Here is a 57,671-nt window from a genome sequence, read left to right as displayed (position 1 = left end):
ACAAAATCTCCCATAAATGAATGTTCAATATCTACACATATATTCAAAATATCAGGAACACCTGCATCCAATGAAATATCGTCATCATATCCCGAAATAACCAATGGTGTAGAAACTGTAGCTCTATCTTCCATACAGTTATCTTCTACATCTACACTGATGGGAAACCCATCCCAAGTCACACCGTATGTTACTGCATTCGCGTCTAAAATATATTCAGTTCCTGCGCAGACATTAGCTGGGCCAGGAAAAGGATCAAAAGTTGGAAATGTACTCACAAACACATTTAACGTCATTGAATTATTGTTTGTACATTCATTATCATCAATTGTAGTTAACGTAACAACATACCATCCTGGTTCATCAAAAGTATGCGTGATATCATCTGGAGCCAATAAAGTATCAGCATCAGAACCGTCAGCCCAATTCCACACCCATTTTTCAAGCACATACAAACCACTTTCTCCAGCAGTTGATCCGTCGTCAGCAAAAGTAACCTCTTCACCTACACAAATAGCAATTGAATCACCTTCTACATTATCCGCATCAACAATTATTGCTGCTGCTGTAGAAGGGTCACAAGGGCGATCACAAGTAATGTCTGCTGTAAAATTTCCAGTACCAGTTCCATTAGAAACAAACTGAATAGTTAGACAACCAGTTGGGTTATCTATTGATGCCGCAAAAACATCAAATGGATCAATCTCAAAACAATAATATACCCCAATAATTGGATCACCAACATCATCACCATCATAAATAATCATATGATCGGCGTCTGTTACATCTGGATCAAGATCTTCATCTGTACAATCTAAATCAAATGAAGTCCATAATATACTGATACCAACATCAGGTGCATCTGGACAAAAAGTGATGGTATAATCCTCATCATTTGAATAGTCAGCGATCGCTCCAGCCCCACCTGAGTCAAATAAGCCTCCAAGGCATGTTGTCACTGTAGTACCGTCACTACCAGCGTTTAAAATAATTGTGGTCGGGACTTGAGCCAATAGAAATTGGCTGAACACAATTGAGGTAAAAAATAGAAAAATTTTAGTTGCCATCGAATACGTTTTAAACAAAAGTTTAATGATATCCTTTATTGAAATATGCGAGTTTTGGCACATTTAAATAGAAGATAAACAAATATATAAATAATTGTTAAACTTTAGACGTTTAAAAAATGTAGAAGGTTGCCATGCCTAAATCGATAAAATAGTCGAAAAAACCAATTATTACTCTACAGGGACAAGCTTATAGTTGTCATACTTTATGATTCTAACATTCTGATTTTCATAACCCGAATTAATTAGGGTTTCTTTCATCTTAAAATCATTCTGCACTAAATTCATTTTATAGGTTTCCAATGCTGCATTAAAATTTGTTCCATATAAATACAAAGATGAAATAAAATACATCCCAATATCGAACCCTTGGGTTGAAAACACGTTAGGATCAGTAGCAAATTTTTGTCTAAATACTTTAACAAAATCTAGCCCCATAGAAGTATTATAATCAACAAATCGATAAGATGCATAATGTTGATTTAGACGATTTCTATAGTTCAAATCCAAATCATCAAATTTATTCCATTCTTCAAGACCGAAAGCGATGATGCTAAAATTCTTTTTATAAGGATTCAAATTCATTACTTTATTTAACCTACTCATTGTTCCAGATACAAAAGCTGGATCGTTTGAAGGAACGATAAATATATTAACAGTATCCGAACGAATCAAAGCATTTAATTCTCTACCACTACTACTCCCTTGACTTGCTTCAATAATTTTAAGATTATACGGTGATTTCGATCCTTTAATACGCTCGTTATAACTCTTACGAACCGTTTCAAACAAGGCTAAATCAGCTGTACTTGTCGGCTTAATTAATATTACATTATGGTGTGCATGATTATTAATAACATAATCTACTGTTCCTTCCATTAAAGTAATATCTGAAACAACTGCTTTGTAAACATACGGATTGTTATATAAATTATCTGTATCCGCATTAAAAGGCAATACGATTCTAATACTTCTTTCTTTACAAGCTTTAGTTGTGTACTTAATAGTATGACTATAAAGTGGTCCAATTACCAAATCCACCTCATTAAAAGCCGACAACTTCATTATTCTCGCTATTTCATTGGTATCTTTTTTGGTATCATACACCAACAGCTTAGCATTCAACCCTGCTTTTTCCAATGAATCAATCGCGAGCATTACACCTTGATAGAATTCGAATGAAATTTTTGTAGTCGGAAACATTTCCCTTGCTTGGCCCAATCTCAGTGATTTACCCATTTCACTTTCATTCTTATCTAACATCAATGGTAACAATAAGGCGATGGTATAATTATCTTTAAACTCACTTCCATTTTGTCCTAAAGTACTATCACCGTTTACAAGATTGTTTAAGTCTTTTTCAACAACCTCATAATTAACCTTCTTGACTGGTATTTTCAGAATATCTCCCTTACTAATTTTAAAACTAGTTAAATTGTTAAATTTTAAGATCGTATCCGTTGGGACCATATATCTCTTTGAAATAGAATACATGGTTTCATGCTTTAAAACTTTGTGCAGAATCACTGAATCTTGAAAGGAAACGGAATAACTGTTTTTAGGTTCTTCTTCAACATTTTTTTTAATAGGTTCAGTCTGTTTCACTTCACTTTTCACCGCTTTTGTTGAACCTGGTATTGGAACGATTATCTTTTGTCCTAATGCAATACCTTCAGATAAATCCGTATTCAACTGCTTTAAATCAGCGACAGAACATTGGTATTGTTTGGAGATACCATAAAGTGTTTCCCCTTTTTGTACAGTATGTTCGGTATAATAATCCTTATTCGATAAGTTTATTGGTATTAATATTCTTTGACCTAAGATTAAATTATTAGACATTCCCTCATTAGCATTTAGAATATCTTCAACACTTGCATTATAATGTTGATGAATGCCATAAAGTGTATTACCTTGTTTTACAATATGCACATAATATTTACGTCCATTAATCGTCTCTATTTGTGTTTGATCGTGTTGAGCAAATACTGTTAAAGTCGTTAGAAAAACGATAAAAAAACCAAAAAATCGAATCATAATTATTCCCATTCTATTGTTGCAGGGGGCTTAGAACTTATGTCATAAGTCACTCTATTAATCCCTTTAACATTATTAATTATATCGTTTGAAACTTTTGCTAAAAAATCATATGGTAAATGGCTCCAATCAGCTGTCATGCCATCAGTCGAACTTACAGCTCTTAAGGCCACTGCATTTTCGTATGTTCGCTCATCGCCCATTACGCCAACAGTTTGCACCGGCAATAACATTGCACCAGCTTGCCAAACTTCATCGTATAAATTCCATTTTTTCAAACTACTAATAAATACATGATCGACCTCTTGCAAAATCCGTACCTTTTCTGCTGTGATGTCTCCTAGAATTCGAATTCCAAGACCTGGTCCAGGAAAAGGATGTCTCCCAATAATAAAATCTGGAATTCCTAAAGCTGTACCAACACGTCTCACTTCATCTTTAAATAAAAGGCGCAAAGGCTCAACTACTTTTAATTTCATATAAGCTGGAAGTCCTCCAACATTATGGTGTGATTTAATCGTCGCTGACGGTCCTCCTGTTGCTGAAACTGATTCAATAACATCTGGATAAATAGTACCTTGTGCCAACCATTTAGCATCTTCAACTAGTTTAGATTCTTCGTCAAAAACATCAATAAAGATTCCACCAATAATTTTTCTTTTCTTTTCTGGGTCAGCTTCACCTTTTAACGCATCGTAAAAATTCGACTTTGCATCAACACCTTTAACATTAAGACCTAAGCCTTTATAGGATGCTAAAACATCTTCAAATTCGTTTTTACGAAGTAACCCATTATCAACAAAAATACAATAAAGGTTTTCACCAATTGCTTTATGTAATAAGGTTGCAGCAACACTAGAATCAACACCACCAGATAATCCTAAAATGACACGGTCATTCCCAATTTGTTTTTTAAGTGCTTCTATTGTAACATCGATAAAAGAATCAGGCGTCCAATCTTGTTTACATTTACAAATATCGACGATAAAGTTTTTCAATAAGAACTTTCCATCTTCAGAATGAAAAACTTCAGGGTGGAATTGAATACCATATGTTTGTTCATCTTCAATTTCATATCCGGCAAATTCAACATCTTCCGTACTACAAATCACCTTAAAAGTAGATGGTAATTTTTTGATTGTATCACCGTGGCTCATCCACACTTGCGAATTTTCACGAACATCTTTAAGAAGTGTTGAGTTACTATTAACAAAACTTAAATTAGCCCTTCCATATTCTCTTGTTTCAGATGGCAATACTTGACCGCCATAATTATTGGCCATAAATTGCGCACCAAAACAAACACCTAAAAGGGGTAATTTACCTCTATAAACATCTAAATTCGGTTGAGGAGAAGCCTCGTCTCTCACTGAAAAAGGGCTTCCTGATAATATCACACCTTTAATATTTGGTGTAAGTTCACCTGGCTTATTCCATGGTTTAATCTCACAGTATACATTAAGTTCTCTCAATCGACGCGCTATAAGCTGGGTGTATTGAGAGCCAAAATCTAAAATAAGAATCGTCTCTTGCATGCTGCAAAGATAATTACAAGAATCTTTTTTTGACAATTTAGAAGCTAAATAATTAGTAACTTAAAACTGTTGTATAGAAAATGGCTAGAATTTGAATTCTTTTTCCATCCAATTCTTTAAATTTTCTTTGTTCGGTTTACCATAAAACTGATCGAGATAAGCAGTAATTTCATTAATTTGAACTTCCTTATCCTTATTGCTGAATTCGTCTAATATGATTTGAATTTCACTCTTTAATTCTTCCATATCTGGAAAAATGGGTGTAAACTCATTTATCTTATCCGTTTTATCTGATGATTTATAATAAAGCACCATTTGTTTTTCTTCAACGTCAATCGGCTGGTCATCTACTTTAAATAATTCATCTTTCGATATAATAAGGTGATCCGCATTAAACGCCAATTTTTTATTAATTTTTTCTCCGTTATGCATATAACTTAAGTAGAAAAAATTATTATCATTCATTGGATAAGCGGCATTTGACAATTCGAGTTCAATTTCATCTAAAATTAAATACTTACCGTTAAAATGGTTTGTCATATCAATTTTATTGATCAATGCACCAGAACGGGAAGAGATATTGTTCGCAGCTGGCAATATTTTCGTTTGTCCTTGTTCGGCAGGCGTCAATACAAACCTTCCTTTAATTGCACTAATTACTGCGGCTCTAGATTGAGGAGAAACAAAGTCTAACGCTGTTCCTGATAAAAACACATCACCTTTTTTCATTGGTGTTTTTGTAGGCATAAAAATAATTTTGCCATCTACACGAATTACTTTATACTTATCTACGCTGGATAGCTTCAAAGCTTCTTGTTGACCAAAAAATGCACTAAAACCACAAAACAGTATGGTTATCGCTATAAATGGGAGTAATTTTGATTTCATAAACTTTAGTTTAAATTTTCTATTGGACACACAAATATCGTTCCAATTTAAATTTCATTTCTAATCTTTAAGAGTTGAGATTTTATTTCTAACAACTTACCTATCACAACATTTGCATCATCAGCGACTTCAATTGGCGTATTACTTTTGAGTTGCAGTTTTGCACCATCAAGTGTATACCCTTCAATTTTTACAAGTTGATAAATTTTCTCAATATTATAGATATCCTCTTTCGTAAAAAGTCGATTGCCTTTTTTATTCTTTTTAGGTTTTAAAATTGCGAATTCTTTTTCCCAAAAGCGAATATGCGAAGTCTTCACATTAAATAGTTTGGCAACTTCGCCAATAGAATAATACAATTTATTTTTCTGCGCCTCAATCATAATAAAAGATAGAAATAAAGATAACGAAAATAACAATTAGTATTTAGGATACCTCCGAAAAAGTATGAAATAAGCAAAATAAAGCCCTGTTTAATAAATCAGGGTTGTTATCTTTGTACAAAAAGCAAATGTCAGCCTATAAATTTAGGATATTAATAGATACTGATTCCTCAGAAGAGGTCTTCAGAGATATAGTGATTTCACCAGATTCAAATTTCGAAGAATTTTATCGCGAGATTATAAAAAGTTTTGAATTTTCAGGAGAACAATTAGCATCATTCTATATGAGTAACGATGACTGGGATAAAGGTCATGAAATTGTACTCTTTGAAATGGGATATAATGAACAAGATGAAGCTCCGTCAATTATGGCAGAGACTAAATTGCTTGATCATATTGAAGATAAAGGACAAAAATTAATTTTGGTTTATGACTTCCTTAAAATGTGGTGTTTTTTAATTGAATTAATTGATATTACAGAAGAAAAAATCACGCTCCCGACTGTTGCATTAGCAATAGGCAATCCTCCTTCAGAAAACGAAAGAGAAGAAGCCGCAAGTGGACTGGACGGTGCACTTCCTGCAGATTTCGGTAATGATCTTGATGATATTTTTTCGGAATTCGACGAGGATGACGACGAGGAAGATTTTGGCAGTTTTGAAAATATTGATGATTATGACTTCTAATGGAATTTGAAAAAGACCCCATAGGTACAGCTATTTACAATTATCAAGTAAATGGTATAACCGACGCAATAAAAGTTGAATCTGATCTTTGTGATGAAGACGTTTTACCAATTGAATACTTATTCAGGACTTATGACATGATGCCTGAACTAGAACAAATTGCGCTTGATTCGGCAAAAGGTAAAGTTTTAGACGTTGGCGCTGCAGCTGGATGTCATACTAAAGAATTGCTCAGCCGTGGTTTAGATGTTAAAGCCATCGATTTATCGGCAGGTTCAGTTGCTTATTTAAAGACACAGGACATTCAAGCCGAACTGATTAACTTCAATGACATCAAAGACAAATACGATACCATACTGATTCTAATGAATGGTATTGGGATTGCTGGAGACTTAAATAATTTACCAAGTTTTTTAAGCCATATTAAAGCTGTCCTTGAACCTGATGGCATTGCTTATTGCGACTCTACAGATATTCGTTATTTATATGCAGAAGAAGACGGTTCGATGTGGGTTGATCTTAACGCACGTTATCACGGTGAAATGAAGTTTAAAATGACCTATAACAATATTGCTACCGATTGGTTTAAATGGTTGTATATTGAGTTTGAATTATTACAACAGCAAGCCAAAGAGGTTGGTTTATTGGCTGAGATCGTTTTTGACGGATCGAACAATAGTTATTTGGCTAGCTTAAAACATATCGTATGACATTAATCAAATATTGCCTTTCTTTTTTAGTACTCCTTTTTATAAACGCCTGTGCGACGGTTAGCGACAATTCGAACAGTAAAGAAGAAGTTATCGCAAAGAATGAGAAAAGCTTGCTTTGGAAAATTGAAGGCAAAGGGATTAAGCCTTCTTATATTTTTGGAACAATGCATTTAATAAATGCGGAATACTACAACTTTTCAACTCAATTAAAACGTGCAATAGAAAAGTCTGATGCCGTTATTGTTGAAGTAAGTGAAGCTCCTGACCCACTCGCAATGTTCGAATTATTAAAACTTGATTCAGGTACAATAGCACAATTCTATACTGCCGAAGAACTAGCGGAAGTTATCCAATATTTAAACGACAACAATGTTAGTACAGTAGTATACGAACAGGTCTATTCCACGATGAAGCCTTTTTTATTATTACAAGCGATAACCCAATCATTTTTTGATGGCGCACCTAAATCATACGATTTAGACATCATGGAATATGCTAAAAACAATAAAGTAGCTTTAGTTGGTTTAGAGACTTATGCTCAACAGATAGGTTTTTTTGATGCAATATCGAATCAAGCCGTAGCCGATATTTGCTTAGAGAGTATTCGCAACCACGAAAAAGAAAAAAAGAGTACAGTAGAATTAATGGAATTATATGCCAACCAAAAAATTGACAAGTTAATTCCGATGCTTAAAAAGGAATCGCCTGAAATCATGGATTTTGAGGAGATTTTTCTTACGCAGAGAAACTTGAATTGGATTCCAAAACTGGTCGATCAATTTAATAAAGACAAGTGTTTCGTTGCCGTAGGTGCAGCACATTTATTCGATGACAATGGAATTCTAGCCTTATTAAAAAAAGAAGGATACCAATTGACACCAATTTTAATGAAAACTGATTAAGTCTGCTTTTTCAAATCAATAGTTTAATGTTATCTTTGCTAAAAATCTAAATCAATGAAAAAAATATTCTTTGCTGTTTTAGCAGCATCATTTTTATTCGCTTGTAATTCAGAGCAAGCTGAGGACGCAACGGAAAACCAAAACGAAGTAAAACCTGAAGAAACTGTCACAGAAGAAGTTGTAGCAGTTGAAAGTGAAGACGATATTATTCAAGCTTATATCGCTGACAAAGGTTGGGAAGCAATAAAAGATCCTTCAGGCATGTATATTGTTATTGACGAATTAGGAACAGGTGAAGAAAGACCTCTTGTTACGGATGAAGTTACAATGTTCTACCAAGGTTATTTTTTAAATGGAGAAAAATTTGACGGTTCTGATGAAGCTCCTTTATTGTACCCATTAACCGGTTTGATAAAAGGTTGGCAAATTGGTGTTCCTTATTTCGGAAAAAACGGAAAAGGTAAATTACTTATTCCTTCTTCACTTGCATATGGTGCTAACGATTACGGCCCTATCCCTGGTGGTTCAACTTTAATGTTTGAAGTTAATTTGATTGATTGGCATTCACTTTAAATAATTGGCTTTGAACTTAAGAGTAACAAAAATATTTGAATTAGAAACAGCGCATGCTCTTTGGGGCTATGATGGTAAATGCGCCAATATTCACGGGCATTCATATAAACTTACTGTCTCTATTGCTGGAGAAGTTTTAAATGACAATTCAGCTGTAAAGAATGGTATGATTATCGACTTTAGTGATTTAAAAAAGATTGTTAAGTCTGCCGTTGTTGAAGATTTTGATCATGCTTTATTGGTTAATGGTAATACGCCACATGCTAAATACAAGGATGTAGAAAATGGATTTTCAAAAATTATTCTTTGTGATTATCAACCTACTTGTGAAAACATGTTGATAGACATGGTCAAAAGATTAGTCGCGAAAATGCCTGAAGGAATTATATTAAAATATGCCAAACTTCAAGAGACACAGTCTAGTTTTGCGGAATGGTTTTTAGAAGACAATTAAGAAAATGTCAACAGATAAACTGATTCAAAAGTACAATATTCCAGGACCAAGATATACGAGTTACCCAACCGTTCCTTATTGGAATGCAGAGGGAATTAATATTGAGGATTGGAAACGCACATTAGTCCGTGCGTTTAATGAATCAAATTCTACTGAGGGCATTAGTCTTTATATACATCTACCCTTTTGTGAAAACCTGTGCACCTTTTGTGGTTGTCATAAACGTATCACCAAAAGACATGAAGTTGAAGAACCTTATATTGATACTGTTCTAAAAGAATGGGCTTTGTATTGCGATTTATTACCTACAAAACCTGAAATTAAAGAACTACATCTAGGTGGGGGAACACCCACATTTTTCAGTCCCGATTCGTTAAAAAAACTAATCGATGGAATATTCGCTTTAGCGACTAGAAGTGAAGAATACGAATACAGCTACGAAGGACATCCAAACAACACGACTAAAGCACATTTACAAACCCTATTCGATTTAGGGTTTAATAGAAATAGTTTTGGAGTTCAGGATTACGATCCAAAGGTTCAAAAAACCATCAATAGAATTCAATCATTTGAAGCTGTTGAAGATGTTACTAAATTCTCACGAGATATTGGCTACACATCTGTAAGTCATGATTTAATATTTGGTTTGCCACATCAAACAGAGCAAAGCATTATTTCGACGATTGAAAAAACTAAACTCTTAAAGCCGGACAGAATCGCTTTCTATAGCTATGCTCATGTACCATGGATTAAAGGAGTTGGTCAGCGTGGTTATGACGAAGCAGATTTACCAAGTGCAGATCTCAAACGAAAGATGTACGAAACGGGTAAGAAGATGCTTTATGATATTGGTTATAGAGAAATTGGTATGGATCACTTCGCTCTAGAAAGTGACAACCTATACACTAGTATGACTGAAAAGAAATTACACCGTAATTTCATGGGGTATACAGCGGGTAAAACCAAATTAATGATTGGTTTAGGTATGAGTTCTATTAGTGATTCGTGGTACAGTTTTGCTCAAAACGTAAAAACTGTTGAGGAATATCAAGAAGTTGTAAATAAAGGAGAGATTCCTTTGCTTAGAGGACATTTACTCAGTGATGAGGATTTGATTATTCGTGAGCACATCCTTAATATCATGTGTCATTTTGAAACAAGTTGGGCAGAGGATCGCATGAAGTTTCCTGAGCTAGACACATGTATTGAAAAACTAGAAGAAATGGCAAAAGATGGTCTTGTCGAAATCACTTCCACAGGACTTAAACTCCCTGAAACAGCACGACCATTCGTTCGAAATGTTTGTATGGCATTTGATCTTCATTTAAGTAGAAAAGCACCGAATACACGTGTTTTTTCGATGACGATATAGTAGCAAGACAAAAGATTTTATTTTAACTCAGCAATCAAGTACTTTGATTGAAGCACCACTCTTTTTAATTCCCGACTATTATAATAATCACTTGAGCCCTTTAAGCGCACAAAAGCGTTAATTTGGGTCTTAGCCAGTACTTTTCAATTATATTCAATTAGCCCACTTCTAATATGTAGAACATTCCTTTTTTAGACAACTGACGCTATTCAGGTCGACTCGTTTTACATTCCCTAAATCCAATTATATAAAACAAAAAAAGGACGCTTACCAAATGGCAAGCGTCCTTTATAATATAAATTAATTCTGTTTTACTCTTTTACAAGTGTCACTACAGATACTTCATCATTAGAAGTTACTTGTATGAAATATGTTCCAGTTGCAACATTTTCCATTGACACTTTGCTTAATCCGTTAGCAGTTCCAGTAGAAATTATTTTCCCTACATTATCATAAATCAACCAATCGTATTGAGCAGCTAAGTCAATAGTGAATTCATTAACAACAGGATTAGGATAGATAGAAAGATTATCAATTTCATTCTTCGCTATTCCCAATTGAGAATCAACATTGAAAGTAATTCTATTCTCACATCTTCCATCAGAAACTTTTACTGTATAAGTTCCAGTTCCTATACCCATAATATCTTCAGTCGTCGCTTCATTAGACCATAAGAAAGTATAAGGTCCGCCAGCACCACCAGAAGGCGTAAAGTCAATTGAACCATCATAAAGGTATGCAGGCATCGTAACCACACCTGTACCAGTTGGCAATTCATTGCTAACAATAGTTACAGAACTTTCATTCGCACAATCTGTTAAAGGATCCGTCACAGAAGCTGTATAAACAACTGTACCTGGATCTTGCATAAATCTTTCCCCATCTACGACATCATTATCCCAAACGATACCAGGAACCGCAGAATAAGCTTCAAGAACAATCTCCTCATTAGCACAATATTCAGCATCATCACCTGCGTAGATATATGGAATAGCATTTACCATAACATTTACAGCATCAGAACCTGTACATCCTTCATCATCTGTACCAGAAACGATAAATACTTTTTCACCCGGAGTTGCTGGAGCAAATGCTTCACCGTCAACAATTCCTCTACCCCAAACATACTCATCTAAAGAACCAGAAGCCGTTAATGTAATTTCTTCGCCAAAACAAATCGATCTATTATCAACAGTTCCAATTACTTCAGGACCAGCAGTAATTGTTACCTCAATAGAAGTTTCACATCCCGAATTAGGACAAAAACTTATTGCATAATCATCCGCTGTCCAAGTCTGGCTATTTTTGCCAGGCGCTGTAAAAGCTTCTGTTCCAGCTCGATTCTCTATACCTAAAGTTTGATTTCTACCACCATCTTCTTGTCTATCAATGTGTATTTCAATACAATTGGTAGACTCATATAGATGAGTTCTACTTGTTATGTAACCAGAAGCACCACAACAACTAGGTACATTTTCAAATTCCACAATTAAAATTCTATTCGGCGCAACGCCTACAGTTTCGTATTTAATTGTCCCACCCCCCGGAGGGTATTTATCAGCCCATCCAAACGCAATTAAATTATTTGCAGTAGATACACTTGGTAAACGTTGCCCACTACAACAGCCATTTGGCATTCCTGAAGAAAATGTTATAAATCCATTCGAACTTATGTAAAAATTATCATAGTCCTCAGTGAAAAAGTTAAAAGTAAATCCGATAGGTAATGAGCTAGAAACTTGATCATCACTTAAAGTAACTGTCGTTCCTCCTGGAATTGCAATAGGATCATAAGGAATTGTTTCATCCATTGTATAACCATCACCTGGAGCAACCAAAGAAATAGTATGTGTTCCAACACCTGCAGCAGATGGGCTAAATACCCCTCCTGATACTCCGGGACCTGAATATACAGCACCTGGAGCATCAGAACTTAAAAAAACTGGTGCATCCGTTAGACACATACTCGGCTCTGGGCCTTCAAGCGTACATTGTCCATAAGACATGGCTCCCACCCCTAAGGCAAAAACCAAAAGTAATTTTCTCTTCATAACTTTTATTTATTAATTTAATTTTTAAACGTGATGCAATTTACATTTTTTTCTACAAAAAATCTAATTAATGTTAATATTTTTTTGTATAAAAAAAGCACAAAAAAAGCCGTGATACATCATAAATGACATAACACAGCTTTTTTAATTATCTGTTACTTAAAACGGTTTAGGACTAATCTTCCTTCACTTCTTCAAAGTCAACATCTTCAGCAGCAACATCTTCTGTGTCTGATCCGTTTGCATCTTGCGGCGTTACATTATCTGCACCACCATCTTGATTTGCATACATTTCTTCAGAAGCTGCTTGGAAAACTGTATTCAATTTTTCCATTGAAGAATCCATTAAAGCAAAATCTTTCGCTTCAAAAGCTCCTTTTAACTCTGCTAAAGCAGACTCAATTGGCTCTTTTTTCTCAGCTGGAATTTTATCTCCGTATTCGCTCAATTGTTTTTCTGTTTGGAAAATTAAAGAATCAGCAGCATTAATTTTGTCAGCTTCTTCTTTTCTTTTGTTATCAGATTCAGCATTTGCTTCAGCATCAGCTTTCATTCTTGCGATTTCATCTTCTGATAACCCTGAAGAAGCTTCAATCTTAATTGATTGTTCTTTTCCAGTTGCTTTATCTTTCGCTGAAATATTCATAATACCATTCGCATCAATATCGAATGTTACTTCAATTTGAGGAGTCCCTCTTGGTGCTGGTGGAATGTCATTCAATTGAAATCTTCCTAAGGTTTTATTATCTGCAGCCATTGGTCGTTCACCTTGTAATACGTGAATATCTACTGCTGGTTGATTATCTGAAGCCGTTGAAAACGTTTCTGATTTTTTAGTTGGAATAGTTGTGTTAGACTCAATTAATCTAGTCATTACACCACCCATTGTTTCAATACCTACTGAAAGCGGAGTTACATCTAATAACAATACATCTTTAACTTCTCCAGTCAATACACCACCTTGAATTGCAGCTCCTAAAGCAACAACTTCGTCAGGATTTACACCTTTAGAAGGCTCTTTTCCGAAAAATTTCTTAACAGCTTCTTGAATAGCAGGGATTCTAGTAGAACCACCAACCAAGATTACTTCATCAATATCACTTGTAGATAAACCAGCGCTTTTCAATGCTGTTTTACAAGGCTCAATTGTTCTTTTTACTAAATCGTCAATCAATTGCTCGAATGAAGATCTAGATAAAGTTCTAACCAAGTGTTTTGGAATTCCATCAACAGGCATAATATAAGGCAAGTTGATTTCAGTTGAAGTTGTTGAAGACAATTCAATTTTCGCTTTCTCAGCAGCTTCTTTTAATCTTTGTAAAGCCATTGGGTCTTTACGTAGATCAATATTTTCATCTTTGATAAACTCTTCAGCTAACCAGTTAATGATTTTATCATCAACATCATCACCACCTAAGTGCGTATCTCCATCGGTAGACAATACTTCAAAAACACCGTCACCTAATTCTAATACAGAAACATCATGCGTTCCTCCACCAAAATCAAATACAATTATTTTTTGATCGTCATTCTTTTTATCTAAACCATAAGCTAAGGCAGCTGCCGTTGGCTCATTTATAATTCTTTTTACAGTTAAACCAGCAATCTCACCAGCTTCTTTAGTCGCTTGACGTTGCGCATCATTAAAGTATGCAGGAACAGTAATTACTGCTTCGCTTACTTCTTGTCCTAAATAATCTTCAGCAGTTTTCTTCATTTTTTGAAGAATCATTGCTGAAATTTCTTGTGGAGAGTATAAACGATCGTCAATTTTTACACGTGGTGTATTATTGTCTCCTTTTACAACATCATAAGGTACACGTGCAATTTCTTTTGCAACCTTATCAAAACTAGTTCCCATGAAACGTTTAATCGAATAAACTGTTTTTGTAGGATTAGTTATTGCCTGTCTTTTAGCAGGATCTCCAATTTTTCTTTCTCCACCCTCTATAAATCCAACTACTGAAGGCGTTGTTCTTTTACCCTCGGAATTTGTAATAACTACAGGCTCATTCCCCTCCATTACAGATACACATGAATTTGTAGTACCGAGATCAATTCCAATTATCTTACTCATATTCTATTATTTGATGATTATAATTCAATTTTAATTAAAACCATATAGTCAATCTTTATGCCACCGCCAGAATATGCCAGTTCTCACATCATTTTGTCATATCTTATTATAACGTGTCTTTATTTTATGACAATACGTCAGAAAACAACTGTCATTTATATTGTTTTTAAAATGTTAATAAAAAGAATTTATTTAAAATGATTAACTCCTATATTTGTAGTTGATTTAAACCAAATAATTTAAAACGACTATGAACTTTATTATTTCAAGTTCAACTTTACTTAAAAATTTACAGAATATTAGTGGAGTTTTAAACAGTAGTAATTCGCTGCCTATATTAGATAATTTCTTATTTGAACTGGCTAATGGTGAATTAACGATTTCAGCATCTGATTTAGAAAACACTATGAAAACTAGTGTATCTCCGGACGAATCAAAAGAGGATGGCCGAATTGCAATTCCTGCAAAATTATTATTAGACACATTAAAGAACTTTTCAGATCAACCTTTATCGTTCTTAATTGATCCATCTAATTTTGGAATTGAAATATCTTCAGATTATGGAAAGTATAAATTAGTTGGTCAAAATGCTGATGATTTTCCTAAATCACCTGAATTAGAAAACGCATCATCTTTGGTAATGAAAGGTGAAATTATTGCCAATGCAATTGAAAAAACGCTATTTGCAACAGGTAATGACGAATTAAGACCAGTAATGAGTGGTGTTTTTTGCCAATTCTCAGCTGATAAATTAACATTTGTTGCTACAGACGCTCATAAATTAGTGCGTTATGGAAGATTTGATTCGACTGCTTCAACGGCATCAGATTTTATTCTACCTAAAAAACCACTTAATCTATTAAAGCAAAATGTTGATCATGATGTTGACGTTACTTTAAGCTATACAAATACAACTGTTCGTTTTAATTTTGGTAGCATCGAATTGACGAGCCGTTTAATCGACGGAAAATATCCTAATTACGAAGCTGTAATTCCAGACGAAAATCCAAATGTATTAACAGTTGATAGAATCTCATTTTTAAACTCTATTAAAAGGGTTTCTATTTTCTCGAATAAAACAACTCACCAGGTTAAATTAAAAGTTGCTGGTAGTGAATTAAGTATTTCTGCTGAAGATTTAGACTTTTCTAACGAAGCAAAAGAAAGATTAACTTGTAACTATCAAGGTGACGATATGGAGATTGGCTTCAACTCAAAATTCTTAATGGAAATGCTAAACCATATCAGTACAACCGAAGTGATCTTAGAAATGAGTGAACCGAACAAGGCTGGTATACTTTTACCAAGTGCCAATGAGAATGAAAATGAAGACATTCTTATGCTTGTAATGCCCGTTATGATTAGATAAACTCATATTTTTTTTTTTGGGTATAAAATTTGTAGCATTTCAGTTTTATAACTATAAGCTAGATTTACTTTTATGCGATTATTCTTGGCGTTTTTTATATCCATCTTTCTATTGCAGGGATGTTTCATTGCGAATGAGTTTTTTATTGAACCTGAAGCGGGAAATGAGTCGTCAACAAGTCTGCAAACCAGAACTGAAGACAAAATCAAACTATTACTTGGAAGTGATTCGCTCATACCAAACTACGAGGCTTATGGATTCAGTGCTGTTAAGATTATTAAACCTTACGAGATTGATAGTTTAGAAAAACTTCAATTGATTCAACCTAAAAACGCCGCAGACAGCAGTCAAATTAAATCATTGACGTAATACATCAGAGAAAACAACATCCGTAAATCAGTGAAAACAACTCACTTTTTCTCTTATACTCCCACTGATTCGACTACTGAATTAATTGAAATTGATTTTACATTGAATGATACTTTAGGGGTAATCGGGCAAAATCTGCAAATTGATTTAATCATATCCAACGAGGCAGCTAAAATTTTTCCGGACTATTTTTATGAACGAACGATTTTTAAGGCTCCAACTTATACAGAGGCAAGGGATTTAAGTAAGACACTCTACAATTATTTCAAAGAAGAATTAGAAAATCTTAATTCGATTGATGAAAAATCAGAATTCTTGGAAAACACACTCAAAATATGTAGCTCGATTAAGTCAATCGGAGAATTTAAACAAGATTATTTTTTAGGTAAATTAAGTCTCGAATATATCGAAGGAAAACATCCTGAAATTAAATCGTATCAGCCACTACAATTTTCAGATTTATATGAATTAGTTGATAAAACCGACAATAGCAAACTAGGTTATTACTATATTCATGAATTCAGCGGTATTTACAACGAAACGATGGACACAAATGTAGTACTAATTGAGTTCACGCCCTACTTCCAAGTTGACGACATTTATCAACTGGAAGAGCCGTTTGACAATTATATATTAGAATTAGATGATAGCACTACTACAAATATTGACAATTAGTTTCCTAGGTTTAAATCCTGGCATCTTACAAGAGCCAGGGAATCCAATTGAAGGTAAAAAAGTAAAAACTGCAGTAATTCGCTGGGCTGATTCAACTTTATATAAACATGAAGGAATTAAGTTCGAGAATTTTCAAGCATTCTACACGGAAGAATACAGCATTTTAAAAATGCGAGAAGAATTCTACCGCGAACAGCTCGATGTTTTAGAAGAGAATAAAAAATCTGGAAAGTACACGAAATCCAATTTAGAATATCAAAAGGAGGTTGACAAATTGAAACTATCAATTCAGAATATAGTTGAAGAGTCGCAAAATTTAATGCAAAAAGTTACCCAATATAAAATTACATTCTGGTCCAATATAAAAGTATCCAACGGTACCTTTGTCTATTACGGAATTGAATTGTGCGTAAATAATTTATTCGAGGTTATTCACGCTAGAGAAAAGAGTGCCATTGGGAAACATAAAAATGTATCAATTGTCTATCAAAATAAAGAAGGCCTGGTTAAGGTAGATGCCAAATAAACAAGCATCACTGCCATTGAATAAATAATAAATGACAACCTTCAACTACTCAAAATCCAACTGAAAAGCACCATCATTTTTTAAATCATGTATAGCATTCGATTTTAATTTACTGACAATATAGTGCTTACTTCCATAAGCAATTTGATTCCCTAAAATCACGTCACTTTTATTTGCTTCTATACGTTCCAAAATTTCATTCGGAATAAACTTAAAATCATTCAAATAAACAATATCAGTGTTAGGAAATCCTTCTTCCAACACCCTATCAATCATCTCCGAATCTAAATAAAACAATTTTTGATGTCCAAAATATAATACAGGATAATGATCCTCCAATAAAACTGTTTTTGCAGGTTGGTCAGTATTCCTTTTATAAATCCAATTCGGCTTAATTTGATAATCAATTTCTCCTTGATCATCCAACAAAGATTGATTAAAGACGAAGAAATTCTTTGTTCCATGAAATATATCCAAACCAACAGCCTTTTTCAAACTGTAGACGATTAATGTATTTCGGGCATCCAATTCATTCTTTTGAACAAACTGATACAACAACAATCCAATGGACATGGCAAGCCCAGCAAATAATAACCGTTTTTTCTTTCGAACGAAGGCAGATATAAACAGGAGAATAATTACATAAGCACCAACCAGCCAATAGAAAGGAAAATTCACACCTTTTAGCGCTGCAAACGGCAAACCTTCTATCCAATTAACAGCATTATTGAGTATAGACAATGCTAGATCTAATAAATAATAGAAAAAAGAATTAATAATCGGTATCCAACTGAAAGCAAAAAACAGAATACCAACAAAAAGGATAACAAATGCCAAAGGAATTACAATTAAATTGGCAATTAAAAAATAATTCGGGAATTGATGGAAATAATATAATCCGAGCGGAAAAGTAGCCAATTGCGCCGCTATTGAAACTGACGTAATCTGCCAAATTTTATCTACCAACCAATAGTCCGTATACCACAAGTTATAAATTTTAGGTTGTATATAAACAATGCCAAATACAGCCAGGTAGCTCAATTGAAAACCTACATGAAAAATCACAAAAGGATCTATTAATATCAATATAAAGGCAGAAATAATAATGGATTGATAAACGGACGTACTTCTTTCAAATTCTTTACCGATAACGACAAAAGAGAACATCAATGCAGACCGCATTACTGAAGGTGACATCCCAGTTAACAGCGCATAAAACCATATTACTAAAACAACTAAGATGGCATAGATCCACTTGCCATTTCGCGTCTTTTTAATTGGTCTAAACAGAAACGAGACAATAAGCATTACAATTCCAACATGCAATCCTGAAACCGCCAATACATGCATTGCTCCGGCAATAGCAAACGAATTCCGTGTCTCAAATTCAAGACCAGTTTTATCACCTAACAATAATGCACTGGCAACCTCATAATTTTTACCGTTTAAACCATGACTTATCAATTCATTTTTAAATCGTGCTTGCACCGTCAGTAACGATTCGTATAGCACATTTCCATCATTACCAATTTTTCGCCAGGTATTTTCATTTAAATAACCCTGATGATAAATATTTTGCAAAGCTAAATATGCCCCATAATCAAATGTATTTGGATTTTTATTTGAAGCGATTTTATCAAAAGAATTATAAGTTGCAATCACATCTCCGTAACGCAATCCATGCGCTTTATTATTCTTCGCCAAATAAACAATTGCCTCCCCATAACAACGCTCATCATTCACCTTTTCTATACTCACATAGCATTGAATAGCATTCGTTTTTAAGACTGGCGCATCAATCAATCGCAATTGATAAAAGTTCTTGTTAGCTCCTGATAAACCCGCAAAGTAATGCCTATTATTTTCAGATTTATTAATGGCAATTAGCATTACACCCAAAACAAAGAAAAAAAGTAAAGAAAGACTACCGAAGAATAACCTAAAAGATAATTTTGTATTCGAAAAACTTACGGCTAAAACGAACATTAATAACCAAAGCCCCCATACCCATTCAATACCAATTTCAAGGTTCAAATAATAACCCAATATCACTCCCAAAATGAGCGGCAATATTAGTTTCAAGGCCAAAGGTATGACCGATGATCTTTTATGATTTAAAGCTTTAATTTAAAAGGGGTTAATTGGGTTAAACTTCCGTTAAATTAAACAATTATTGTAAAAAACGGAAGTATTTGAAGTAGAAATGAAAATCATTTTATAATTTAGCGATTATATTAAATCCTATAAAAAATGAGAATGACCAAATTTGCTATACCTATTCTTGGAATCACACTTGGATTGTTATTACCTGGATGTAACGGTAATGACAGCGGAGATAAAGGTGAACTAAACATAGTAGACACAACCCAAACTAGTGATGAAGCTAGTATTAATTTCGAATCTCCAGATGAAGATTACCATCTTCCATCTCCATTACAAATTGCAAGTATTTTCAAAAAATCAGGTTTGCAATACAATTCTGCTGCTACTAACCCAACAGAAGTTGCTGCAAATTATACAGATGAATTAGAATTGCTATTAAACTTTGGTGTTTATTCTGCTGACATGGCATACTGCGTTATGAATAATCAGCCGAACGAAGGAAGAAAGTATTTAAAAGTAATTACTGAACTTGCTGCAAAAATCGGTATGGAAGCTGTTTTTGAAAACGCTGACTTAATCGATCGTTTTAATGCAAATATTGAGAACAGTGATTCTCTTGAAATTTTAATGGTTGACATTCATGAAAGATCTGAAAAATATTTAGATGAGAATGATATGGAACACCAATCATCAGTTCACTTTTCTGGTGCGTGGATTGAAGGTATGTACCTAGGAGTATATGACTTCGAAAACAACAATTCTAATGATGGAATTGGTACTAAGATTGCTGAACAAATGGCAATTTTACACAATATCATAAAAGGATTAAAAGATCCTCGTAACGATGGCATGGAAATTGAATGGTTGATTACAGATTTATCTGAAATTGAAAATACTTTCAACAATTTTGATTCTGTAAAAAACTATTATGAAAATGATATGCCAGGAGAAATTAATTTAATTGAAAGTGAATACAATAAATTAGGATCATTAATAAAAGCCTTAAGAACCAAAATAACGAATGGTTAAACCAGATTGACAAATGAAAAAAATATTAACATTTATAGGGATATTAAGTTTTGTAGTGTTGTTCGCCCAAACAGCTGCTAATTTGACAGAATTTAAAGAAAATATCGCTGAACAAAAAGCGGAAGCAAAATCTAAATTGAAAGCTTACCGTTATGATGGCTCTAAAATCACTTATTTCAACTTTAAAACCTATAAGCAAGTAAAAGAAGTTGAGATTTATTTATTTAACGAAACAGATTATCGTTTTTCATTCAATGGTAAATCATTACCAAATGATATAACTGTTGCTATTTATGACAAAGATAAATCTGCAGAAGATCGTGTTTTATTAAAAGAATTTACGAACATTATTGGTGACAATATTGTTGTTGAATCAAGCGAATTGAACGATTCTTATTTGGTACAAAAAAATGAAAAAGTTCGATTAAAAAGAGTTTATGTAGATTACATCATACCTGAAACTGCAGGTGCCCAAAACAAAGAACCTACAATGAAAGAAAGAGGAGCTGTTGTATTGGTGATGGGATACAAAAACTAGTCAATAAAAAAAATTACATGTGAACCCGAGGATAATATCCTCGGGTTTTCTTATTTTTGATGCTTTTAAAAGTCAGTAAATAAAATGATACAAATAACATTGCCAGATGGTACTCAACGGTCTTATGATAAAGGTTCAACAGCCTTAGACGTTGCTTTAAGTATTAGTGAAGGTTTAGCAAGAAATGTACTTGCTGCGGAAGTGAACGGAGAAATAATTGATGCAACCCGTTCAATTAATGAAGATGCAACGATAAAATTATTGACCTGGAATGACGAAGGCGGTAAAAGTACGATGTGGCATTCATCAGCGCATTTAATGGCTGAAGCTATTGAAAGTTTGTATCCAGGTGTTAAATTGGCAATAGGACCGCCGATTGAGAATGGGTTTTATTATGACATAGATCTTGGCGAACATCATATAACAGATGCAGATCTTCCTACAATTGAGAAGAAGATGCTTGAACTGGCTCGTCAAAAAAACGAATTCATTCGAAAGGATATTTCAAAAGCGGATGCCATTGCATACTTTAAAGATAAGGCTGACCCTTATAAATTAGAATTACTAGAAGATTTAGAGGACGGTACAATTACTTTTTATACGCAAGGAGGATTCACTGATTTATGTCGTGGACCACATATACCGAATACTGGATTTATTAAAGCAACAAAACTGATGTCAATTGCTGGAGCATATTGGCGAGGTGACGAAAATAGAGAACAGTTAACACGTATTTATGGAATTACTTTCCCTAAAGCAAAAGAGTTAACAGAATATCTCGAAATGCTTGAAGAAGCGAAAAAACGTGATCACCGTAAATTAGGTAAAGAGTTAGAATTGTTTGCTTTTTCTCAAAAAGTAGGTATGGGTCTACCATTATGGTTACCTAAAGGTGCTGAACTAAGAGAGCGATTAGAAAATTTTTTACGTAAGGCACAAAGAAACTCAGGGTATCAACCTGTAATCACACCACATATTGGACACAAAGAACTTTACGTTACTTCTGGTCACTATGAAAAATATGGTGGAGATTCGTTCCGACCAATTACAACACCGCATGAAAATGAGGAATTCTTGTTAAAACCAATGAACTGTCCTCATCACTGTGAAATTTATAAAACTTCACCTAAATCTTATAAGGATCTACCCGTTCGTTATTCAGAATTTGGAACGGTGTATCGATACGAACAAAGTGGTGAATTACATGGTTTAACAAGAGTAAGAGGTTTTACACAAGATGATGCGCACTTATTTTGTATGCCAGAGCAAGTAAAAGAAGAATTTAAAAATGTTATTGATCTTGTTCTTTATATTTTCAAGACACTAAAGTTTGAGAACTTCAGAGCACAGATATCTCTACGTGATCCAAATAAACCTGAGAAATATATTGGATCAGATGAAAATTGGGACAGAGCTGAGACTGCAATTATAGAAGCGACACAAGAAAAAGGATTAGATACTGTAATTGAATATGGCGAAGCAGCATTTTACGGACCAAAATTAGATTTTATGGTTCGTGATGCACTGAATAGAGAATGGCAATTAGGAACAATTCAAGTAGATTATAATTTACCTGAGCGTTTCGAATTAGAATATACAGGATCGGATAATGAAAAACATAGACCAGTAATGATTCACCGTGCACCGTTTGGTTCGATGGAGAGATTCGTTGCGGTATTAATCGAACATTGTGCGGGTAAATTTCCATTGTGGCTCACAACCGAGCAATTTGCAATATTACCAATAAGCGAAAAACATAATGATTACGCGAAAAAAGTTTTGAATTTGTTAAATTATTCCGATATTCGCGGATTCGTTGACGACAGAAACGAGAAGATTGGCAAGAAAATTAGGGATAATGAACTTAAAAAAGTCCCATTCATGCTGATTGTAGGACAAGAAGAAGAGGAAAACGGACAAGTCGCAATACGAAAACAAGGTGAAGGTGATATTGGTAAAATGACAATAGAGGAGTTTACAAACTTCATTAACACCGAAATTGAAAAAGAATTAGTTAAGTAGAAATAGAAATTAATCAGGAGGACAAAGCTATAGCAATAAAACGTAGAAATAACAACCGAAATAACTTAAAGAAGAGGGAAGATCTTCACAAAGTTAATGAAAAGATTACCGCGCGGGAAGTAAGGTTGGTAAGCGATACTGGTGCAGAATTGTTACCAATTCGTGAAGCTTTAAGCAAAGCTCTTGAAGCGGAATTAGATTTAGTTGAAATTTCGCCTAACGCTAATCCCCCTGTGTGTAAAATAATTGACTACAAAAAATTCCTTTTTGAGCAGAAAAAGCGACAAAAAGAATTAAAGTCTAAGCAGACGAAAGTAGTTGTAAAAGAAATCCGAATGGGTCCTAATACGGAGGAACATGATTTTAATTTTAAATTAAATCATGCGAAAACGTTTTTACAAGAAGGCGCAAAAGTGAAAGCTTATGTATTCTTTAAAGGTCGTTCGATTGTCTTTAAAGACAGAGGTGAAATTTTACTTTTGAAATTCGCACAGGAGCTTGAAGAATTTGGTTCTTTAGAGCAAATGCCGAAATTAGAAGGTAAGAAGATGATCATGATGATCAATCCTAAGAAAAAATAATAGTAAGTAGAGGATAAAAAGTACGAAGATGCCAAAAATGAAAACGAAAGCTAGTGCAAAGAAAAGGTTCAAGGTAACCGGCACTGGTAAAATCAAAAGAAAACACGCCTTCAAAAGTCACATCTTGACTAAGAAGTCGAAGAAAAGAAAAGCAAAATTGACGAAAGCTGGTTTGGTTCACAAATCTGACAAGTCAAATATCAAAACACAATTGTGTATCTAATTCGTTTCGGACGAATTATTGGTTAAATTAATCAACCGGGTGCCTAGTATAAAAAAGAGCAATTTAAGTATTGTCACTAATCACCAAAAAAATTTAAATTATGCCTAGATCGGTAAACGCAGTGGCTGCAAGAGCCAGAAGAAAAAAAACAATGAAACTTGCCAAAGGTTACTTTGGTAGAAGAAAAAACGTTTGGACAGTTGCAAAGAACGCAGTTGAAAAAGGTTTATTATACGCTTACATTGGACGTAAGCAAAAGAAAAGAACATTCAGAGCACTTTGGATTCAAAGAATTAATGCAGGAGCACGTCAACATGGAATGAGTTACTCTCAATTTATGGGGAAAGTAAATGCAAAAGGTCTTCAATTAAACAGAAAAGTATTAGCTGATTTAGCAATGAATCATCCTGAAGCTTTTAAAGCTGTTGTTGAGCAAGTAAAAAAATAATTTTTTAATCCTCCCCTACTATACTATTAGCCGTCTCCATTTATTTGGGGACGGTTTTTTTTGTATTATATTTAGACCATGACAAGTACCCATGAAAGATTAAAGATTAAGGCTCAAAAATTAAGACTTGAAAAATTAGAAGCACAAGCGCAAGAAGACGCTTATTATAAAAAGATGACTACAGGTTTGAACTGGACGATATTTACCATTCTAACTTTCTTTTGCCTCATTTTAAATATCTTAATTACAATTGATACTTTCGTCGATACAAATAAACTCGAACCTGTCGAATCTTATTCATTTGATCGTTCAATTTATGCCATCGGTTACCAATCGGTTGTTATAGACGGTAATTTATTTATGCCGGCCATTCAAGACCTAGCAGGATTTGAAGCTTCAAGTTTCAAAGTAGAAATCTCACCTATTTTCAGAATTCCTAAGTACTTTCACTTCGACAAAATTGATACTTATAGCGCTGCAGAACCTTTTAAAGTTCATCACCGCGTTTTACAAGAACAATCTATCTACAATTACTTTCCATATTTACAAATTGCATTGATTCTACCATTACTCGTATTCCTATTTAAAGAACAAGAGCCATGGTTCAAATTCTCTAGACTGGCATGTTTGTTGTTGATTTTTCCAGGTAGTTTACTCATTCTTTTTAATATCTATTTTTAGGCTGACCGACAAGGATGTATCACGCTAAAAAATATTATACGCTATTGGGAATTGAACCCACCAAGGATAGGAATGTCATAAAAAAAGCATATCGAAAAAAAGCGATGAAATATCATCCCGATATGAATCCTTCTAAAAATGCAGAGGAAAAATTCATTGCGATTACAAATGCCTACGAAATTCTAACTGGCCAAATAAAACAACCTTCCGAAACCTTTGTCAAAAAACCTGAAGACATTAAAAAGGAACACATCCGAAAGGCAAAAAGAAGATATGAAAGCATCAAAGAAAAAGAAAAAAGAAAGGATGCCCAGTACTATAAAAAAATAACCTCCGGCTGGCAATGGAAAGGATTCAAAATTGGAGCAATTTACTGTTGTGTTTTGTCACTTATCCTTTGGTTAGATATGTCCTTACCCGGAAAAACCGTAACGTTGGACGAACCTTTTTTTACCTATAACTACGGCAGTAACGGACCCAGTATTTCTCAAGAAAATGTTACATTCGATTTAGATTCTTACCTATATTATGCATACACCCCTCCTATTCGTTTAGAATATTCTCCATTTTTCAAAGACCTTAAATCGATAAGTATAATTGATTTACCCTCATATGAAGAGCTAAAAAATCCGAAAAACCCAAAGTTTTACGACCTCAAACTTTACAATGAATTTCCCTTAAAAAAGATATATGGGAATCTTACGATATACGGAACTTTTCCCTTAGCTCCCATCATACTATTCATTCCAATTATCATATTCTACTATAAACGACCGAATTTTAATTTTGCTATTATGCGTTTGGTATGCATTGGTATTATCTTTCCTTTTGCTTTAATCGTCTCATTAATGGATCTGAGAATATTTAAACTTTTTTACCTTTATTAAATTCGTTGATAACAATCGCTAGATAAATCAGAACTCTAGAACTTATTATAGATAAAAATCCTAATTTTGAATTATGTTTAAAACATTAGCACTCCTCTTTACATTTATAATTTTCACTTCAGCTTCAATAGCGAAAGAACTCCCTGCTTATCAGATCTATAATAATAAGGGTAAAAAAGTTGATTATGACAAGTTGTTAAAGGCCTGTGAAGAAAAAAAATATGTATTCTTTGGAGAATTACATAACAATACCATTGCACATTGGTTGCAATTGGAATTAACAAAATCACTTTTTGCTAAACATAAAAAGAAACTTATTTTAGGTGCTGAAATGTTTGAGGCAGATAATCAATTCATTTTGGATGAATATCTTGCTGAGCAAATATCTTCAAAAAACTTCCACGACGAAATAAGGTTATGGCCTAATTATAATACGGACTATAAACCTTTGGTAGAGTTTGCTAAACAGAACCAACTAAAATTCATTGCTTCTAACGTCCCTCGTCGTTATGCGAGCATGGCATATAAAAAAGGAATCTCTTCATTGAATGAATTGTCCGAATTGGCAAAAACGTTCATCGCACCATTAGACAAATTTGAATTTGACTCGACTGTAGCTTGCTATCGCAAGATGATTACTGAAATGGGAGATCACGGAGGTGTTAGTTTGGCAACTGCTCAAGCATTAAAAGATGCAACAATGGCGCATTTCATTCGACAAAGTGTTACTCGATCAGATCAAATAATGTTGCATTTTAACGGTGCTTTTCACAGCAATAATAATGAAGGAATAATTCATTATTTAAAACCACATGTTGACATTGAAAAGATATTGACCATTACAACAGTCGAACAAGAATCAATTGATGAATTGGACGAGGAAAATAAAAATCTAGCTGATTTTATAATTTGCGTTCCTTCAAATATGACCAAAACGCATTAAACCATGGAGAACACAAAATCAATTCCACTAATGGAAGCCTTTTACACCATTCAAGGTGAGGGATTTCATTCTGGACGTGCCGCATACTTCATTCGAACAGCTGGTTGCGACGTTGGCTGTGTATGGTGTGATGTAAAAGATAGTTGGGACAAGGATGCACATCCAGAAGTTGAAATTCAAACGATTGTAGAGCAAGTTAAAGCTTCTAAAACGGACTTTGTTGTGATAACTGGAGGCGAACCGACAATGTACGACCTAACAGCATTGACCAAGGCATTAAAAGATGCTGGTATGGAAATTGCGATAGAAACATCAGGTGCTTATCCTATCACTGGACAAATTGACTGGATTTGCTTATCGCCTAAAAAATTCAAAATGCCTTTAGCAGAGAATTATCAAAAGGCACACGAATTAAAAATGATCATCTTCAATCGACATGATTTTAAATGGTCAGAAGAGTTAAAAGACAAAGTGAGTGATGATTGTAAGTTATTCTTGCAAACAGAATGGGATCAAAGTGAAAAGATGTTACCTTTAATCATTGACTACGTTAAAGATAATAGCGAATGGAATATTTCATTACAAACACATAAATATTTAAACATCCCATAAATTAACTGCATGAGAAATTTATTTTTGATTTTCTTCCTTTTATTATTCAGTACCTGCTCTACTGCGCAATTTGCACAATGGGACACAAAGAATAAAAAAGCAATTAAGTATGTAGAAAGCGCTATCGAAAAAACAAGAGAGCTTGATCAATCAACGGGTCTTCCAAACTATGCTGGAGCGATGCCTTTGATTGAAAAAGCGATAGAAAAAGATCCAAATTTCACAGATGCGTATAGAATGAAAGCTGATTTTGCCATTCGTTTAGGTGACAAAACTACAGCGATTGATGCCTATAGAAGTGCCATCGCTGTTAATCCTGAATTATCGAGTACTGGTTATATTTATTTCGAATTGGCACAATTAGAATGGTCGAATGGTGAGTATGTTGAAGGATTGGCTCACGCGCAGAAATACACTTCTATTCCAGGTGCAAATCCTGAATTTAAAGAAGATGTGCTATGGCTAATCAAGAATTGTGAATTCGCAATAGAATCGAAAAAACATCCCAAGCCATATAAGCCAATTAATGTTGGGGTTGGTGTGAATAGTGAAGACCCTGAATATTTACCAACATTAACTGTTGATCAAAAGCAATTACTCTTTACGCGTTTAGTTTCTAATAGCAGCGGATATATTCAAGAAGATTTTTTTACAAGTACTGACATGAATGGTTATTGGGGAAATGCAGCACCGATGCCACCAAATATCAATACTCCATTTAATGAAGGTGGACCAACATTTGCGCCTGATGGCAGAACTTTAATATTTGTAGGCTGTAAAGATGAACGATATGGCTATGGCGAAGGACGAAGAGGTTATGGAAGTTGTGATTTATTCATTACCGAAAAAATCGGGAATAAATGGGTTGATCCAATTAACTTACCAGGACGAGTAAACACAGCCAATTGGGAAACGCAGCCTTCTTTGTCATCAGATGGAACGACCTTATTTTTCATTCGAGGAATATTAACAGGCTCAGGAAGAACGAATCAAAAAAGAGGTGATATTTACATGTCTAAAATTGAACCAAACGGTGCTTGGGGCGAACCTGTAAAACTGCCAGACAATGTCAACACTCCGAATTCAGAATCTTCTGTTTTTATTCATGCCGATGGTAGAACATTATATTTCTCGTCGAATGGTCATTTAGGTTTTGGTGGATATGATTTATACAAAACAGAAATGCAACCTGACGGCTCATGGTCGGACCCTGAGAACTTAGGTTATCCAATTAATACACATGAGAATGAAAATGCTATTATCGTTTATCCTGATGGAGAATTAGCAATTATTGGAAGTGATAAACCAGGTGGATTGGGAGCAAGTGATTTATACACTTTCAAAATGCCCGATGATATCAAACCAACTCGAACAATATATATGTCTGGAACAGTGTTCGACAATGTAACGAAGGATAAATTAGAAGCTGAGTTTACCTTGATTGATTTAGAAACAAAAAAAGAAGTTGTACGCTCATTTTCGGATCGTGCAAATGGATCTTTTGTAGTGACTTTACCGATTAACAAGAATTATGCGTTGAGCGTTCAAAAGGATAAATACAATCCTTATTCTGTCAATTTCAATTTGAATGTAGCCGAAAACTCAAACGAACCTTATCATATGGATGTTCCGATGGAACCAATGTACAGTAAATCTGCGATTCGTTTAGACAATGTTTTCTTCGATTTAGATTCTTATGTATTGCGTAAAGAATCATTCGTTGAATTAGACTTAGTTACCCAATTTTTGAATGAAAATCCAAAGGTTAAAATCGAATTACAAGGACATACGGATGCTAGAGGTGATGATGCGCACAATTTAGAACTATCAACAAATAGAGCAAAATCAGTAATGACTTATCTTATTGAAAAAGGAATTGAAGCATCTAGATTGACATCAAAGGGATTTGGAGAAACAAAACCATACACTTATAACGAAGGCGATCAAACAATAGAATTAACAGAAGCGTATATTGATGGCTTGGCAAGTGAAAAAGAGAAAAATAAAGCCCATCAATTAAATCGTCGTACAGTTTATTTAATTACGGCTCAATAAACTAAAGATGAAAACCGTATATCAATTCTTTAGACTTATCCGGTTTGGCAATCTTCTAGTCATGGTGCTAACCATGTTGGCATTTTATGCGCTTTTATTCAATTATTCAGCAAGTAGACAAAGTGAATTTTTTATTCTAAGTAATCAGAATTTATTGGCTGAGCGTTTATTGATTGATCAAATTGGGTTAATGGATTTCAACTTTTTATTGCTGATTTTCTCTGTCCTTTGTATTGGAGCTTCCGGCAATATTATCAATGATTATTTTGATGTAAAGGCCGATCGTGTAAATAAGCCAGAAAGATTAATTATCGATAAATATATTAAAAGGAGATGGGCGATTATCTTCAATTGGACCTTGAATATTTTGGGGCTATTTATCGCTACTTACTTGTCCTATCGATTTGATAATTGGTGGATTTTTCTCATCTCATTTACAACAATAAACTTACTCTACTTCTATTCTGCAGTATTTAAACGCAAGTTTTTTGTGGGGAATATTCTCGTGGCTTTTCTAACTGCACTTGTTCCTTTTTATGTTTTCATTTTCGGAGCATTCTCAAGTTTTAGCGACAGTTCTCCTTTGGCTCATACGGGCGATCATTTTATTCAAGATAATATTTGGGTCGTTCTGCTTTATTGTTTCTTTGCCTTTATGGTAAATCTCATTCGTGAGATCATTAAAGATATGGCAGATGTTAAGGGTGATTTATTATTGGGAAGTAAAACGCTGCCGATTAAAATAGGATTTGCGAAGTCTAAAATATTGTTGGGCGTATTGTATATCCTCGTTGTCATTCCAATTATCTATTATGTTATTGCTCTTCCACTTTACCCTGACACGAGCAACAATGCTTTAATCTTTACTTATTTATTGTGGTTGGTCATTATAACGCTCATGATCTCGATCGTTATTTTATTTTCAAAGAATACCACAAAACATTATTTAATGGCATCTAATTTCATCAAATTCGCGATGTTATTTGGTGTCATCTCAGCGTTATTTTATTCTTAATACCTGAACGGAAACAAAACACTACCTGAAATGTTAGAAAATTTAAAGGACAAAAAAATAATCCTTGCTTCACAATCACCTCGTCGTCAAGAATTATTAAAAGGACTTGATATTGATTTTGAAATTCGTGTTAAACCAATTGATGAAAATTATCCTTCAACTTTAAAGCCTGAAGAGGTTCCAGAATTTTTAGCAAAGTTAAAAGCGTCAGCATTTGATGGAGAAATTGCGGAAGATGAAATTTTCATTACATCTGACACCATCGTTATTCGAGGAAATGACATTTTAGAAAAACCAAAATCAAAAGAAGATGCCATTCGCATGATTAGTCAATTGTCTGCAGCGTCACATACGGTGATTACCGGTGTTTGCATTCGATCAGCAACAAAAGAAATGGTTTTTAGCGACAACACCCATGTAACATTTATGCCACTTACTGAAGAGGAAATAAGCTATTACGTTGAAAAGTATGAACCTTATGATAAAGCTGGCGCTTATGGCGTTCAAGAATGGATTGGCTACGTTGGTATAGAACGATTAGAAGGTTCGTACTACAATGTAATGGGATTGCCTCTTCATTTGGTTTACAAGGCCTTAAAATCGTTTTAAATTAAACCTCATTTCTACCTAAGTCTACAATAGACATAATTATCTGCAATTTCCGAACCATATTCGTGAGTCGAACATTCATTTCTTGCTAATTCTCGGTCCTCTTCATACATCTCCATTCTCCCCCCGTTACTGCAAACGCAGATATGCCCCTTAGTACATGATACAATTGGAATTAGCAGCAATAAAAATATCGCTTTTAATAATTTAGTACCAGAAAATATTGCAGCAAATGAATTTAAATTTCGCATAAAAAACGCCTTAAATGTACTATTCATAATTCTTTAGCATACGCGAACGCAAGACTAGAAAGTTAACCAAGTAAAATATTTAATGTTTCAATAAAGATACAAAATTCGGTTAAATCAACCCCCTGTTGTAACGAAAGATTAAAAGAAGACCGCGTTTCTAAAAATTAGAATTAATTTTGTACTATGAAATTTAATTTGAGCGAAATATCAGACTTAATTAAGTCGAGAAGAACGATTCTACCTGAGCAATTTTCGGATCGATTAATTCACAAAGAGCAAGTAGAAGTATTGTTGAACAATGCCATTTGGGCGCCCAATCATGGTCTAACACAGCCATGGACTTTTAAAGTTTTTTTAGGTGAAGGCAGACAAAAATTAGCTACTTTTTTAGGGGAGACCTATACTAAATTGATGTCACCTGAGAATTTTAAGCAAGCTAAGTTCGACAAATTGACTACACGACCATTGATGGCTGGTGCTGTCATAGTTGTTTCGTTGAAACGTGATCCTAATTCAAAAATTCCAGAGATTGAAGAAGTAGAAGCAGTCGCTTGTGCTATTCAAAATATGCAATTGACGTGTACCGCATGGGGATTGGGTAGTTTTTGGGCCAGTCCTGGTATAATTTACAAACCCGAAATGAACGAGTTTTTGGGTCTTGATGAAGAGGACAAATGTTTGGCTTTACTTTTTGTTGGTTACCCAAAACCAGATTTAGAATGGCCAAAAAGTAGACGTAAACCAATTGAATATATGACGACATGGGTAGAAGAATAGGCAATTTAGGTTTGGTCAATTATATTGATCACCCTACTGATAAAAGTTATAAAGTATTCAGCTTCAATAGTGACGATCAAGCATCATTTTTTGAAGAACAATTAAATAATTCTAAAGTTGGATTTGAGAAGGATACTGAAACTGTTAAAGACGAATTACTATACCTCTACGCGATTCATCAAAAACATTTTGAAAAAGCACAACAAGCCAATTTTGATGTTTCCGCAAAATTCAAAGGATTTATAATTAAAAACGCAGTATTACGTTATAGTTTAATAATATTTGTTTTGGCCGTAATTACATTAGGTTTGATTGGATATGTAAAGAATTAGAAAATTTGATTTTTATACATCACAATACATGAATACGAATCTCTATTTTTAAGGTAAAATTATAAAACCCTATGCGGATAAGCTTCTCGATCTTAATTTTGATGTGTTTTTGCACGCAGTCGAATGTTTTTGCTCAAAAAGACATTACTACTTTTGGTATACAATATAAACCTATTGTGCCTAACAGATTAATTGGTACATACGATCAAAAATTCGATTCAGACCCTTTCTATTCTACCGTACAACAAACGCTAGGTCATTCGTTTGGCATGGTGATACGACGTGGATTTACCAATACCTTATCCATCGAGACAGGAATTAATTATACGCAAAGGAATTTTAAAGTAAATTATGATGTACCAGATTCTGGATTTTCTGGCAATTCAACAGTTGGTTTAGTTGCATACGAAATACCTATTCAAGGTCTTGTCTATATTCAATTGAGCGATGCCTTATTTTTGAATGCCTCATTTGGTTTTTCGCTGAATTATTTCGCATCAGATGTACAAGTAAAAGAATACATTCGATTATCAGAAAATTTTCAATTCGAAGGAGCAAGACGCTCACTATTCCAGGTCGCTGCATTGGTTAATGTAGGGTTTGAATATCGAACGAAAAATATGGGCTATTTCTATTTAGGATCGTCTTATAACCTACCTGTTTCTGATTTCTATACATTCGCCGTTTCATACGAATATCAAGGAGGGAATGATTTGTCCATTGACAATATAAGAGGAAGTTACCTTACCATTGATCTACGCTATTTTTTCCATGAAGAAAAGGAAACAAATGCCCAAAGAAAACAACGGAAAAGGAAGAAATAATAAGTCACCAGGGGTCAGGGGTTGATTAAAACCGCTTCGAATTAAAGTTATTGAGAGGATAATTCTGCGAATGCTACCTTTTCTAAATTCAATCACAAAAAAACGCATAACCAATAACCATTCCTTCGAACAGATTTCACAGATGTACACGGATATTATAATTGAGTATTTAGTCACTAATATTCAATCTTTAGACTTTTAGAATGTAATTCTTTGCCGCTTTACACTCTTCGTCCCGACAATTATCGAGACCATTGCAGCTTTATTCTCACTTAGCTATCGTACAGCGCACCACAGTGTACTCAGCTAGCGTTGCTGTGCTTTGTTCAACAAAGTCGTGCCGTGCTCGCATAAAGCTTTAACGGCTGAGAAACGTAGGCGGATCTTTCCTTCTTTTGTCTTTTCTTTTTTATTCAAAAGTTAATTTTTCCTAATTCCTCTTGTAGAATTCAAAAAATAATTTAACTTTGACTTTCAAAGCACTTTTGTATGAATCAACACAAAACACAAGAAGACCTCAGAGAAATTCGCCGAATGATGGAGGAATCAACTAAATTCCTTTCACTAAGTGGACTTTCAGGCGTTTTTGCTGGAATAACAGCTTTGGTTGGAGCTTATTTTGCTCATCTTGAAATTAAACACTTCAGTAATAATTATATTACCTACGAAATTCTAGGTAAGACCAGTATTGCGAGTCAGGAATTATCAAAGCAGTTATTATTAATCGCAGGAACAGTTTTATTGGTTGCTATCGGAACAGGATTCCTTTTCACTTGGCTTAAAGCAAAAAAAGAAAACAAACAATTGGTCTCCAAACTATCGATACGATTAATCATTAGCCTTGGCGTTCCATTGTTCTTCGGTGGCGCATTTGTACTTGCTTTATTCTACCATGGTTTTTATGGATTGGTTGCTCCTGCGACTTTGATATTCTATGGTTTGGCATTGTTAAACTGCTCTAAATATGTACATGTTGACATAAAATATTTAGCTTTGTGTGAAATGGCACTAGGTGTTGCTGCAGCTTTTTTCCTCTATTATGGAATCTATTTTTGGGCTGTGGGATTCGGTGTATTACATATATTATACGGAGCGATAATGTATTTTAAATACGATCGTAAATAAAAGAATTTTGGGTAAAATTGATCAATTAAATAAGGCTTTTGAAAGTCGCGTACGACTTGGAATCATGTCCATATTAATGGTCAATGACTGGATGGACTATAAATCCCTCAAAACGCAATTGAACTTAACTGACGGCAACCTTGCCAGTCATATTAATGGATTAGAAAAACTAGAATATATCACTGTGAGGAAAGGCTTTATTGGAAAAAAAACGAATACGAGCTATCGCATTACTCCACTTGGAAAAGCGGCCTTTCAACAACATATAAATGCCCTTGAAAAACTGTTGAATTCTATTTAATATTTTTTTTAATTATAAACTTTGAAATACAAAGCACTTTTAAATATATAAAAATGAAAAAGAACCAAATTTTATATCTCATCTACACCTTCCTTGTCACTTTCCTTTTTTATCAAGAAGTATGGGGACTTAATATTTTAGTATTGTCCATCCTTACCCCCTTACTCTTTACCATTCGCAAAAAGGAATTACTTCGGAACAAAGTATGGTGGATCGCTATTGGTTTAATTATCATAAACGGTCTCGCCGTATACCTCAATAAAAACATGCTGAATACAACGTTATTTGTATTTTCTTATCTTTTCCTTTCTGCAACAGCAAATGGAATTTCAACATCGTTCATCACCAAAGTTCTACAAACATTAGTCAGTTTTATCCTCGCCTTTAACCGCATCATTGAAGTCATTATAAAATGGGTCGGTCAGAAAAAGGAGAAACAACAACAGAACGTTGTCCTTCGCGTACTGTTGTTTGCAGCACCGATAATAATTGGATTGCTTTTTTTAAAACTCTACCAGGCAGCAGATGCCAATTTTAAAGAATGGACAGCGTTCCTCAATCTAAATTGGATATCATGGGGATTCTTTGGATTCTACTTTTTTATCTTCATCTTTTTTTACGGGACGTATTATTTTACTAAATCTTCAACGTTTGATGATGTCGAAGCAGATCTGCCCGATAACATCCCCAATAATACAACGGATTCACTTTTCAAGTATCTTGGTAAGGACAATGAAATTCGATTGGCGAAAAGTATTTTAATTACGCTTATAGTCTTACTTACAGCCTATGTTCTCATCGATCTTAAAACAATTAGCACCGATTTACTTGATGCAACAAAACCGCAAGAATTATCAGCCTTTGTTCATAGTGGTATCAATAACCTCATCACTTCAATTATTCTAGTATTTATTATTGTCACTATCCTATTCAGAGGTCAGCTAAATTATCTCGACAAACCACTCATTAAAATTCTTGGCTTCATCTGGTTGCTTCTAAATATTGCCATGTGTTTCACCACAATGGTAAAGAACTATGCTTATATCGCAGAGTTTGGACTGACTTTTAAACGAATCGGAGTCTATATCTACCTTGGAATGGCGATTATTGGATTAGGCATAACGATTTACAAAATTTTCAAAAAACACTCCCTATGGTTTTTACTAAGAGCTGGAATTCTAAATTATTTCTTCTTATTCTCTCTTATTGGACTTTTTAATTGGTCGTCATTTATCACCCGCTATAACCTCAAACATATTCCCTACGATAAATTAGACATTGCGTATTTGATCAGTTTTGGAACGGATGCCTACCCTAGCCTTATTGATTATCAAAACGAAACTGAAAATATCCCTGAATACATATTCGTAAATATTGAATTGCCATACGAAGTTGCCTATTTCCGTATGAAAAATCGGGCAGATAACCGTTCTTGGAAATCGCAGGTGATTAGAGAAGAAAATTACATGCAACATTATCGTTCAACTAAAAAATGATCCCATGTCAACACAACTCAATTTAAGGTGGAAAATCGTTTATCATTTCTCAGATATTTGCACCAGGATGAATGCCTTATTGCTCAAAAAGAGACCGCATCATTATCAAGCATCTGACCTTAAAACGATGCCAAAAAACAGCATGGGTGCTTTACTCTCTAGTACCATTGAACAACAAGGGCTAGATTTTCAAGAAAAACTCCTCCGTCACGATCTAAAACATGTATTCTTAGGTTATTCAATGCATGTAAAAGACGAATTGCGTTTACATTCGTTTCTATTGGGGAATCGGAACTATAATCCTTTGGCAATAATTTACCTCTTCACCTCTGTGCTTTTTGTTCCTGATTATATCCCTCAATTAAGGCAAGATTTTTTATTGGGAAAATCGAATCCAAACTTAAAAGATGTAGAGCTCTTGCAGTCCATTCGAATGAACCTCAACACCCTTCGAGAAGCGCATCAATTTCAACTACCCGAACCATTAAATACGCATCCATAAACTCAAAATTATGCCTTTTACATTCAGTCACCCAGCTATAATTCTACCATTAAGTAAACTTAAATCAACAAGATTATCTGCAACCGCTATGATTTTGGGTAGCATGTCTCCTGATTTCGAATATTTTATTCATATGCGGATGTACCAAGAACATGGGCATTCGCTATTAGGCTTGTTCTATTTCGACTTACCAATGACCATTGCCTTGTGTTTTATTTTCCATGCTTTTGTTCGACGCGGTTTAATCGCTCATTCTCCAAAAATCATTCGAGAGAAATATGCTGAATTTTCAGATTTCAACTGGATTCAACATTTCAAAAAACACTGGTTTATGATTGGATATTCGGCTATGATTGGCATTGTATCTCATGTATTTTGGGATGCTTTTACACATTCCAATGGTCTTTTTGTGGAATATATTCCTTTCTTGCAAGGAAAAACGAATATTCTGGGTTATGTATTTACCAATACAGACTTAGCACAAATGGGCTCATCATTACTAGGAGCGCTTGTAATTGCAGGTGTATTATTCTGGCCTAAGGATCGGTCAATCTCACTAAAAATAGACAGTAAAATTTTCACCTATTGGTTTTTAGTTTGCTTAATTACATTTCTTGTTTTAGTTTTACGCGGTGTAGAAAATGCAGGTGACATCATTGCAACGACTATTTCAGGTGGTTTAATTGGACTGATCATAACACCTTCCCTATTAAATGTTTTAAAACTGAAGCGTTAATGTCAAAAATATCAATCCGTAAAATAGCGAGCAGCATAAAATTTGCAAATCAGGGATTGCGTTCTTTTTTTAAGGACGATCCTAAAAGTTGGCTCCATATAACTGCAGCTATTCTTGTGGTTATACTAGGATTTATTTTGGAAGTAACTCGAATGGAATGGTTGATTCTAGTCCTTTGTATCGGACTTGTATTCGCTGCCGAAATATTCAATTCCGCGATTGAAAAGCTTTGCAATAAAGTTGAACCGAATATTGATCCTCAAATAAAGATAATTAAGGACTTAGCCGCAGCTGCCGTTTGGACGTTGAGTCTAACGGCAGCTATAATAGGCTGTATTATTTTTTGGGGAAAAATTGCTTAATGAAAAGCAAAATTTAATGTGTTGTTAATTCAAGGTAATTAATTATCCTAAGCAACTCATCTACAAATAAAAATATCGATTCTTCTTGACGAATTACAGTTTAAGACAATTGAATTTTACTATTGGTGGTAAATAGCGTTATGCGCTAATGTATTTCCACAAGTAGAACAAGGAGTTGCTGCTCCAGCTCCGCCAGCACAACCATTAGAACATGTATAATGCCAAACACCTATTGCATTTTGTGCAGGTTCTGGTGTGTTTTGACCAGGTGCAGTAATTCCAGGTGCTTGAGATCCTGGTGCAGGTGTTCCTGGTGCTGGGTGATAAGCAGCATTATGTACCAATACATTTCCACAAGTTGCACAACCTTCAGCAGAACCAGCTCCGCCAGCACAACCATTCGCACATGTATAATGCCATACACCAGCTGCATTTTGAGCAGGCTCAGCAGGCATTGTATTTGGCATTGTAGTATTCGCTGCTGGAGCAATTGCTGGTGATGTTGGTGCAGTTGGTGCATCTGAAACTTCAGAAGACTTCGCATCAGTTTGTTCTGTTGCATCAGTATCTTCCGTCGTATCTTCGTTACATGCATATAATGAAACGATTGAACTTAATAGGATAATCGCTGCGGTTTTAAAATAATTCATAATAATCTTTTTTTTAGTTAATTGAGGTTTAAAATAAGAGGTTTTAGATCCTTTCGCTTTTGATTATGTAGCGAATTTAAATTTATGCTCTTCTACAAATTTACATTAATTTTTCAAGAATTGGTTATGAAAGGAAGTCATATTACGAATCAAAATTAGCGGTGAGCGTTTAGAGATTCCACAATACGATATTTTAATATTCGTCTCTTTATTTTGGTGTGGAGGGTAATAGATTTGACGCATACAGAACTTTACCGAACGCATCAATCATTGTTTATTAGGAATATGAAATTGGTTTTATTAACCACGGAGGGCACAAAGGTTGTCACAAAGGGCACGAAGAAAGAGGGTACTCCCTAAATCAATAAGAAAGTTATCGTTTTACCTATGGGTACTAATTGTGCTGGGCGCCGTCGAAGTATACGGATTCGTCAAACCGCTTTCATCTTCTTGCTTTTTAAATTGGCCATTAACATCAATTGAATAGCGTTCGTAAATAATTTCATTTGGCGTTGAGTCATAAGAATATCCGTTAAATGTCTTAGATACATAATCAATTTTATCGTCATTTAAAAAATCATAAAGATCCAGGTTTTGACCCGTTTTAAACGTCCCGAAGAAGTTTTTTGATTTTGTCGATATGTCATAAATTAAAAAGTACGCCACGCTGCATCCTAAACCAACACAAGGAGAAAACAGCATCTTTATTCCAATATATTCTTTATCATTATGTTTGTAGAGTTTTATCTCATCCCAATAATTAGCAAAGTCAACACTGTCTTTTCGATCGCTTACAATGTTTAATGTAGTCTTATCTTTTAGCGTGAAAAGGTCATTATTTATTTTGATTTTAGTTTCTTCATCCGTATCAATCCATTCGAAATTGTGTATTCCAATTTGAAATTCTGTATAATTTTCTACTGTATTATTGATTTCAATTGATGGCGTTAATCTATATAAATCAAAATGTTTTTGAAGTCTTTCATCAATATCTTCTATATCCGCCTTTTCGCTTTTAATTTCAATTTTTTCATTCGCCTTCACTTCCATATCTGTTTGCCCCTTGTCAACACAAGCAACAAAAACAAATAGTATTAAGATTATTAAAATTCTTATCATTTAATGACCTAATTCTGCTCTTCAATAATTACTGACTCACCGATTTGAATTATATTATTTGAATCGTCGAGCAAATATTGCGCACTGTATATTTCGCCTGAAATAACATAACTTTTAATCGTATCTCCTGTTGAATTTAGATTGGGATTTTTAATTTTTGAGAATTCAATAATGTGCTCCGGCATATAATCCTTGCCAACCAAATATAAGTTGTAAGTCCAATTACTGCGTGCATCTGAATATTCTTGAATTAATATATCTTGTACACCATCTCTATTATAATCTACAAATTCAATTTGTTGAACAAAACTAAATACTGAGTCTCGATAAATAACTTCATCGTTTTTCATGAATATAAACGCTGAATTCGGTCTATCATATTCATAATTTGGCTCAGGCGTCCAAAGTTGAACAGTAATATTTTCCCCATTATAAATGGAGTCACATTGTATCTCTATAGGATGATAAACAGCTGTAGCTAACGAATCCTCCTCAAAAACTACATCCTCATCCTTAGTTTGTGCTATTTGATTGCTCTGAACGGATTCCTTTTCATAGTTTTTTTGCTCAAAAGTACAACTGATAAAAGTTAAGAAAAATAACAAGTGAACTAAACGCATATATAAATTTAGCTATTCGAAATAATTCAATCGTTCAAGATATAAAATGGATAGCAAGTTATTTATTATCCGTACGGGTAAAGCTATATTTCGTGAAGTTCATCATAAATAATAGAGGCGCTTACGGTTGTGAGTATAAGAAACGTAAATGATTTCGGAGCACTAAACTTTCGGTTAAACACAAAGTTTGAAACGAGCCTAAAGCCTTGAATTTAATGCTATTTCGCCTATTTTTTTTTTATATACATCGTTACCTGCTTTTATTTCTTTTCAATTTTTGCATTTCTAGTATATCCGCTCTTCTTATATCCATCAATGAATATTATTTTGGCTTCGTTATTTTCAATTCCGTGTCTTTGAACTCTAAAGTGTCCGCTTACTCCAAATTCGCCCGTCCGAATAATTTTTGTAAAGTAAGAACTGTCGATTATTTCAATGTCATTTTTTGAACTATTAATAAACTTTTCTCCATTAAGTTTAACACGCCTTTGTTCGCCACTATCTATTCCGTGAATGATTTTGGTTTCCGTTTCAGTATAGTTGTAGAACAAAATAAATGACATTACATAATCGTGAATTTTGCCATACCAACTTCTGCCTTCTTGTTCGCTGTATTCCCAACCATAGATTTCATCATTACTTTGAAGTTCATATTGTTTAGTTGCTTGAGTTGTTCCATCATCGTAAATTGGCATTATAAGTAATTCACGGTCAATATCATTGCCCCATTCTCCTTCTCCATTTTCTAACTGTTCAATCAAATTTTTCCAATTTGCTCCTTGTAGTGGTGTTTCGCCTTCACTAATACGTTTCTTTAAGTCATTTAAAGTGTATGCGTTGGATATTTTGTCGTGGTCATCCATATTTAACCAACTAAACAGAATTGCGTTAATCGGATAATCATTTGGGTCAACACCCACATAGTCAGGGACATTCGTAAAGTCAGGATAAATTGTTTCTGGAAGCAGTAATAATGCAACCGTAGCAGGTGAATCTTTTAAAAGGTCTTTTGCCTTTATAAAATTTGAAGTGTCAATTAGTTTTTCGTGTATAGACTTTGAAATGTAGTTTATCTGAAGTCTCTTATTTACAAAAAACGGAAAACTGCTTAGCATTTCCTTTTGTTCTTTTCTGTCGGGAACTTGTCTGTCCAAGAACTCGTGAAGTCTGTCCGATAGAATATTGTTTTCTACACAACTCAAAATTGGAAATTTATCTTCTGTCAGTTTCATTTTCTGTCGTTTTTTAATTGCAGGTATCAACTAAATAAAGTTAATATTAACTTATCCGTTTGTAAACGCTTATAAATATTTCTTAGCCACTAAGGCAGCATTAAAGTTAGGTATTCGGGTTGTGTTGCTCAAATATAAGTTTTTCAACTTAATATTGATAAGTCGTTGAGGATTAATATTTAGAAATCGTAATACTGGTTCAGTTGATCACCCTTCGCGATGGAATATCGAAGTAGTGTGTCTTACACAACATGTTTATAGACGCCTCTCATTCTCGAGATATCAGAAAGGATTTAATTCAATCAAACTCTTCCTAATCGATAGTATTTAGATCATCTTTTACCCCTAAAGTTTTTGACTTTATTAGATCAATGAGAATTCCTAAGCCTAAAAACCCAAAGCTGCTAAATGGATAACTTTTAACCGCGCCGAAAATTAACTGTCCATCACTTCTAAAATCTAGCGAAGTTGCCCAGTAAATATAAAATCCAATGGCATGAATTATAAAATATTCAAAAAACATAATTCCGATGATTGTTCTATTTTTGAACACAACCTTTTGTGACTGCACAAAAATTAGAACAAACGATAATATCAATATAAATAGTAAGGCACCCAGCGTTGCTTTTCCAACATTAGAATAAGGATCATTGTCAACAATTTCAGCCATAATCACTTCAAGAAACATACCCGGAAGCACTGACACAACAGGAACAATAAAAGTTAAAGCCAGCATCAAACTAGCAAGAGTAAATACTCCCCCAATTATAATTCCGTTAAATTGCTGATTGATCTGCATTATATTAAGTATCGTTTCATTGTGGCTTGTATGGAGTAATTCATTTTTATCATGAACTGCCTGACCGTTTTTTAAATTTATAAAAATTGGCAGACTTTTCAGCAGTCATGAATATTTACTGCCAATGTATCCTCATTCATTCCTCCTAAATGTTTCAGTATTCTTCCAATTTGAATAAGGCGTCATTACCATCGGTAATATAAAGACCATTTTCAAATAATACGGGTGTGCCAATTCCATATTCAAAATCCGATTCAAATTGAATTTTACCTAAAGAATCTACCCCAATTAATTGCCGTCCTTGCGTTCCAAAATATGTCAAACCATTAAACGCTATGAATTCAGTAGCTGGAGCGTATTTCTTATTGGCTAAGGTCCATTTCAATTCTCCATTATTCGGATCTAAACAATCTAGTCCTCTTTCATAAGAAGCTATCAATAGTGAATGCCAAATAAGAGCAGGCTTCAAATATATTTCTGGATTAGAACTCACCTCCCATAATGTAGCTCCACTTTCTAGATCTATCGCTAAAACCGCCCCGTCTACATATGCCGAATCATAGCAGATTAAAAGCTTATTTTGATAGAACAAGGCTTCACCGCCCGAACTACTATCTCTGCGACTCCAAATAGATTTACCACTCTTAGCGTTAATTAATTTGGTATTACTAAAATGTTCGGCTAATGAATAGTCAAAATTAGAAATTGCTATTAAACTGTCTTGAATTGATGGGGCATTTGAGGATAACATCTGATAATCTGGCTCAAGGCTCCACATTAGACTTCCGTCGTTGATATTAAAAGCCATTAAGCCTTTATTGGTAAGTGACCCAAAAACTAAAGAATCAAAATGAATAATGGAATGCCCAACTTTTTTATTCGTTTGATGGGACCAAATCAGTTCTCCAGAGAGGTTATATGCATTCAACACATCCGATCCTCCAATAAAGATCTGATTGTTTACAATCAATGGTTTTTGATTTGAATAATTAGTTAATGACTTACTTTTCCAGTCAATTTCACCTGTTAAAAAGTCTGCTCTGAAAATAGTTTTATCTAGTGAGCTACCATATAAATATCCATTCAATAAAAGTAAGGAAGTTGCGTTCCAATTAAGCTTTTCATTTTGCCAAACTGTTGATAAACCCTGATGATATTTTTTCACTGGATGAGCGCAAGTATTGAACAAAAAAACAATGGTTAATATGGACAGAAATTGTATTCTCATTTGTTCGCTTATGTGCCTTGACGGTTAAAATAGACATTTTCTTCGTTAACCGAAAATTTGGTTAAAGCTTAACGTTGACCTGGGCTAGCAGTGAATTCTATTTTATTTATTCTTTTAGTTCTATTATATCTAAATATCTCTTTTTCAATAATTGTAATTGTACATCATCTCTTTTGATTGCCTCTTTTTGCTTATCAAACTGCTCGAAATCCATTTTATACAATCCAAAGAGTGTTCTATTCTTATATTCTAAAAACATTAATTGTTCTGTTCTATCAATTTCAGAAAACACTTTTCCAGTGTAATCCATATAAAATTTGTCAGCCATAGCATTCTTGTAATTATTTAGACTATTATAGCTAGTATCAACCTTATTATATTGATTTTCAAGCTCGTCTTTGGTCATTAGCGTTTTATGCCCTCTATACAGATAGACATACTTTCCACTTTCATCTTTTTCGGAATCTTCAATATCAAATTTTGAATAATACGGTTGGGGAATTTCAAGTGGCCAATAATAAGCATCAAACTTTACTAATAGCGCGGTCATTTCAGACTCTTTTAAGGAAGGGAATGAATAATTAGCAAGACACTGAATTTTCGCGTATTTCTCAACATTAAATAGCACTGAATCAGCACCCAGTTCTGTTTTATAAACTTCTTCTATTTCAGACTTTTGCTTAACTAAGGAATCAAAAATTAACTGTTCTAATTTATAACTTTCGCCAGAAGCTCTCTTCACTAACAAATTATATTGAGCTTCGCTTTTCATATCTTCAACCAAACAGATATTGCAAGCTGCACTTTTTGACGCGTCTATTAAGAATGAATAATTATGATTTATTTCTTGAGCTAAACTAAAATTAACTGCTGATATCAATAGTAATAGTTGAAGTGTTTTTCTCATATTAATTGTCCTCTCTGATAGCGATTGGGTGAAATTAGGCATTTACTTTGTGAGCAGTAGGTTTGCTGTAGGTTGATGGCGAATAGCTTCTCTGTAAATTTCACCTATTGTTGAGTGTTCGTTTTTATTACCTCTCATACATCACCATTCTTATGTTATTATAATTATCCAGACTTGAAAGTTTAAGTTCAATATTTAAGCCGTTTTGTATTGTCCAAACAAATGATTGATTTTTCTTTTCTTTATGTATCAAATTCGGTTCACCTAGCTCACTCGTTAGAATTAATATCAGGTCATTAAATCTTGTCAAAAAAATTTCACTTGCTGACTTATTATTTTCAAATACTATTCTTGAATGCTGTGTTTTTTCCCAATTAATCGTTACCGCTCTAACCAAGTCAGTCTTTTTAGTAGCGTAATACATAATTACGTTTGAAATAATCGTATCCTCTACAACAAGATAAGATTTGTTAATGTCAATATTGTACTTTTTAGTATTCCAACTGTCTCCAATTCCAATTTTTTGATTTGGGGTAATGTCAAAAGTTTTCCATTTCTTTTCTTTAGATTCCACCTTCGTCAGGGTCAGTTTTGAAAAATCAGCAAGGATTGATTTAAGTCTATTTTCAAAAATTTCGTTTGACCTTTGTTCTCCTAATATTTTTGGTTTTAATTCAACGTCATTAACTAAATAAGTTACATAAATTATATTACCCTTAATAATTGTCAAACCATAAATTTGGTCATTCGTTGTATTGAATTTGAGCAATTCATTAGTGCCATTTATGTTTTTACAACGATAAGAGAAATGCCAATTAAAAAATTTTATATCATCAAGTACCTTTTCAAATGGTTGTATTTTATTGTTTACTATCCGTGATAGATACGAAGCTGTGTCTGTTTCATAAATATGTAGAAGTTCATTATTAAAAGTATAAGAGCTGACAACCCTAGGGTGATTTGAAAAATCAAAATAGTCTACATGCTCATCTTCATAAATCACTTCATAGCCTTTTGATTGGCTGTACCAAGAATAACACTTACCTGTTTTTTGTATGTTTTCATAAGTCACATCACTATCGCATTTTGTAAGTTCTTTTGGGTTTTCAATTTTGAGAACTTGATAAGCATTAGTCAAATAATAGGTGTCATCAATTTTATTAATCAATGGTGTTGTGGATTCTAAAACATACTGACTACCTGTTTTCTTTTCTTTAAACCAAGTTTTTCCACCCCATTCGCCAAAATCTAAAGAGTAGACATAAAAATCCGAATCTTCGAATATTAAGTCCTCTGTCTTATCAATCTTGTTCCACTTAAAATTTGTATTGTCAAAATAATAGCTCTGCTTGTCAATATACGGCTTTAAAATAATGCTATCGTTTTGCACATAAAAATCCAAGTAGACTGTTTTCATTTCTTCGGGACAGTCAATCACTTTTTCTAATTGATTGTTTGAAAAAATATAAAGCCATCTTTTTTCATAGCCACCGTATTTCATTAATTGCTGTTCAAAAAGCACATAATATTTGTCGTTATACGCTAATGCGTGAGTCATTCTGCCATTTACGCTTATAGAGATTGTGTCTTGAATAAGAGAAAAACCACTTTCAAAATTTGTCACGCTTGACTTTTGTTGTCCATCACAAGCAAAAAGCGTCAATGATAAAATTAGTATTGCAAAAGTTCCTTTCATCTTCTTGTTTCTCGTTAGTTTGTTTGTTCTGCGGTCTTCAACATTTTTTTCTGATTTTTAATTAGTTCAGAAAGGAAAATTACTGGAGGAATTGACAAAAACAGCATGGTAATTCCATTCAATCTATTATGATAAACAATGACACTGATTGCAATTATTATAAATACTGTTATTATAGACAGCGCGTAAATTTTAATTAAAATAAAGTTCTTTCTCTTAATTAGGAGTATGATTATAGCATATAATAACGTTCCTGAAAAAATCATATTTGGTGAGGAATTGTCCCAGATCTGATTAAGTTTAAAAAGTTCAAACATTCTTAATATTTCTAGTATTTGACCTATTGTAACTACCAGAATCGAACTAAGAATAAAGAACAGAATCCTTTTTCGGGAAGTAATAAATTTATAAATAAAAACGGTAACGGTCAAGAAATGAAGTGTCGTAAAGCAATATAAAAATGTCACTACAATTCTCCCGTCAAAAAAGCTTAACCCATCAATTAAGTTGAGACAATTAAGTCCAAGCACCAAAATGTATAGAACATTAATAATTATTATTTGCAGGTGTGCTTTTGGGTTCATTTACTTATTTTCTTAAATACCTTATCTCTGATAAATAACTTTTAACTAATGAAACAGCTAATGTGACATGATTAATTTTTCTAATTCTTGCATTTCTTTATCAATTCCATTCAATCTTTCTTCGACAGAATAATCAACTTGAATATCTGGAATTACACCACGCCCATTTTTGTCAAGTTTGACTTTATTGTCTACATGAAATATCGGTACAGTTATACGTATTTTTGAATTGGGTAGCGTTAGATTACCAAAAAGAGTTCCGTTACATCCTTCTTCATTCCCCCCGGTTTCTGTGCCTATAAAGGTTGCATTACAATGATGCTTAATTTTTGAAGCTAAATTAGCACTCGCTGAAAAGGAGTACCCATCAGTTAAAACATATATCTTACCCTTAAAATGATTTTTCCTTTTGATTTTGAATTTGAATTGATAATTACGCCGAGGATCACTTCTATCTGAATCGGGAAAAAAATCAAATGCAATTTTCACTAATGCTTTAGTAGGCAAATGAAATTTTAAGTACTTGTTTTTTCTCGAGAATTTTCTATTTCTATATTTATCAATTGTAAAATCTTCCCTTGCTATATATTTAAGAAGTTCGGCTACATGTAAAAAATACCCACCTCCATTTCCTCTCAGGTCAATTACTAAATTTTCTGCTTCACTTTCTTCTAGATCCGCGAAGACTTTTTTGTAAAATTTTTTATAGCCATTTCTTTCAAACGAATTTAAATCAATAAAAGGAAGGCTATTTGAACCAAATGTATGATAATTTATACCGGGAACTGACATTTGTAAAGTATACAAGCTTGTGTCTTTTTGTATAGTTTTTTTCAATTTATCAGGTTTGCCAGATTTCAATATTACAACTCTCCGGGTATTGTTGTTTTTAATCACAATTGTATGGTATTCTTTTTGTCCATATAAAAATAAGTATTGGGACGAAAATCCTCCTTCAATATTTACATCTCTGAAATTAGAACTAAAACCATCTCGGGATACAATAGAATTCATATCTTTCAGTATCTGGCCAGCAGTCCGGTTATCAATTTCTAAAATTTCTGAACCATTAGGAATGTTGATGGCTTTTTGGTGGATATGTTTAACGTATAATTTGCCTTCCTGTAGATAAACGTCTAGAGGAATAAATAATGGGTTTTCTTTATGGAACTGATAGTAATCAGCTGATTGCATTGCAACAGTATGGCCACATCTTATTTCTTTAACATACTCGGCAACGTATCTATAAAACATCATTACTGTTTTAGTACTATTTATTTCCGCTCTAATTTCTAGTTCTTTTTTGTGCAGATTTTCTTTACTAATATATTGATATAGGGTTGGGTGTGCATCAGCCAATGAATTGACAAGAATATCCAAGTCCTCTACCATTTGTTCTGCTAGCAGTTGCTTTTGGGAAATAGTATCATAGGTTTGCCCATACAATAAATTAATTGTGAGAAAGAATGCAGTAAAAATCTTTAAACGTATCATATAATTACTCAATGTTGCTATTAAATTAACTTTTCTATCAATGGATCATTCAAGATTTTGTTTGTTGCAAAAAATCAGTTGTCATTATTTACTATTATTGCTGCGTCTTGTATAAACTGCGTTTTTTAATGCAGTTTAGGTTTTGTTAGAATTAGTTCATTCACTATAAAATTTAATTGAGGGTCAATGGTGCAATCAAATGTGCTAGATTCTTTTATTTTGTAGTGTGGGGTAACTCCACTTGAACTGAATTTTTGAGGTATGTTATTATAGCTTTTAATACTCCTTATGGTTATTCTGATTTTTGAATTTGGCAACTGAAGCGTTCCACCTCCAGTATTATACGAATTATAACCACCACCAGATTCCTCTCCTACAATTGTGGCATTCCCCCATTCTTTGAGAATTGCGGCAAAATTAGATGCTGCTGAGCCAGTATTCCCATTTATCAAAATAAAAAGTTTCCCGCGATACTGTTCTTGAGGAGTAATATAACTATTGCTAACCTTTCCAGAAGTATAACGTCCCATTAAATTTGATACTAGAAATTGAGGATTCATTTTGTGAAGGAAGTACTTTTTGTATGTTGCTGTATGAATTGATGAATAATTCTTTTGCCCATATGCTATTTTTGAACTGATAAAAAACCCTGCAAGAAATTGTTGAGATTTTCCACCACCATTATTTCGAAGATCCAATACCAAGTTTTTAATTTTACGAGATTTGATTTCTTCCATAAAAGATTCCAACCTTTTTTCGTACTTTTTGTTTGCCAACAATGGAATGGGAAGTACTAATACTGCATGACTTGTTAAGGTATCAATTGAATAGCACATTGAATTATATTTTTTCCGATTTTTATTTTTATTTTGTGAATAGCGTGAATTGAATACACCTTTTAAAGTGTCTCCCTTGTGAATATATTGCAGTAAAAAATTAGTTTCCCTTTGTTTGAATAGGAAATAATAATACAGAAAATTATGTTTCAATACTTGATCTTTACGAGATGTATTGTTCCCATCAGAGGAGATAAATTGATAAAGGGAGTCTTTTAAATCACTAATCAATTCACCATTAATGGCTACAATTTGATCGTTTTTATCAATTTCGTTTTTATCGGATCTATAATCTTCTTTAGAAAATAATGTATTGTTTACAAAGTATAAATGGAATGGTAATTCGTACTTAGCATCTAAAAATTTTATAGCCACATTTTCTTGATAAACCCAAGTATGAATGCACTTTAATGAAGAAACAAATTTTGAATAACTTGCCACGAGCTCTATGCGTGTCATTGGTCGAGAATTTATTTTTGCTTCCAGTGAATTTAAACCAGTGTATAAAGAAGTCGAGTCGTTATAATCATAAATTCCTGAATGACATTCTATCAATGTTGTCTTAAATACTTTAAAATCTTCAACCTGCTCTTTGATTGATGCTTTTACAAGATATTCTTGGGAAGCTACTAATAAGGAAAATGTTATAAAGATTAAACAAAGTGATAATTTCATCATTCTAATTAATTCTAACAACTAAATAAAGTTAATATTAACTTATCCGTTTGTAAACGCTTGTAAATATTTGTTAGCCAATAAGGCAGCATTAAAGTTAGGTATTCGGGTTGTGTTGCTCAAATATAAGTTTTTCAACTTAATATTGGTAAGTCGTTGAGCATTAATATTTAGAATTCATAATACTGGTTCAGTTGATCACCCTTCGCGATGGAATATCGAAGGTGCGGGGAAAAAAAATGCCATTTGGGACTTACGTTAAGAAAAACTCCTTAAATTATGTTGTTCAGCTAGAGCACTAGGTTATACGAATCCTCTATCTACTCGTAGATCAAACAAAATATTCTATCCCTAACGAATGGATATCATCCATCATTTCGACATATTCGGATTCCATATTGTTTTTAGACAAGACATCAAAATGTTGCATAAAATCATTTTCATAAACATCTGCCGGCTCATCATATATCCTCAAAACAGTTTGGTCAGAAAGCATAAAATAAAAACCGACACCTTCAATTTTAAAAAATCTTAAGACCTGACTCTCGACGATTTCGTCGATTCGAATCTTTTTAAAAGAAAACGATAATAGCACATTGATTTGCTCGCTCGTTTTAAAATCAACATCGTTCGAGTCAAAATAGATACCATTACCATTCCTTAGACATAGCAACAATTCCAAACCCTTTTCATTTGATCTTTTAAAATAAAACGAATCCCCTAATATTAATTCCATTGCGGCTCATGTCTCCTCTTTTACTCTTTCCCACCTACATTTATCTTCACAGTAGGATGTAAGGCTTTTTGGATATAAAACATCGTTTGGTTAATGGACATATATTCTCCTCCACTTGGAGACGGTGACAATGCCGGAGCAGAATGAATAAACCCTTCCTGATCAACCATTACATAACTTGGAATTCCTTTTACATTATAATCTTCTAATAAATGTTTTTGATCACCTATATGAACGATATCCCAGTCGTATGTTGGATTCTCTTTTTTAAATTGCTTAAAATCTGACACTTTCTCATCGACACAAACAGACAAAAACGAAATATCAGCGCCGTATTTTCTGTATAATTTTTCCATCACTTCCATTTCTGCTTTGGCTTGATCATTCCATGTAGCAAAGAAATTAAAATAGACATATTGCCCTTTGTATTTTGCCCATGTAATTTGCTCTTCATCTGACTGTAAATTAATAGCCGGCGCAGGGAACCCATTTTCTAAACTCGTTACATAATTCCGCACATTATTAGCGATAGCTGAATTTATTTTAAAGGTTGGATACGTGATCACAGAATCTAGAATTCTAAGAATATTGTCTTTATAAACAGGATCAGTATAGAAAGTCTTGCCTAGTTTATCCAACATGATCATTTCTCTAATTTCAGGGCGCGCTAAAAAGAGGTCGTTTTGTAAAGCTGCCATTAATTGCTTTGGACTGCTTGCATTGATACCTTCGAATATTTTTTTTCTTGTTTCAGGTGAATAATCAATAAAGTCTTTATCATAAAACCCTAATATATATTTCATATACCTATCATTCTCAAAGTAAACAGGGAACGGTTCGATATAATTCAAATAGGTTTTCAGTTTACCTTTACCACTTCTATTCTGCGGAATACTTTGTTCCATTTCAGCAATATCGTAACGCACATAAGTCAGGAAATAAATATTATCAATCTCCTCATAAGCCTCTTCTGCATACGTCTTAAAAGTATCTAAATAAGCACCCCATTGACCACGAGAAATTGCAATTTCATTATAAGCAATATAACTATCAAACCAATCGTGGTATTGCATCACTAAATAATTAATATCCAACGTATCCAGGTCGTTAAAATACAATTGTGTTTTATTGTTATTGTATGAAATTGGCTGTTTCGATTTAGGAAAGTAGATGGTATAATTCGAATTTTCACTCAGGTATAAATCAGCTTCTGTATTTTCAATTTCAATCACACCTTTCAAGGTTGATTTATTGGCCAATTTAATTTCAAAAGTACTGTCCTTTGCATTTACTTGCCCCTCTCCTATTTTAATTTTGGAATGGGTAATAAAGTCTTGATAAGCGTATAAATTCACTATTTGCCCTACAAAATCGGGTGCAAAACCTTTTAATGTTGTTCCTTGCGAGAACACAGGACTTGTAATAAAAAGTAGGAAGAAAATATTTAATATTGATCTCATTTATTAATAATCAAAAAGTTTAAGTTGGTTACGAATTGACTAACGTCACCACCATTTATTTTTATTTCTCGGATGATTGTAGAACTAACCGCTCCAAATTCTTTATCCGTAATTAGGAATACCGTTTCGATACCATTCAGGTCTTTATTCATTTGACCGATTGCTTTCTCGAATTCAAAATCATTCGTATTCCTTAACCCTCTGAGCAAATACCCTGCCTTTTTTTCTTTGCAAAAATCGACAGTTAAGCCTGTATAAGCTTCAACTACCACGTTTTGGTTGGGAAATAAGGATTGAATGTGTTTAATTCGGCTCTCCGTATCAAACATATACTGTTTCTTATTGTTTACACCTAGACCGATTACAATTTCGTCAAATAAGGGGATAGCCCTTTGAACGATATTTTCATGACCTTTTGTGAAGGGATCAAATGAACCAGGAAAAATGGCAATTCTTTTCATAGTTAAGCGCGAATTAAATTCTTATTCGTTGCTAAGATAAAACAATTGATGCTCTGAAAAAATGAAATTCAAAAGAGAATTAATCCTTTTCAAAAAAACTGAAATATACACCGCCATAATTTCGCGTCAATTTATAATTGACACAATGACTCATATTTGTTTCTTGCCCATGTTCTACGACCAAAATTCCGTCGTCAACCAATAGGTTTTTATCAAAAATAAGCGCAGGCAAGTTATTGGTGTCTTTAAAATCGAATGGAGGATCAGCAAAAATGATATCAAATTGCCCCGTTGCATTTTCGAGGTATTTAATTGCATCTTGCTTATAAATCAGCCAATTCTTCAGATCCAATTCGCGTTTTAGTTTCTCTTGAAATCTATTCGATACAAAATGGCTATCAATACTGATTAACTTACCCACCCCTCTTGATAGGAATTCGAGACTTACATTCCCTGTTCCAGCAAAGAGGTCTAAAACCTCCAGCTTTTCAAAATAGACGCGATTATCAAGAATATTAAAAAGACTCTCTTTTGCCAAATCGGTTGTTGGCCGAGACGGGAATTTTTTCGGTGGAAAAAATCTTTTACCTTTTAATGCTCCGCTAATTATACGCATAGAAATTGTTTCCCCAGAATAAAGTCTAAACCATTTTCATTTTGATCAGACAGATTTAATTTAAATTTAAAAAATTGACGTAATTTATTTTCTTCGAGCCAATCTTGACTTACGCCATAGACATTCATTTCAATTTTTGTTTGATCAATTTCTTTTTGTTCTAACATAAAAAGAATATGATAAATTAAATCGGCTATTTCTAAATAATCAAATCGATTAAAGTAGGTTAATTTTGATTGATCAGTCATCATTAGATAAAACTGATTCTTCTCTATCCACAAATGAATTTTAGGGTAGAATGTATCCTGATCAAAGATTCCTTTTAATAGCACAGTTGATCGGTGGATAATTTTTACACGTGGTATTTTTATAACGAATTGAGATTTGATCCACAAAGGCAATTCATAGATATTAACAATACCCAATTCTGGAATTCGATTATAATCTAAATTTTCGTGTGGTTCACTAAAGTTTAACTTAAAAATATCTTTAGGCGTCGAATAAGGGAACATATCAACAGGAATAAGGGTATTTCTATTAGACCCAGCTGATAAAATGAAGTGCGTAAAGCTAGCTTTAAAGAGTGGTGAATCCATATGTTTCACCACCTCTTCTCTGCTGTATTCTTTTAAATTAAAATCTTGCTTTTCTACAATTCGTTTGGTTGGAAGATGATAGATTGCATACCTAAACTTCTCCTCTGACAGGTCCATACACAAAGCATGGTTGTAAGCATCATTGGTATTAAATCCCATATTTCAGTCAACGCTTTTTACTTCCAATTTTCACGTAAGTGATTCTCATCCAACGCACCAATAGTATATACAAATCTACTTGTATCACCAGTTGTTTTACTTTGCATTGGGTGTGTCATTTGAATTCGAATCGTTTGAATTTTCAATTCATCTCTTTCAATCGATGATGTATCAATTCTAGCCAAATCTTTTGTAAATGGAACATATTTTAAAGAATCAGGATGGAATTCTAAAGTTGCTCCTAATTTATTTCTGTTCTCAATATATCTTTCATCTTTGAATAAAGCATCCATTACAGGAATATAACTTGTATCTCTTTTAAATCCTTTTAAATCAGGAAAAAACTGAGGCATTTTAGCTAATCTTGCTGCTTCAACTTCCGTCATTAAATTATCCAAAGGTCTATTATCTTTAGGTCCGTAAAGCATTGTTCTTTCTTCTGGATAAATTGCTCTTCCAGGAATAGCGCCAACTTTTAAAATTTTCATTTTCTCGCCATTCTTAATGAAATCAATCAATGAATCAACATTAGCGGTATACTTTCCGTGCATTTCACGATAAGCCAACTCTGCGTTTTTAATATCATACATTCTTGTACGAATTTCAACGTCGCGCGCATCATAAGCCGCATCATAAACTAATTTATCTTGAATGATTTTATAATCCCAGTATAAAACACCAATACTAACAGCAGCTAAAACTGCCATTATAACATAACTTAATGCTGTACGAAAAATGTTGAATAAAAACAGAAACCATACAACACTGGCAAAAATGAAAAACAAACTTGCATAAAGGAATTGACTATTTTGTTTAACTTCTATAGTCTCACCGTTATTTAAAGTCTCTATATTTGGCACCAAGCCCATGCGTAAAAGTACCACGCCAATTATTAAAAATAACGTAGGCCATAAAAAGCGATTTGCCCAATATTTTACTGTATCCAATTTATCGAAAAAACTCATTTTTAAATTTTAGTTAGCATTATACATCAATACGGACAAAACTACAATTTTTTTTGCACGTTTATTATTCAGTCAATATATTTTTTACATATTTAACTCAACGAAATAACATTAAATTAACACGTATTGAAAAACCAGCCCTTAAAATCGAGTTTCCGCCAAGATTTTATTACAAATTTAGGTTTTGCCCCCACAAGCGATCAAGTTATCGCAATTGAAAAAATTACTGACTTCATTTGGAATAAAAATGAACTCGATTTATTTGTATTAAAAGGGTATGCTGGTACCGGTAAAACAAGTCTTATAGCAAGTCTTGTAAAAACCCTTCCAATGATTCGTTTAAAAACAGTTTTATTAGCACCTACCGGTCGAGCTGCCAAAGTAATTTCGAATTATAGTCGTACCATCGCTCACACCATTCACCGAAAGATTTATTTTAAAGACGATAGTTTTGGGGACGATTCATTTGCCCTCGGACAGAATAAACATACCAATACCCTATTTATAATTGATGAAGCTTCCATGATTTCAACCGATGCAGGTATGGAACGCAGCAGTAAATTTACACCGCGGAATCTTTTAGACGATTTAATCGAATACGTTTATAGCGGGGTAAATTGTAAAATTGTATTCGTTGGCGACACTGGTCAATTGCCACCTATTGGTATGCAAGAAAGCCCTGCCTTAAGTCCAGATTATCTCCTCGCCACATATGGATTAACGATTCATGAACAAATGTTGAATGAAATTGTGAGGCAGGCAGAAGAATCTGGGATTTTGAATATTGCAGGTCAGTTAAGAGATTTTGAAGAAGAGCCGCCTTTATTAAAATTCAATAAAGATGATGCACGCATTGTATCAGGTGTTGAATTACAGGACGAATTAGAATCGGCGATCAATAAATATGGGCAAGACGAAGTTATCGTTGTTACCCGATCGAATAAAAGAGCCAATAGTTTTAACGAACAAATAAGAAGGCGCATACTTTGGCAAGAAGATGACCTGAACGCTGGTGATGTTTTAATGGCGACTAGAAATAATTATCATTGGTTGGATGCCAAATCAGAAGCGGGGTTTATTGCCAATGGTGAATTAATGGAAATTCTGAGGATTCAGAATAGAGAAAATATATTCGGAGCAGAATTTGCAGATGTTGTAGTAAGGTTGATTGACTATCCTGACATGAAGGATGTGGAACTTAAAATTAATATCGATTCCATTCGAAATGAAGGCCCTTCCCTTTCGCGTGAACAATTGAGCACCCTGTTCTACCGTATTGCGGCAGAAGAGTACCCATTAGAACGCAACCAGAGAAGCAGGAACAGAAAAGTAATGCAGAACCCCTATTTTCAAGCCATTCAAGTGAAGTTTGGGTATGCAGTAACTTGCCATAAAGCCCAAGGTGGACAATGGTCTGCCGTATTTGTCGATCAAGGATATTTTGTACAGGACATGTGGGACGTTACTTATATGCGTTGGCTTTATACTGCCATCACCCGATCGAGCGAACAACTTTATTTGGTTAATTTTACACCAGATTTTATTGGAGAACAAGATATTTACTGATGATAAAAAAATGTAGCAAATGCCAATCACCGTTCAATTGTAACGTCAATGATATAAAGGCTTGCCATTGTTCGCAAGTAAAATTAACACCAGAAATATTGGCTGAAATCAAAGAAAAATATGACAATTGTTTATGTAATGATTGTCTTAGGATGTTTGAGGTTAGTTCCGACTACGCATAAAGCTACGTCGGACGAGGTCTAACCTACACTGAAGCTTCGTTGGACAAAGCAAAAAAAATCAAAAAACTGTGATTGATAAATACTATTCACATGTCAACTCGAAAAACCTGCGTTCATCAGCGGGAAACACCTCCATGACACGTATCAAATCGAAAAATCTGCGTACATCTGCGCGAAACACTTCCATGACACGTATCAAATCGAAAAATCTGCGTTCATCAGTGGGAAACACTTCCATGACACGTATCAAATCGAAAAATCTGCGTTCATCAGCGGGAAACACTTCCTTGACACATGTCAACTCGAAAAATCTGCGTACATCTGCGGGAAACACTTTCATGACACACACCAACTCGAAAAATCTGCGTACATCAGCGGGAAACACTTCCATGACGCGCATCAAATAGAAAAATCTACGTACATCAGCGGGAAACACTTCCATGACACGTATCAAATCGAAAAATCTGCGTACATCTGCGGGAAACACTTCCATGACACGTATCAAATCGAAAAACCTACGTTCATCAGCGGGAAACACTTCCATGCACGTATCAACTCGAAAAATCTGCGTTCATCAGCGGGAAACACTTCCATGCACGTATCAAATCCAAAAATCTGCGTACATCTGCGGGAAACACTTCCATGACACGTATCAAATCGAAAAACCTACGTTCATCAGCGGGAAACACTTCCATGCACGTATCAACTCGAAAAATCTGCGTTCATCAGCGGGAAACACTTCCATGCACGTATCAAATCCAAAAATCTGCGTACATCTGCGGGAAACACTTCCATGACACGTATCAAATCGAAAAACCTACGTTCATCAGCGGGAAACACTTCCATGCACGTATCAACTCGAAAAATCTGCGTTCATCAGCGGGAAACACTTCCATGCACGTATCAAATCCAAAAATCTGCGTACATCTGCGGGAAACACTTCCATGACACGTATCAAATC

The 57,671-nt window shown here is 33.9% G+C and carries 59 protein-coding genes (1 of these 59 only partly in view); 34 read left to right on the top strand and 25 right to left on the bottom strand.

The window, feature by feature from the left end; genetic code table 11:
* From T367_RS0102135 to T367_RS0102115, 5 genes are all read right to left on the bottom strand, one after another.
* Positions 1-1,067, bottom strand: partial view of a T9SS C-terminal target domain-containing protein gene (locus T367_RS0102135; RefSeq protein WP_027418376.1) — the start only. The gene continues 2,380 nt to the left of window position 1, outside the view; only the first 1,067 of its 3,447 coding nucleotides appear in the window; it begins with the start codon at positions 1,065-1,067; the stop codon falls past the left edge of the window.
* Between the two features lie 171 nt (positions 1,068-1,238).
* Positions 1,239-3,104: a LysM peptidoglycan-binding domain-containing protein gene (locus tag T367_RS0102130; protein WP_169736008.1), complete on the bottom strand. Its 1,866-nt coding sequence runs from the start codon at positions 3,102-3,104 to the stop codon at positions 1,239-1,241.
* Positions 3,105-3,106: 2 nt separating this feature from the next.
* Positions 3,107-4,639, bottom strand: coding sequence for a glutamine-hydrolyzing GMP synthase (guaA, locus tag T367_RS0102125; RefSeq protein ID WP_027418374.1), 1,533 nt, complete (start codon positions 4,637-4,639; stop codon positions 3,107-3,109).
* Positions 4,640-4,723: 84 nt separating this feature from the next.
* Positions 4,724-5,527, bottom strand: coding sequence for a hypothetical protein (locus tag T367_RS0102120; RefSeq protein WP_027418373.1), 804 nt, complete (start codon positions 5,525-5,527; stop codon positions 4,724-4,726).
* Positions 5,528-5,574: 47 nt separating this feature from the next.
* The gene (locus T367_RS0102115) at positions 5,575-5,910 is read right to left on the bottom strand and encodes a MerR family transcriptional regulator (protein ID WP_084274275.1); all 336 of its coding nucleotides are present in this window, start codon (positions 5,908-5,910) and stop codon (positions 5,575-5,577) included.
* Between the two features lie 128 nt (positions 5,911-6,038).
* Here T367_RS0102115 and T367_RS0102110 point away from each other — a divergent pair, with 128 nt between their 5' ends.
* The 6 genes from T367_RS0102110 to hemN are packed head-to-tail and all read left to right on the top strand — an operon-like array spanning position 6,039 to position 10,610.
* Positions 6,039-6,596 carry an IS1096 element passenger TnpR family protein gene (locus tag T367_RS0102110; RefSeq protein WP_035842046.1) on the top strand — a complete coding sequence of 186 codons (558 nt, stop codon included), beginning with the start codon at positions 6,039-6,041 and terminating at the stop codon, positions 6,594-6,596.
* The gene (locus T367_RS0102105; protein ID WP_027418370.1) at positions 6,596-7,306 is read left to right on the top strand and encodes a class I SAM-dependent methyltransferase; all 711 of its coding nucleotides are present in this window, start codon (positions 6,596-6,598) and stop codon (positions 7,304-7,306) included. The genes T367_RS0102110 and T367_RS0102105 overlap by 1 nt, the downstream gene beginning before the upstream one ends.
* On the top strand, positions 7,303-8,211 hold the full coding sequence (locus tag T367_RS0102100; RefSeq protein WP_027418369.1) for a TraB/GumN family protein: 909 nt from the start codon (positions 7,303-7,305) through the stop codon (positions 8,209-8,211). Before T367_RS0102105 ends, T367_RS0102100 begins: the two co-directional genes overlap by 4 nt.
* Before the next feature lie 54 nt (positions 8,212-8,265).
* Complete coding sequence (locus T367_RS0102095) at positions 8,266-8,784, top strand: FKBP-type peptidyl-prolyl cis-trans isomerase (RefSeq protein WP_027418368.1); 519 nt, start codon at positions 8,266-8,268, stop codon at positions 8,782-8,784.
* A 10-nt stretch (positions 8,785-8,794) separates the two neighbouring features.
* Positions 8,795-9,238: a 6-pyruvoyl trahydropterin synthase family protein gene (locus T367_RS0102090; protein ID WP_035842168.1), complete on the top strand. Its 444-nt coding sequence runs from the start codon at positions 8,795-8,797 to the stop codon at positions 9,236-9,238.
* A 4-nt stretch (positions 9,239-9,242) separates the two neighbouring features.
* Positions 9,243-10,610 carry an oxygen-independent coproporphyrinogen III oxidase gene (gene hemN, locus T367_RS0102085; protein WP_027418366.1) on the top strand — a complete coding sequence of 456 codons (1,368 nt, stop codon included), beginning with the start codon at positions 9,243-9,245 and terminating at the stop codon, positions 10,608-10,610.
* 311 nt (positions 10,611-10,921) lie between these two features.
* Here hemN and T367_RS0102080 read toward each other — a convergent pair whose 3' ends face one another.
* Both T367_RS0102080 and dnaK read right to left on the bottom strand, forming a co-directional pair.
* Positions 10,922-12,661 (bottom strand): T9SS type A sorting domain-containing protein, encoded by a 1,740-nt coding sequence (locus tag T367_RS0102080; protein ID WP_084274274.1) that lies wholly within the window; start codon positions 12,659-12,661, stop codon positions 10,922-10,924.
* 175 nt (positions 12,662-12,836) lie between these two features.
* Positions 12,837-14,738, bottom strand: a complete 1,902-nt coding sequence (gene dnaK, locus T367_RS0102075; protein WP_027418364.1) for a molecular chaperone DnaK — start codon at positions 14,736-14,738, stop codon at positions 12,837-12,839.
* Positions 14,739-14,988: 250 nt separating this feature from the next.
* Between dnaK and dnaN the strand changes: the two genes are divergently transcribed.
* The 4 genes from dnaN (at position 14,989) to T367_RS0102055 (ending at position 17,677) form a co-directional block, all read left to right on the top strand.
* Positions 14,989-16,107: a DNA polymerase III subunit beta gene (gene dnaN, locus T367_RS0102070; protein WP_027418363.1), complete on the top strand. Its 1,119-nt coding sequence runs from the start codon at positions 14,989-14,991 to the stop codon at positions 16,105-16,107.
* Between the two features lie 72 nt (positions 16,108-16,179).
* The gene (locus tag T367_RS0102065) at positions 16,180-16,476 is read left to right on the top strand and encodes a hypothetical protein (protein WP_027418362.1); all 297 of its coding nucleotides are present in this window, start codon (positions 16,180-16,182) and stop codon (positions 16,474-16,476) included.
* Positions 16,477-16,506: 30 nt separating this feature from the next.
* Positions 16,507-17,151: a hypothetical protein gene (locus T367_RS0102060; protein ID WP_027418361.1), complete on the top strand. Its 645-nt coding sequence runs from the start codon at positions 16,507-16,509 to the stop codon at positions 17,149-17,151.
* On the top strand, positions 17,120-17,677 hold the full coding sequence (locus T367_RS0102055) for a hypothetical protein (RefSeq protein ID WP_027418360.1): 558 nt from the start codon (positions 17,120-17,122) through the stop codon (positions 17,675-17,677). The genes T367_RS0102060 and T367_RS0102055 overlap by 32 nt, the downstream gene beginning before the upstream one ends.
* 45 nt (positions 17,678-17,722) lie before the next feature.
* On the opposite strand, the gene T367_RS0102050 is transcribed toward T367_RS0102055, so the two are convergent.
* Positions 17,723-19,759, bottom strand: coding sequence for a ComEC/Rec2 family competence protein (locus T367_RS0102050; protein ID WP_157454095.1), 2,037 nt, complete (start codon positions 19,757-19,759; stop codon positions 17,723-17,725).
* 174 nt (positions 19,760-19,933) lie between these two features.
* On the opposite strand from T367_RS0102050, the gene T367_RS0102045 reads away from it, so the two are divergent.
* The 13 genes from T367_RS0102045 (at position 19,934) to T367_RS0101985 (ending at position 31,423) form a co-directional block, all read left to right on the top strand.
* Complete coding sequence (locus tag T367_RS0102045) at positions 19,934-20,809, top strand: hypothetical protein (protein WP_157454094.1); 876 nt, start codon at positions 19,934-19,936, stop codon at positions 20,807-20,809.
* A gap of 13 nt (positions 20,810-20,822) precedes the next feature.
* On the top strand, positions 20,823-21,347 hold the full coding sequence (locus tag T367_RS0102040) for a hypothetical protein (protein WP_157454093.1): 525 nt from the start codon (positions 20,823-20,825) through the stop codon (positions 21,345-21,347).
* A gap of 84 nt (positions 21,348-21,431) precedes the next feature.
* On the top strand, positions 21,432-23,369 hold the full coding sequence (thrS, locus tag T367_RS0102035) for a threonine--tRNA ligase (RefSeq protein ID WP_027418356.1): 1,938 nt from the start codon (positions 21,432-21,434) through the stop codon (positions 23,367-23,369).
* A 35-nt stretch (positions 23,370-23,404) separates the two neighbouring features.
* Positions 23,405-23,950 carry a translation initiation factor IF-3 gene (gene infC / locus T367_RS21045; protein WP_084274272.1) on the top strand — a complete coding sequence of 182 codons (546 nt, stop codon included), beginning with the start codon at positions 23,405-23,407 and terminating at the stop codon, positions 23,948-23,950.
* A gap of 28 nt (positions 23,951-23,978) precedes the next feature.
* Positions 23,979-24,173, top strand: a complete 195-nt coding sequence (gene rpmI, locus T367_RS0102025) for a 50S ribosomal protein L35 (RefSeq protein WP_027418354.1) — start codon at positions 23,979-23,981, stop codon at positions 24,171-24,173.
* Between the two features lie 100 nt (positions 24,174-24,273).
* Complete coding sequence (gene rplT, locus T367_RS0102020) at positions 24,274-24,621, top strand: 50S ribosomal protein L20 (protein ID WP_027418353.1); 348 nt, start codon at positions 24,274-24,276, stop codon at positions 24,619-24,621.
* 78 nt (positions 24,622-24,699) lie between these two features.
* A complete protein-coding gene (locus T367_RS0102015) occupies positions 24,700-25,302 on the top strand; it encodes a hypothetical protein (RefSeq protein WP_027418352.1) in 603 nt (200 codons plus the stop codon).
* A 14-nt stretch (positions 25,303-25,316) separates the two neighbouring features.
* Positions 25,317-26,189 (top strand): DnaJ domain-containing protein, encoded by an 873-nt coding sequence (locus T367_RS24445; RefSeq protein WP_072032146.1) that lies wholly within the window; start codon positions 25,317-25,319, stop codon positions 26,187-26,189.
* 73 nt (positions 26,190-26,262) lie between these two features.
* Positions 26,263-27,132, top strand: coding sequence for a ChaN family lipoprotein (locus T367_RS24820; RefSeq protein ID WP_051568283.1), 870 nt, complete (start codon positions 26,263-26,265; stop codon positions 27,130-27,132).
* 3 nt (positions 27,133-27,135) lie between these two features.
* Positions 27,136-27,744 (top strand): 7-carboxy-7-deazaguanine synthase QueE, encoded by a 609-nt coding sequence (locus T367_RS24815; RefSeq protein ID WP_027418350.1) that lies wholly within the window; start codon positions 27,136-27,138, stop codon positions 27,742-27,744.
* A 9-nt stretch (positions 27,745-27,753) separates the two neighbouring features.
* Positions 27,754-29,799, top strand: a complete 2,046-nt coding sequence (locus tag T367_RS21035; RefSeq protein WP_051568282.1) for an OmpA family protein — start codon at positions 27,754-27,756, stop codon at positions 29,797-29,799.
* A 7-nt stretch (positions 29,800-29,806) separates the two neighbouring features.
* Positions 29,807-30,814 (top strand): geranylgeranylglycerol-phosphate geranylgeranyltransferase, encoded by a 1,008-nt coding sequence (locus T367_RS21030; RefSeq protein ID WP_084274271.1) that lies wholly within the window; start codon positions 29,807-29,809, stop codon positions 30,812-30,814.
* Positions 30,815-30,844: 30 nt separating this feature from the next.
* A complete protein-coding gene (locus tag T367_RS0101985) occupies positions 30,845-31,423 on the top strand; it encodes a Maf-like protein (RefSeq protein WP_027418349.1) in 579 nt (192 codons plus the stop codon).
* Positions 31,424-31,437: 14 nt separating this feature from the next.
* On the opposite strand, the gene T367_RS24810 is transcribed toward T367_RS0101985, so the two are convergent.
* Entirely contained in the window at positions 31,438-31,701 is a 264-nt protein-coding gene (locus tag T367_RS24810) for a hypothetical protein (protein ID WP_157454092.1), read from the bottom strand.
* A gap of 156 nt (positions 31,702-31,857) precedes the next feature.
* Between T367_RS24810 and T367_RS0101980 the strand changes: the two genes are divergently transcribed.
* The 9 genes from T367_RS0101980 (at position 31,858) to T367_RS0101940 (ending at position 38,129) form a co-directional block, all read left to right on the top strand.
* Entirely contained in the window at positions 31,858-32,451 is a 594-nt protein-coding gene (locus T367_RS0101980) for a nitroreductase family protein (RefSeq protein WP_027418348.1), read from the top strand.
* A complete protein-coding gene (locus tag T367_RS0101975; RefSeq protein ID WP_027418347.1) occupies positions 32,436-32,783 on the top strand; it encodes a hypothetical protein in 348 nt (115 codons plus the stop codon). The genes T367_RS0101980 and T367_RS0101975 overlap by 16 nt, the downstream gene beginning before the upstream one ends.
* A 71-nt stretch (positions 32,784-32,854) precedes the next feature.
* Positions 32,855-33,607 (top strand): porin family protein, encoded by a 753-nt coding sequence (locus tag T367_RS0101970; protein WP_157454091.1) that lies wholly within the window; start codon positions 32,855-32,857, stop codon positions 33,605-33,607.
* 489 nt (positions 33,608-34,096) lie between these two features.
* Positions 34,097-34,732, top strand: coding sequence for a membrane protein (locus T367_RS0101965; protein WP_027418345.1), 636 nt, complete (start codon positions 34,097-34,099; stop codon positions 34,730-34,732).
* 7 nt (positions 34,733-34,739) lie between these two features.
* Entirely contained in the window at positions 34,740-35,033 is a 294-nt protein-coding gene (locus T367_RS0101960; RefSeq protein WP_027418344.1) for a winged helix-turn-helix domain-containing protein, read from the top strand.
* Positions 35,034-35,086: 53 nt separating this feature from the next.
* On the top strand, positions 35,087-36,529 hold the full coding sequence (locus T367_RS0101955; RefSeq protein WP_027418343.1) for a DUF4153 domain-containing protein: 1,443 nt from the start codon (positions 35,087-35,089) through the stop codon (positions 36,527-36,529).
* A gap of 4 nt (positions 36,530-36,533) precedes the next feature.
* Entirely contained in the window at positions 36,534-37,031 is a 498-nt protein-coding gene (locus T367_RS0101950; protein ID WP_157454090.1) for a hypothetical protein, read from the top strand.
* A 10-nt stretch (positions 37,032-37,041) separates the two neighbouring features.
* Complete coding sequence (locus T367_RS0101945) at positions 37,042-37,767, top strand: DUF4184 family protein (RefSeq protein WP_027418341.1); 726 nt, start codon at positions 37,042-37,044, stop codon at positions 37,765-37,767.
* Positions 37,767-38,129, top strand: a complete 363-nt coding sequence (locus tag T367_RS0101940) for a diacylglycerol kinase family protein (RefSeq protein ID WP_027418340.1) — start codon at positions 37,767-37,769, stop codon at positions 38,127-38,129. The genes T367_RS0101945 and T367_RS0101940 overlap by 1 nt, the downstream gene beginning before the upstream one ends.
* A gap of 119 nt (positions 38,130-38,248) precedes the next feature.
* Here the strand turns inward: T367_RS0101940 and T367_RS0101935 are convergent, their stop codons facing one another.
* The 16 genes from T367_RS0101935 to T367_RS23550 form a co-directional block, all read right to left on the bottom strand.
* Positions 38,249-38,779, bottom strand: a complete 531-nt coding sequence (locus tag T367_RS0101935) for a hypothetical protein (protein ID WP_027418339.1) — start codon at positions 38,777-38,779, stop codon at positions 38,249-38,251.
* Positions 38,780-39,160: 381 nt separating this feature from the next.
* Positions 39,161-39,898 (bottom strand): hypothetical protein, encoded by a 738-nt coding sequence (locus tag T367_RS0101930; protein ID WP_027418338.1) that lies wholly within the window; start codon positions 39,896-39,898, stop codon positions 39,161-39,163.
* Positions 39,899-39,906: 8 nt separating this feature from the next.
* Complete coding sequence (locus T367_RS0101925) at positions 39,907-40,518, bottom strand: XAC2610-related protein (RefSeq protein WP_027418337.1); 612 nt, start codon at positions 40,516-40,518, stop codon at positions 39,907-39,909.
* A 260-nt stretch (positions 40,519-40,778) separates the two neighbouring features.
* Positions 40,779-41,750 carry a hypothetical protein gene (locus T367_RS0101920; RefSeq protein ID WP_027418336.1) on the bottom strand — a complete coding sequence of 324 codons (972 nt, stop codon included), beginning with the start codon at positions 41,748-41,750 and terminating at the stop codon, positions 40,779-40,781.
* A 313-nt stretch (positions 41,751-42,063) separates the two neighbouring features.
* Positions 42,064-42,549 (bottom strand): hypothetical protein, encoded by a 486-nt coding sequence (locus T367_RS0101915; protein WP_157454089.1) that lies wholly within the window; start codon positions 42,547-42,549, stop codon positions 42,064-42,066.
* A 154-nt stretch (positions 42,550-42,703) separates the two neighbouring features.
* Positions 42,704-43,777, bottom strand: a complete 1,074-nt coding sequence (locus tag T367_RS0101910) for an outer membrane protein assembly factor BamB family protein (protein WP_084274270.1) — start codon at positions 43,775-43,777, stop codon at positions 42,704-42,706.
* Between the two features lie 106 nt (positions 43,778-43,883).
* Entirely contained in the window at positions 43,884-44,684 is an 801-nt protein-coding gene (locus tag T367_RS0101905; RefSeq protein ID WP_027418333.1) for a hypothetical protein, read from the bottom strand.
* Positions 44,685-44,811: 127 nt separating this feature from the next.
* The gene (locus T367_RS0101900; RefSeq protein WP_157454088.1) at positions 44,812-46,380 is read right to left on the bottom strand and encodes a hypothetical protein; all 1,569 of its coding nucleotides are present in this window, start codon (positions 46,378-46,380) and stop codon (positions 44,812-44,814) included.
* 641 nt (positions 46,381-47,021) lie between these two features.
* Positions 47,022-48,458 carry a S41 family peptidase gene (locus tag T367_RS0101890; protein WP_027418330.1) on the bottom strand — a complete coding sequence of 479 codons (1,437 nt, stop codon included), beginning with the start codon at positions 48,456-48,458 and terminating at the stop codon, positions 47,022-47,024.
* Positions 48,459-48,583: 125 nt separating this feature from the next.
* Positions 48,584-49,972, bottom strand: a complete 1,389-nt coding sequence (locus T367_RS0101885; RefSeq protein ID WP_027418329.1) for a S41 family peptidase — start codon at positions 49,970-49,972, stop codon at positions 48,584-48,586.
* 328 nt (positions 49,973-50,300) lie between these two features.
* Positions 50,301-50,705: a hypothetical protein gene (locus T367_RS0101880; protein ID WP_027418328.1), complete on the bottom strand. Its 405-nt coding sequence runs from the start codon at positions 50,703-50,705 to the stop codon at positions 50,301-50,303.
* Positions 50,706-50,725: 20 nt separating this feature from the next.
* Positions 50,726-52,165, bottom strand: coding sequence for a TlpA family protein disulfide reductase (locus T367_RS0101875; RefSeq protein WP_027418327.1), 1,440 nt, complete (start codon positions 52,163-52,165; stop codon positions 50,726-50,728).
* Positions 52,162-52,626: a pantetheine-phosphate adenylyltransferase gene (gene coaD, locus T367_RS0101870; protein WP_027418326.1), complete on the bottom strand. Its 465-nt coding sequence runs from the start codon at positions 52,624-52,626 to the stop codon at positions 52,162-52,164. The genes T367_RS0101875 and coaD overlap by 4 nt, the downstream gene beginning before the upstream one ends.
* A 79-nt stretch (positions 52,627-52,705) precedes the next feature.
* Positions 52,706-53,242: an RsmD family RNA methyltransferase gene (locus T367_RS0101865; RefSeq protein WP_027418325.1), complete on the bottom strand. Its 537-nt coding sequence runs from the start codon at positions 53,240-53,242 to the stop codon at positions 52,706-52,708.
* Positions 53,233-53,997, bottom strand: a complete 765-nt coding sequence (locus tag T367_RS0101860) for a DUF3822 family protein (RefSeq protein ID WP_027418324.1) — start codon at positions 53,995-53,997, stop codon at positions 53,233-53,235. The genes T367_RS0101865 and T367_RS0101860 overlap by 10 nt, the downstream gene beginning before the upstream one ends.
* Positions 53,998-54,014: 17 nt before the next feature.
* Positions 54,015-54,962: a hypothetical protein gene (locus tag T367_RS23550; RefSeq protein WP_027418323.1), complete on the bottom strand. Its 948-nt coding sequence runs from the start codon at positions 54,960-54,962 to the stop codon at positions 54,015-54,017.
* 126 nt (positions 54,963-55,088) lie between these two features.
* Here T367_RS23550 and T367_RS0101850 point away from each other — a divergent pair, with 126 nt between their 5' ends.
* Both T367_RS0101850 and T367_RS25575 read left to right on the top strand, forming a co-directional pair.
* Entirely contained in the window at positions 55,089-56,528 is a 1,440-nt protein-coding gene (locus T367_RS0101850) for an ATP-dependent DNA helicase (protein WP_035842040.1), read from the top strand.
* Positions 56,528-56,710 carry a cysteine-rich CWC family protein gene (locus tag T367_RS25575; RefSeq protein WP_072032145.1) on the top strand — a complete coding sequence of 61 codons (183 nt, stop codon included), beginning with the start codon at positions 56,528-56,530 and terminating at the stop codon, positions 56,708-56,710. The genes T367_RS0101850 and T367_RS25575 overlap by 1 nt, the downstream gene beginning before the upstream one ends.
* The last annotated feature ends 961 nt before the right edge of the window (positions 56,711-57,671 follow it).

Source organism: Crocinitomix catalasitica ATCC 23190 (assembly GCF_000621625.1).
Taxonomy (GTDB): Bacteria; Bacteroidota; Bacteroidia; order Flavobacteriales_D; family Crocinitomicaceae; genus Crocinitomix; species Crocinitomix catalasitica.
This window is presented reverse-complemented; position numbering and strand designations above follow the sequence as displayed.

Coding starts and splice junctions, on each gene's coding strand:
- T367_RS0102130 (WP_169736008.1), bottom strand. CDS start 3,104: ATGATTCGATTTTTTGGTTTTTTTATCGTTTTTCTAACGACTTTAACA.
- guaA (WP_027418374.1), bottom strand. CDS start 4,639: ATGCAAGAGACGATTCTTATTTTAGATTTTGGCTCTCAATACACCCAG.
- T367_RS0102120 (WP_027418373.1), bottom strand. CDS start 5,527: ATGAAATCAAAATTACTCCCATTTATAGCGATAACCATACTGTTTTGT.
- T367_RS0102115 (WP_084274275.1), bottom strand. CDS start 5,910: ATGATTGAGGCGCAGAAAAATAAATTGTATTATTCTATTGGCGAAGTT.
- T367_RS0102110 (WP_035842046.1), top strand. CDS start 6,039: ATGTCAGCCTATAAATTTAGGATATTAATAGATACTGATTCCTCAGAA.
- T367_RS0102105 (WP_027418370.1), top strand. CDS start 6,596: ATGGAATTTGAAAAAGACCCCATAGGTACAGCTATTTACAATTATCAA.
- T367_RS0102100 (WP_027418369.1), top strand. CDS start 7,303: ATGACATTAATCAAATATTGCCTTTCTTTTTTAGTACTCCTTTTTATA.
- T367_RS0102095 (WP_027418368.1), top strand. CDS start 8,266: ATGAAAAAAATATTCTTTGCTGTTTTAGCAGCATCATTTTTATTCGCT.
- hemN (WP_027418366.1), top strand. CDS start 9,243: ATGTCAACAGATAAACTGATTCAAAAGTACAATATTCCAGGACCAAGA.
- T367_RS0102080 (WP_084274274.1), bottom strand. CDS start 12,661: ATGAAGAGAAAATTACTTTTGGTTTTTGCCTTAGGGGTGGGAGCCATG.
- dnaK (WP_027418364.1), bottom strand. CDS start 14,738: ATGAGTAAGATAATTGGAATTGATCTCGGTACTACAAATTCATGTGTA.
- dnaN (WP_027418363.1), top strand. CDS start 14,989: ATGAACTTTATTATTTCAAGTTCAACTTTACTTAAAAATTTACAGAAT.
- T367_RS0102065 (WP_027418362.1), top strand. CDS start 16,180: ATGCGATTATTCTTGGCGTTTTTTATATCCATCTTTCTATTGCAGGGA.
- T367_RS0102055 (WP_027418360.1), top strand. CDS start 17,120: ATGATAGCACTACTACAAATATTGACAATTAGTTTCCTAGGTTTAAAT.
- T367_RS0102045 (WP_157454094.1), top strand. CDS start 19,934: ATGACCAAATTTGCTATACCTATTCTTGGAATCACACTTGGATTGTTA.
- T367_RS0102040 (WP_157454093.1), top strand. CDS start 20,823: ATGAAAAAAATATTAACATTTATAGGGATATTAAGTTTTGTAGTGTTG.
- thrS (WP_027418356.1), top strand. CDS start 21,432: ATGATACAAATAACATTGCCAGATGGTACTCAACGGTCTTATGATAAA.
- rpmI (WP_027418354.1), top strand. CDS start 23,979: ATGCCAAAAATGAAAACGAAAGCTAGTGCAAAGAAAAGGTTCAAGGTA.
- rplT (WP_027418353.1), top strand. CDS start 24,274: ATGCCTAGATCGGTAAACGCAGTGGCTGCAAGAGCCAGAAGAAAAAAA.
- T367_RS0102015 (WP_027418352.1), top strand. CDS start 24,700: ATGACAAGTACCCATGAAAGATTAAAGATTAAGGCTCAAAAATTAAGA.
- T367_RS24445 (WP_072032146.1), top strand. CDS start 25,317: ATGTATCACGCTAAAAAATATTATACGCTATTGGGAATTGAACCCACC.
- T367_RS24820 (WP_051568283.1), top strand. CDS start 26,263: ATGTTTAAAACATTAGCACTCCTCTTTACATTTATAATTTTCACTTCA.
- T367_RS24815 (WP_027418350.1), top strand. CDS start 27,136: ATGGAGAACACAAAATCAATTCCACTAATGGAAGCCTTTTACACCATT.
- T367_RS21035 (WP_051568282.1), top strand. CDS start 27,754: ATGAGAAATTTATTTTTGATTTTCTTCCTTTTATTATTCAGTACCTGC.
- T367_RS21030 (WP_084274271.1), top strand. CDS start 29,807: ATGAAAACCGTATATCAATTCTTTAGACTTATCCGGTTTGGCAATCTT.
- T367_RS0101985 (WP_027418349.1), top strand. CDS start 30,845: ATGTTAGAAAATTTAAAGGACAAAAAAATAATCCTTGCTTCACAATCA.
- T367_RS24810 (WP_157454092.1), bottom strand. CDS start 31,701: ATGAATAGTACATTTAAGGCGTTTTTTATGCGAAATTTAAATTCATTT.
- T367_RS0101980 (WP_027418348.1), top strand. CDS start 31,858: ATGAAATTTAATTTGAGCGAAATATCAGACTTAATTAAGTCGAGAAGA.
- T367_RS0101975 (WP_027418347.1), top strand. CDS start 32,436: ATGGGTAGAAGAATAGGCAATTTAGGTTTGGTCAATTATATTGATCAC.
- T367_RS0101970 (WP_157454091.1), top strand. CDS start 32,855: ATGCGGATAAGCTTCTCGATCTTAATTTTGATGTGTTTTTGCACGCAG.
- T367_RS0101965 (WP_027418345.1), top strand. CDS start 34,097: ATGAATCAACACAAAACACAAGAAGACCTCAGAGAAATTCGCCGAATG.
- T367_RS0101955 (WP_027418343.1), top strand. CDS start 35,087: ATGAAAAAGAACCAAATTTTATATCTCATCTACACCTTCCTTGTCACT.
- T367_RS0101950 (WP_157454090.1), top strand. CDS start 36,534: ATGTCAACACAACTCAATTTAAGGTGGAAAATCGTTTATCATTTCTCA.
- T367_RS0101945 (WP_027418341.1), top strand. CDS start 37,042: ATGCCTTTTACATTCAGTCACCCAGCTATAATTCTACCATTAAGTAAA.
- T367_RS0101940 (WP_027418340.1), top strand. CDS start 37,767: ATGTCAAAAATATCAATCCGTAAAATAGCGAGCAGCATAAAATTTGCA.
- T367_RS0101935 (WP_027418339.1), bottom strand. CDS start 38,779: ATGAATTATTTTAAAACCGCAGCGATTATCCTATTAAGTTCAATCGTT.
- T367_RS0101930 (WP_027418338.1), bottom strand. CDS start 39,898: ATGATAAGAATTTTAATAATCTTAATACTATTTGTTTTTGTTGCTTGT.
- T367_RS0101925 (WP_027418337.1), bottom strand. CDS start 40,518: ATGCGTTTAGTTCACTTGTTATTTTTCTTAACTTTTATCAGTTGTACT.
- T367_RS0101920 (WP_027418336.1), bottom strand. CDS start 41,750: ATGAAACTGACAGAAGATAAATTTCCAATTTTGAGTTGTGTAGAAAAC.
- T367_RS0101915 (WP_157454089.1), bottom strand. CDS start 42,549: ATGCAGATCAATCAGCAATTTAACGGAATTATAATTGGGGGAGTATTT.
- T367_RS0101910 (WP_084274270.1), bottom strand. CDS start 43,777: ATGAGAATACAATTTCTGTCCATATTAACCATTGTTTTTTTGTTCAAT.
- T367_RS0101905 (WP_027418333.1), bottom strand. CDS start 44,684: ATGAGAAAAACACTTCAACTATTACTATTGATATCAGCAGTTAATTTT.
- T367_RS0101900 (WP_157454088.1), bottom strand. CDS start 46,380: ATGAAAGGAACTTTTGCAATACTAATTTTATCATTGACGCTTTTTGCT.
- T367_RS0101890 (WP_027418330.1), bottom strand. CDS start 48,458: ATGATACGTTTAAAGATTTTTACTGCATTCTTTCTCACAATTAATTTA.
- T367_RS0101885 (WP_027418329.1), bottom strand. CDS start 49,972: ATGATGAAATTATCACTTTGTTTAATCTTTATAACATTTTCCTTATTA.
- T367_RS0101880 (WP_027418328.1), bottom strand. CDS start 50,705: ATGGAATTAATATTAGGGGATTCGTTTTATTTTAAAAGATCAAATGAA.
- T367_RS0101875 (WP_027418327.1), bottom strand. CDS start 52,165: ATGAGATCAATATTAAATATTTTCTTCCTACTTTTTATTACAAGTCCT.
- coaD (WP_027418326.1), bottom strand. CDS start 52,626: ATGAAAAGAATTGCCATTTTTCCTGGTTCATTTGATCCCTTCACAAAA.
- T367_RS0101865 (WP_027418325.1), bottom strand. CDS start 53,242: ATGCGTATAATTAGCGGAGCATTAAAAGGTAAAAGATTTTTTCCACCG.
- T367_RS0101860 (WP_027418324.1), bottom strand. CDS start 53,997: ATGGGATTTAATACCAATGATGCTTACAACCATGCTTTGTGTATGGAC.
- T367_RS23550 (WP_027418323.1), bottom strand. CDS start 54,962: ATGAGTTTTTTCGATAAATTGGATACAGTAAAATATTGGGCAAATCGC.
- T367_RS25575 (WP_072032145.1), top strand. CDS start 56,528: ATGATAAAAAAATGTAGCAAATGCCAATCACCGTTCAATTGTAACGTC.